The following is a 57,671-nucleotide window of genomic DNA, read 5'->3' as shown; positions in this document are numbered from 1 at the left end:
GCTCTACGCTCTCGGGGTACTTTTTTATTTAAAGGTAATGGGTGAGCCAGCATCACATTTAAGAATGAGAGCAGGGTGAATGCGTTATGGGATTAAGGGGGAGTCGCTGATGGTTAATGGGGGTAATGCGCGATGCTTGCAAGCTAAGACCAGTTTGCAAGCGTTATGAACGGGTAAATACACCATAAGAGTTCCGTGACTAGCACAGCTAGAAATATCGCTGTGATGGCATTATGGACACTCTAGAAATCGACACAAAAATACAGCGTTTAGGGAATTGTCTAAGCGACTCTAATAACAGCACAAGCGTTTAACTGTTGCCCCTACCCTGTGATACACCTTGGTGTTTCCAGGGTACTTTTTTATCTATTGAGCCGTGAAAGCGGAGAGGCTCTGTACACGCCTACAAAGTTGCAAGGAGGGCGACTCAGCTATATCAGGATTTGATTAAGCTGGTTGCCGCCTTCCTTTGTACCCATTCGGTGATTAATGAATTCACCAGTTCGGGTGCTTCATCTTGGGGACAATGGCCCACTCCTTCGAGTGGCATGAATTGTTCGACGACTTCATATTTGCTGAGTTCCCGACCTAGTTGAATGGGTTCCCACGGATCAGCCTCACCCCATAGCATCAGCACAGGACAGGACAGCTGAGGTAACAAATCTTCAGGCAGTGGCCCCTGGGAATAGCTGATAAAGGCTACGAATACATCCACAGCTGCAGGATCGCGAGCGGGCGTCAGCAGTAGCTCAATGAGTTCATTGGTAACGGCCTCTTTGCGACCATAGGCCTGCCTCAGAATATTTTTGAGTGTTTTGGGCTTGGCTAAGCGAGAGAAGAAAAACTTGCCAATGGGTTTGTAGTTGAGAATGGCCTGGATGAGGGGTGTGGGTGCACTGCGATACCAGGGAAGGGTGGCACGTTTACGATCGTGCAGTAATCGCAAGGAGCAATCAAGAACAACAAGACCGAGAACCTGGGACGGAGCCATGGTAGCGGCTTGCATAGCCACGATACAGCCAATGGAGTTACCTACGAAAAAACCAGGCTCACCAATGATCTCCCGACAAAAATCGATCACTTGCTGCCCCCAGGTTTCGAACGTGTAGTTGATGGGGGCACCGGGTGTGGGTTTAGCAGACTGGCCATAGCCGATCAGGTCAATGGCATAGACGCGATGGCTGCGTCCTAAGTCAGGTAGGTTTTTGCGCCAATGATCACTGTGGGCTCCAAAGCCATGGATTAGGAGTAGAGGTGGTCCTTGGGTTCCAGCCGTTTGATAACGGATTGAAAAGTTTTGCCAGGTCCAAAAGTGGGTGGTAGGAAGTGTCATGGTGATGTGGCGCGATCGTGCTTTGAATGTCTCTGTCTAGAGCTAAAATCAGACTAGGTGGATTATTGATTGATTGTTAAGACATATAAAGAAGTATAAGCGCAGATTCTAGTCGGTTCGTTCGCTTGAGTGTACGCGCATTGAACAGGTCTGTATGGATTTTTTTCAAATACGGTGGCGTTATCCCGCACTCAATTTGCTCTGACGGCGATTTTTCATATGCTGGCCAGTGCTGACAACAGGTATGGCCATTTATTTTGTAGTTCTGGAGGGCCTTTGGCTACGGACGAAGAATAAGGAGTACTACCACCATGCTCGATTTTGGTCCAAAGTAATCCTTATTGTCTGATGTATGTCTATCTCTCCAACTCTTCTTGAGTTCTAACTCTCTTTAGCTATTCCTTTGTCTCACTGTTTGGTACTCTGTGTTCAAGACTGTCTTTGAATGACTAAGAGAGCTTTGAAAGCTAAGAGTTGGAGGGGGCTGATACATCTCTTGTTTGAGTTAAAGGTCAAGCCTAAGAGATACTCGGGCTATTTGACAGTATTTGAAAGGGTTTTTGTAAATACTCTTTTGTAAACTCTCAATGGATGCCCTTCTGCATTTTCTCCCGCAAGTTTGATTTGTTATTTTCGCGCTTTTTCTTCTACTTTATGTCATGCTCGATGGCTTTGATTTAGGTGTGGGTATTCTCTCGTTGACTGCATCAACAGAAAAAAGGATCTCTGTGGATACAGCGGGGCATTTTGTGGGTGGTACTTTTGATTGGCTGGATTGGCGTTCAGCTTTGGTGGCGCTTACCTTGATTTAAGAGTATGTGTTGATTGGGTCTACCTATTTGATTTGGAAGACTGAAGGAGAACTGCAACAAACGCACTATACGACGGCTAAGATTGCGACTTGGACGACTTTGTTGGGTGCGATCGCAATTACTATTGCCACACCAATTGTTTGCCAAAACGCCCGTGAACGACTGTTTCATTATCCCGAAGTTGTTGTCTTTTCTGTGATTCCAATTTTGGGTGTATTGTTGGTGGTTTTGTTGCTGCAAGGTTTGAACCAACAACGAGAGAAGTTGTCTTTTCTTTGGGTAATCTTGATCTTTCTCCTAACGTTTATAGGGTAGGGTTGATTGTTTTTCCCTACATTATTCCGCCTAGTATTACTATTTATCAGGCAGCAGCATCTCCTAGCTCTCTCGTCTTTATGATCATCTTCATTGGATTTTTGATCCCCCAAAATATTGCAACATAAACGGAGAATATTCTTCTACCTTACGGGCATAATCTGTTTCCCAGTTGCTGCTCACCACCTCAACCACCGGATGGATATCACCCAAGGCAAGAACTGAAAGATAACGTCTAACTTCTCCGAATCAGGTCTAATCCGCAAATACCAGCAAAACCGGCAAAGAAGTACGCCGCAAACTGCCCTGGATGAGAATCTATTAACGGGTCTTCAGAGCCAATCAACCGACCAGAGTTATCACTCGCCGCAAAAATCAGCACAAACGCTATCAGACAAAGACCGATGCCTTTACCAATGGCATATCGTCTACCGACAGAAGATTTAGACTGGATGGACGGCTTCTGCATCGTTGGCTCTCGATGTTTTAACTGCTTGCCATTCATATACCTACTCCTTGGATGCCATCGTAATTAGACCCACACCACCACCCATCAACAGGGCTGCTACAGCAGACACCTCACGATTTGGAATCAGGCTAATCGCCGTAAACAGCAAACCAATCCCAAACATCACACTACCCAGGATCGCAATCATACGTTCAGAAAGATTCATCATAGGCAGTACCTGAAAGCATCTAGAAATCATTGTAGGAGGCAGACCGTTTTTTACAGGATTTTCGACATAATCTAGTTCACATCCAGAACTGTAGTTTTTTGGTATAGGAAACCTCAAGATTTCAGCTTAGATCAGGCTGCGTGCAGTAACCTATGGCTGAGAGTTCCATACCACTCTGATGACTGCCCTTGATCGCAACGCACAACTACAGAAACTACGCGATAGTCTGCGCCCTGGCCAACGTCGCTTGGCTGACTGGCGCGGTGGACCGCTTGCTGTTTCAGCCGTGCCAGGCTCTGGTAAATCTACGGGTATGGCTGCTGGTGCTGCGATCGCAATCTCCCATTTTCAACTCCACGCCCGCAAACAACTTGTCCTCGTCACCTTCACCCGCTCTGCTGCCGCCAACCTCAAAGCCAAAGTCCGCCATCACCTCAAGGCCCTCAAACTTCCCTACAACAGCTTTATTGTCCAAACATTGCACGGGCTGGCCCTCAACATCGCCACCCACAACCCGGAAGTCTCCGGCATCAACCTCGAAACCACCACCCTCGTCTCACCGAACCAAAGTAACCGTCTCATCCGCACGGCTGTAGAATCTTGGATTCATGAAGCACCAGCCCTTTATCATCGACTTGTGGAAGGCCAAAGCTTTGACGGGGAAGAAACTGAACGATTGCGACGGCAATCAGTACTCCGCACCGAGATACTGCCAGCCCTGGCCTACACCGCTATCCACGAAGCTAAAAGTTCAGGCCTTCAGCCTGCCGACCTGAATCATATTGGTCAGCAAGCTCCACCTAACATTTATCAACTCTTAGATATCGCTGCCGGACTCTACGGGCAATACCAAACCCTTCTCAGTCAGCGAGGTCTAATCGACTACGACGATATGATTTTGGCTGCACTGAAGGCATTAGAAGATCCAGACATCAGCCGTCGTTGGCAAAGCCAATTCTTTGCTGTATTTGAGGATGAAGCTCAAGATTCATCACCTTTACAGACAAGGTTATTGGCGAAATTGGCGGCCAATCCTGATGTTGACCCAGAAGCAATTGGTTATCCAGATCCCCCAAATTTGGGGGACAGGGGGGGCTCCCCCAACCTCGTCCGCGTCGGCGACCCCAACCAGGCCATTAACTCCACCTTCACCCCTGCCGATCCGGTTTTCTTCAATCAATTTTGTGACGCCAACCGACCTGATCGCCTTGCCACCATTGACCAGGCTGGGCGCAGCACCCCAAAAATCATGGATGCTGCTAACTACGTATTGCAATGGGTTAACCAACAATTCCCTAGGGAAGAGCCACCATTCCGAGCACAGGCTATCCTGCCCGTGCCCCCCAATGACCCACAACCCAATGCCAACCCCGCACCCTTGGGTCAAGGTGTGGAGCTTATGAAACCTGCCGACATCAATGCATCCGTTCAGAAAATTGCGCAAAAGGTAAAAGAACTGATCTCTAATTGGAAAGAAGAGAAAGAAAACACCTCTTCAAATGCGCAACCAGCAACGCCCACGCTGGCAGTGCTGGTGCGAGAAAATCGTCAAGGTCGATTTATTCGAGAAGTTCTAGAAGATTCTGAACGCCTAGGCTTTGATTTTACTGAGACAACTGGGCTAAAAATTTATGATGTGGGCAGTCGCGATCGCAACACCCAAGTCCCTCTCGAAATGTTGCACCTACTCCTATTCATCGAACGGCCCCATTCTCCTGACTATCTCAAAGGAGCCCTGCGCGTTCTTGTAGATCGCCAACGCATTCCCACCCAAGATCTCAACCCCCTCGCCACCAATCCAGAACAGTTTCTCTACCCTGGTCCCCTTGAACCACCACTCACCCATGAGGCCGCGCTCAATGCCCGTCGCTACTGCACTAGCCTGCTACGCGCCCGCTTCGACTTACCCCCCTATCATTTGATCCCCTTTCTAGGCACCACCCTCAACTACAACCAAAGCGAGCTCGCCACCGCTGACAAACTGGCAGCCCGTATCGCTCAGCAAACTACTGAAGAGAGTAGCCTCAGCACCATGATTGGCGCACTCCAAGAAATCGTCAGTTCTGAACGGTTTGATGCCATTGAGGCCGAAGATACGGAGGCTCAATACACTCGAGCTGGGCAGCTCACGATCATTACCATGCACAAAGCTAAAGGTCTAGACTGGGATGTTGTGTTTCTCCCCTTCCTCCACGCAAAACTAATCCCCGGCGAATCCTGGATACCTCCCCAGGGTGAGTTTCTTGGCAGCGTCTCCCTACCCGACGTTGCCCGCGCCCAAATCCGTACCTACGTCCACGCCAATCAAACCATTCCTGAGATGCAAACAGCTTGGCACCGTGCCAACGACCTCAAAAAAGCAGAGGAATTTCGTCTCCTCTATGTCGCCATGACCCGCGCCAAACGTCTGCTATGGATGAGTGCCGCGAAACAAGCCCCTTTCACCTGGAGTAATCCAGACAACCTACAGAACGGAGAGCCTTGTCCAGTATTACGACCGTTGGATAAGTTTATGCGGGAGCGGCAAACAGAGTCATTTTAGAATTAACGTTGTAGAGAGGTTGTATGCAACCTCTCTACAACGTTTTGCCCCTGCCAACATTTTCGCCTCCAGAACCTCACTATGCCTAAATCTGTTCTAAAATTCTCTTCCGAAGACTGCGGCATCTGTCACAAAATGTCCTTTTACGACGCCAAAGTCGCCAGCGAGCTAGGCCTAGACTTTATCGATATCAAAATGCAGGATACAGCCACATACCGCAAATACCGACGGGTGCTCCTGACCCAATACCCTGATAAATCAGATATGGGCTGGCCCACTTACATCATTTGCGAAGAGCCTGAAGGGGAATTCAAAATTTTAGGTGAGGTCAAAGGTGGGCATCCCAAAGGAGAATTTCGTAAACGTCTCCAGGCAGTTATTAATTAAAAGGTGGGGCGTGGGGAGTCAGAAGTGGGGATTAGGAAATGGAAAATGGAGAATACGTATTTTCACTGATATGGGATGTGTGTTTTAGCCTCCATCCCACTCCCTAGGGCAACGCACTCCCTACGTCTCACCTCCCACACAAAAAAAAGCTGGCGATTTTATTCCCCAGCTTTTGATTGAGATGTTCTTAAAGTGAAATGTTATTTGAGCCTATCTAGTCAGGCTATCTAGCCGATAGGGCTAGATAGCCTGATGGATGATGATCTCTAACGGATTTAGAGCACACCGATAGTGGCCAAACCGATGATGGCACCAATACCGATCACGTGACCTAGGCTAGTACAAGCCAACATTGCACCATGGCCCATGCCACCGAAAAATTCGGAGGAAGGTAGACCAAGGCCAACGTTCTTATGCTTAATACCGTAGTTACCGAGTGCGATCGCAAGTACGTTACAAATGATCATGACGAGACCCACTTTGGGGCTCCAAGCAACAGTGGCGGGAGTCACTGCCAATAAAGAAGGTAAGTAAAGCAAGTTACCGTCTCCTCTCAGAAATAGTATGGTTTTGAAGTCTTGAGGCCGACTTAGCGCAAACTAAGTACAAACCTTGTCATCATCTTTCATCAATGCGAAAGATCAACGACCGCCTCGTTGCAAGACTTTACAATGGAAGCATAAATACCTATGTGCACGCCCCATGATTCACGGTTTACTCTGGCTTCCCTTGCTGATCTTCTTTTTTTGGATTACCTGGGCAGGCTGGAACGAGTACAAAAAAGTCGAAACCTATAAGCAATGGGCTACTCAGTTTGAACGTGCTAAGTACGATATCTATGCCGCTCTAGGGCAAGTAGAGCGTACACTGACGTGGGGCTTACCCACTCGTCAAGGCGTCATCGATCTGCAAACCATCCAATTCGCTCAGATTCGCACCATCGATCTGCTGATCCAGGGTGACGACGCATTTACTCAAACAGTCAAAGGTACAGCTAAAAAAAGTGAGGCCGTCATCCAGCTCAATCTACAAGACGGTAAAACACCACAGATTCCATTTACAGATGTGGAACTGGCTAAACAGTGGCATGGTTTCTTAGCACAAACATTACAGGCAACGGAAAATGCAGCATAGCGATCGGCACTGAATTCAAACCTTAAAATTCAAAACCGCCCCCTTCACCCATAGCCTCGTCCTAATAAACAGATCATCCCGGGCACTACTTTTTTTCCAAGAAGTGTCAGAATATCTGCACTATTTGCAAAGCTGAATGCTTAAATATATTCTCCAGCTATCCCAGGAGACCTAAATTAACCTCATTACTGGATAACATCAGTCATTAGCCACCTCGCTCTAACGCTTCGTTTGGCAAGCTCCCGTCGAAACGCCGCTTCTCCTTTTCCCCACTGGCACCACCAACAGTCACTCATTACACCTCCCATGCCAGACATTCCTGAATACTCTCAAGCAACCTTGGCCAGCCGTCGGCAAGACCTCAAACAGCGGCGTCAAAGACTTTTTTGGCAACAGCTATGGCGGCAAACGGCCATGGTTGGGTTAACTTTAGGCTGTTTGAGTTTAGCTACATCCAATCGTTGGCATATTCACTCCACTGAGCAGATCAACCTCAGTGGTAATCAACTGCTGCCCGATGAAGAGGTTTATGAACTAATAGATATTGACTATCCTAAATCCCTTTTAAAGGTACGTCCCCTAGATTTAGAACATGCCTTGACCGATAAGGGACCTATCGAGGACGCCATCGTTAGGCGGCGGCTGTTACCCCCCGGTTTAAATATCCGCATTCGGGAACGAACACCGGTTGCGATCGCTCTTCCAAATGTGGACGTTGCCATTAAGTCTCTAGACGATGATCCCCAGAGTTTTTCTCAGATGGGGCTCTTAGATGCCAACGGCTATTGGATGCCCTACAACAGCTTTACTCAACTAGGGTCTCAAGAACCCAAGCTACAGGTTCAGGGCATGCGTCCGGCGTATCAAAAACACTGGTCGGACATCTACCAAATGTTACAAAAAAATCCGGTATCCGTCTCTCTTCTTGATTGGCGTGATCCAGCCAATTTAATTCTGCATACAGACCTTGGTATTGTGCACATGGGTCCCTATGGGCAGAATTTTTCTAAACAACTGACTGCCCTCGATCGAATGCGAAATTTGAACGCCAAAATGAATATCGAAGAAATCGCCTTCATTGACCTGCGTAATCCCGACAATCCCACCTTAGAAATACTCCAGGCAACAAAGACTCAAGCCCCTTAAAACAGCCTAAAAATAATGTCGCTTGAGATCGCTCAATACATTACTACGTAGTAGTCTTCGGTTATAGATACTGATATTTATCGGCCCCTTATAACGACTATCTTTTGTTTTCAATCCATATGGTTAGTTTGCGCTTTTTAGAAGCCAGTTCTTACCCATTTAAATTCTTGAAGTAATCAGTAAGTTGAGTTGGTTTTTTAAGCAAGTTCCCGTATAGTTGACTAGAATATGCCCCCATAGTGTTCGAAATTAATCTTTAAAATCTCTGTGAAGCTTTGAGAAAGCATATTTCAAGCTTTCTCTGCCTAGATTGATGAATTACCTCAATCTTCTATTGGCGGAGACCTGCCCTGCTTGGTTTGTAATTGCTATATAGTTAGTTCTTACTTTTGCGGCAGTCGCGTGTGTTCTGTGACTGATTGGGTCAATAGCTCACTGATATCTCGTATACCTTTGCCCTATGTCTAAATCATCCTCACACAACTCTCACGGAAATTCGGGTCTGGGCCTCAATATGTCTGATATGAATAATAATCATCGTAATGAACCTGCGTTGAGTAATGCAGCTATGGGGAATGATATTGTGCCTGGGAGTATGGCGAGGATTAAGGTTGTTGGTGTAGGTGGTGGCGGGTGCAATGCCGTTAACCGAATGATCGATACCGGCGTATCGGGTATTGAGTTTTGGGCATTGAACACCGACGCTCAAGCATTGACTAAAGCGAATAGCGCTAATCCATTACAGCTGGGTCAAAAGCTGACCCGTGGATTGGGCGCAGGCGGCAATCCAGCCATTGGCCAAAAAGCAGCTGAAGAATCAAGGGATGAAATTTCCACCGCAATCGAAGGTGCGGACCTGGTTTTCATCACTGCCGGTATGGGTGGGGGCACTGGCACCGGCGCAGCTCCCGTGGTCGCAGAAGCTGCTAAAGAAGCAGGCGCACTCACCATTGGTGTTGTTACTCGTCCTTTTACCTTTGAAGGTCGTCGTCGCACAACCCAGTCAGAAGAAGGGATCATGGCGCTACAGGAATGTGTAGATACCCTGATCATTATTCCTAATGACAAGCTACTGTCAGTTATTTCAGAGCAAACCCCGGTACAAGAGGCCTTTCGTTTCGCTGATGATATTTTGCGCCAAGGTGTACAGGGCATTTCTGACATCATCACCATTTCTGGTTTGGTGAACGTTGATTTTGCTGATGTACGTGCCGTTATGGCCGATGCAGGCTCTGCCTTGATGGGTATTGGTGTGGGCTCTGGTAAATCCCGTGCCCGTGAAGCAGCCATTGCGGCAATTTCATCACCGTTGCTAGAAACCTCCATTGATGGCGCGACGGGGGCTGTCCTTAATATCACGGGTGGCAACGACATGACCCTACATGAGGTGAATGCCGCAGCAGAAATTATTTACGAGGCGGTTGATCCTAACGCAAACATCATCTTTGGTGCCGTAATTGATGAGCGGATGCAGGGTGAAGTCCGCATTACAGTGATTGCCACTGGTTTCAATAGTAATAGTGAATTTGGTGGTACGGCTGCCGTTGCCACGTCTCCATCAAGGATTGCTCCGCTACAACGGCCATCTTCAATCGGTTCTAAACCAGCTGATTTACCATCAAGTATCCCAAGCAATCGCCCCAGTATTGCCCCCGATCTGGATATTCCAGATTTCCTGCAGCGGCGGCGACAGTCGCGATAGGTAGCGGTTTTTTATGGCTTATATTCCACCAGTTGCTTTAACCATCGCGGGCTCAGATAGCGGTGGGGGGGCTGGAATTCAGGCAGATCTGCGTACCTTTTCATTCCATGCTGTTCATGGAACCAGTGCGCTTACATGCATTACAGCTCAGAATACCCAAGGCGTATCGCGGGTTGATGCCCTAGCCCCAGAGGCTATCATTGCTCAGATTGAGGCAGTGTTTACTGATATGGGGGTTCAGGCTCTGAAAACGGGCATGTTGCTCAATCAACCGATCATTGAGGCGGTGACTGATTATCTCAAGGGGTTGGTCGATGTGGACTGCGTGATTGATCCGGTCATGGTATCGCGCACAGGGGCACAGCTAATAGATGATAATGCGATCGCAGCTCTAAAAAAGCTGATTCCTCTCGCCACGGTTCTCACCCCCAATCGCTACGAAGCTGAAATCCTCAGCGGTCAATCTATTAAGACCCTAGAACATATGAAAACCGCAGCCCAGGCTATTCATGGCTTGGGTGCCAAAGCCGTTATCGTTAAAGGTGGTGGTTTTGATAACGAACTGCGCGGCATTGATGTTTGGTATGACGGCACGACCCTAACCAAGCTAACCACCAGCTGCATCGACACCGCCGACACCCATGGCACTGGCTGCACCCTCTCCGCAGCCATTACTGCCAATCTCGCCCTGGGTCATACGCCATTTGAGGCTGCTAAACGCGCCAAAGAGTATGTCACACAGGCATTAAACTACTCACTCCGGATCGGCACAGGCCAGGGACCGGTTGGACATTTTTATCCATTATTGACGTAGGGATGTATGTAGGGGTGTTGCATGCAACACCCCTACATACGTTTTCTCAATCCCCGTCTGGTTTCGGCCACACACTCTCCCAATCGGGACATTCATCATAATCTTCTGGTCCATGGGGATGGAGCGCACAAACCAGCATCTGCCCACCATAACTCTCACCATGATAATAAGAGCAACCTGCACACTTGGGATGGTTCTGTAGCCAGGGTGTGAGGGTTTGATGGATTGGAGCCATGGTCTGCTCACACCAGCTCACCATGGAACCGACTACGGGATCCAGCTGAGTTTCTAAATCATCAAGAGCCTGGGATATAGGCGGTGAGATATTTTCCACCACCTGCTCCGCTAGCTCATCAGCCAGTTCATCTGCGGCATCCAATACTGGGCTCACAACATTTACAGCCTGCTCTGCTAGTACATCCAAGAATTGTTCAGTCTGCTCTAAAGTACTGTGAACAGCCTCTTGCAGATCTTGTTGTAGTTGTTTTAGCCAGTCGTCCATAACGATGGAAAGTCAAGAAGAGCCATAGGTAAAAGAATAAACTCTCAGAAAGGTGAGAAATAGAAGAAATCTGATTTTTGAATGTTGAATTCTTAGTTGATGACCACCCAATACATCACCCCTGAGTCATGCTTATGGGTAAACAGGGTTAACAGCTGTTAACTCAAAACTAAAAATTAAAACCCTCAATATTAAACTCAATCGTCGTCGTCTTTCAGACGTTGCAACTCAGTCTGAAGCTCTTCAATTTCTTTACGTAGAGCATCAGTTGCTGCTCGATCGTCAGGTTCATCGTCTTCAATAATTTCAATTTTACGGGGTGCGCTATCAGCAGATTGGGTAGATTCAGTCGCAGCAGCTGAGCTCTGGGCACGGTCAACCATATCGTTGACTATTTTCTGGGCTTCATCAGCCGTAATTTCACCACGAGCCACCAACTCATCGACTAGCTTTTGGGCCTGTAGTCGTAGATCACTAAACCCATCACCTGCTTTTTCAGATGCATAAGACGCTAAGCCTACACCTAAATAGAATGCTTTTTGCACCAACTGGCCAAAGTCTGCCACGACCCCATACTCCTCTAACAATATTTGGTGAATAAGTGAAACAGCCCCATCACTCTTATATCTCCAGTTTTAACAGCGGATCTCGACAGTGTGTAGCGTGCTCAACCGTCGGATAGCCGTACCTGAATGGAGCAGATACACCATAAAAACAGAGGAGACCCGGAGACTACGCCTATCTCAAGCATCCCGTATTGCTGCTACCTTCCGGTCCTGACAAGATTTGGGCGTTGCGATCGCATAGATCCGAGTCACTTACTAGCATAGCACCGTTTTCCCACACCTATCTAAGAGGACTTTGGTACCTGGCGTAAAAACTCGATTAGATTGCGGAAAAATTTAGGACTGAGCGGCTCTCCAGATTCATCTGTAAAAATTGAGTCAGGCGTATCAGCTGCCTCTGAAAGCATCATGGGTACTTCCTCAGCCAGCCCAATAAAGATTAAACGAAATGCAATACGCTGAACTTCTTCAATGGGCAGCATCAAGCCCTGAGCAATTTGACTAAGGGATTTTTTTTCATCCATCAGCCGCCAGACACTCCACTCCGCTTGATTAATACGTACATTAGGCTGACCGCGTATCAGACTGACTAAGGCCGACTGCGGGTGGGGCAGTTTGTCTTTAAAGGCTGTCCAATCTTTCAAAATACGCAGTCCTGGCAAAACCACCTCAGTAGCAACGACACTGAGGCCAGTCATTTCCACCTTAGGCAGGGGCGCATCCGGGTCAAATGTAAAATAACCATCTGGCACTTGGAATAAATCACAAATCTGACGAATGACTTGAGCCGCGAACAAGATTTGTAATTGCTTGGGGCTTAAGACTCCTTGAGCACGTAAAAATCTTCCCAAAGGTTGATCCACAGGGCAACGACGAATCAACCGCTCTATCATCGTGGTACTGAGGTAACGACGATGGTTAATTAAAGTAGCGAGACAGCGACAATCCAACCGATTTGTCACCGTGACAATACGACCACGATGAAGCCATATGAAATAGTACTTAGGTTGTGCTTGCCTAGGAGTCGTTAGCCCCTGAATAGCAAGCAGTCCCGTCTTCTTGCCATCTTGCAAAAGCTGGAAAACCTCTGGCAGTGAAATATCTGAGAGATAACCGTTGACAGACATGCTGTACGATAGCGACGATACGGCATTAGCGTTGCGCTATTGAACAGCATATATCAACCAGAATTGTTCTGGAGAATTGCTTTAATTGCAGCCTCCTGACCGTCGTCCAAATCAGGGGAACTACACCAACAGCGCTTGAAGTTCACCCACAGCTCGCTTTACCTCAAGGTTCAAGATGCCTTTCTTAACCATGCGGGTAGCTAGCACCAAAAAAACAGCTTCTTCTCCACAGTTACTCAAAATGCAGTAACCGGCTTCTCCATCAATCGCAATCTGACTGACTTTGCCCCGCAATAGCTCACTACCTATCCTCTCCCCTAAGGAGACAAGGGCTGCCGACATCGCTGATACTCGCTCTTCATCCATGTGGCTTGGTAGCACAGCCACCAGGGGTAAACCATCCGGCGTGACTAAGGCTACCCCTTCAATATCATTTGTGCCACTGACAAAATTATAGAGAGCCGCTTGGAGTTTAGCCGCATTGATGGCCATAATTTACTTCGTGAATCACCCAACGTATCTACGAACAACTATGATATAGCGTCCTCAGTAACAGCACTTGAGAGCCATTTCATAAATGAATATTTTCTCGGACTTAACTAGTAGCACCTGTCGGCACATCTTCTAAATAAGTTCCGCATAAGTTCCGATGAGCTTATTACTGCATGCGATCTATCGTACGGTACTGAATCGCTTCAGCTATATGGGTAGACTCTAAACTGTCAACAGCAGCAAGATCGGCAATTGTGCGAGCAACTTTTAAGATCCGGTCAGTGGCACGGGCTGACAACCCCAGCTTACGCACTGCGGTTTCTAATAAGGTGCGTGATGAATCGTCCAGTTGACACCATTGACGCAGATGCCGACTTTCTAAATCGGCATTGCACTGTAGCTTAGGTTCACTCGAAAACCTAGATTGCGATCGCCATCGAGCCAACTCCACACGCTGACGCACTGGCTCTGACGGTTCGCCCGACTGATATCCGGTGATTTCTTCAGGCTTTAACCGACTCACCACTACTTGCAAATCAATCCGATCCATTAAGGGACCTGACAATTTAGCCCAGTACTGTTCTCGGCTACGAGGTGTACATGTACAAGGCTGTACAGTATCCCCAAAAAAACCACAGGGGCAGGGATTAGTACTCGCTACCAACGTAAACTGGGCTGGAAATTCCACAGACTGACGCGTACGCGCAATGCTTACATAGCCATCCTCCAAAGGCTGCCGCAAAAACTCCAGCACCTTGCGATTAAATTCCGTCAGCTCATCAAGAAAGAGAATACCGCGATGGGCCAAAGAAATTTCTCCTGGCTTTGGAAATGTTCCACCCCCCACCAAAGATGGCCCCGATGCAGAATGATGAGGACTACGAAACGGTCGCTCAGTTACTAATGTCCCCTTATCTTTAAGCAGGCCAGCCACTGAATGAATTTGAGTAACCTCCAGAGCTTCTTGAAAGTTCAGAGGCGGCAAAATAGTTGATAGGCGACGGGCCAACATGGTTTTACCGCTACCAGGAGGCCCTACAAATATAAGGTTATGACCACCTGCCGCTGCAATTTCTAACGCTCGTCTTGCCTGAGCCTGACCTTTGACATCCCGTAAATCTACTGCATGGGGTTGGGCTTTAGCCAGAGATTCACAGCCATCGATAGTAAGTGGCATCCGCTCGCCAGGATTATTCAGAAAATCGACAACATCAGTAATCACCTTAAAACCATAAACCGCAAGACCCGGTACCACTGCCGCCTCTTGGGCATTATCCTCTGGGACAATTAGACCCTTGATCCCCAATTGAGGCGCTGCTGCTGCCATTGCCATCACACCCGCTATCGGTCTCAAGCTGCCATCAAGCGATAGCTCACCTAAAAGCAAATACCCATCTAAACTCTCTTGACTGACTAGACCAGACGCCGCCAAAATGCCAATGGCAATAGGCAAATCATAGATAGGGCCTTCTTTACGAACGTCAGCAGGCGTCAAATTTACTACAACTTTGCGCATCGGAAACGGAAAACCCGCATTTTTTAGTGCCGCCTTCACACGCTCACGTGATTCTTGCACAGCCGCATCAGGCAAACCCACTATGGCAACACTCGGTAGGCCTCCTGACAAATCCACTTCCACACCAACTTTTAAGGCATCAATACCGATTAAAGACGCACTCCAGATTCTTGCCAGCATGGTAGTCTCCTACATGTTTACGTAGAATGCCCAAGCATATAAATAGTGCGACTTGACCAGTGCAATTTGGGTAACTGGTTTGATCAGAAAACTACATACTATAAATACTTTAGTATTCTCGATGAATAGAGACTAAGCTGCACACCATCGGTTTCAATTAAAAATGTCCCCTATCATTGAGGTGTTTGAACTGGGCCGGTCAAATTGAATTGAATTGTGTAGTCACTTCCGGCTAAAGAGGCCCTGATTAGGACTAGGATCACAATTATGAACCATGAAATATGGTATCTGCATACTAGACAGTTGAATGACAAATGTGACTCTCCATCGATGTCCAGAGAAGCGATGCCTGCCACATCCCTTACACATATAAATCAGTTTTAAGAAATCATGCTGACGACTTCCAACTCCGCTGACGTCGCCATAACTATGCGCGAAAAGCAGCTCGCAGATGAGCACATGCAGGATGTGGAACTCTTATTAGAAAACATGTTTCTACGGGAAGAAGCAACGTTACAGCTTGTTTTGGACCGCCTCTATGACATCGGCTCCAATAACCTCATAAATTATCGCGTCAAACCTCGTCATCTCAACCGCCTCATGAAGTGGATCGCTCGTCTCACCAAACCAGCATTCCACTATTTGGCTGTGCGCTGGTCAAAAAAAAATTGCCCTAAATTAATCGCCGATTGGTTATACAGCCAAGTTCAGTTTCCTAAACCACCTGTAGGCAGCTAAACAGTTCTCAGAAAGTTAGGTTAAGAAAAATCGTCCATGGGATGCAGCTAATACCTTTGGACGAAGAATATTCATCACACACAATTTAAGACTCCCCCATCTCTTCAAAATCTTCGCCTTCTTAAGGCATCACTAACCCTTACAATGCGAAGCGTTATGCCCATCAACGCACCATGAGTGAAGACACAATTTTTAGCAAGATTATTCGCAAAGAAATACCTGCAGATATCGTTTATGAAGATGAGCTTTGTCTAGCCTTTCGCGATATCAGTCCCCAAGCACCTACTCACATATTAGTTATTCCTAAAAAGCCCATTCCCAAACTGTCAGACGCCGTGGTTGAGGATAAGCAGTTACTGGGGCATATGTTACTAACTGTAAAGGAAATTGCTGATGCCGAAGGCTTGAGTAACGGATATCGAGTAGTTATCAATACTGGCCAAGATGGCGGACAAACGGTCTTCCATCTCCATATGCATCTATTGGGTGGACGTTCATTAGCTTGGCCACCCGGATAAATTCTCACAATGAGCAACCAATCATTTTTTACGTAGAAATGTGTCGATCCAGGAAGTTTCGTATCGTACCCCTACAATGCGCTAAGCATATTTACTAATCTTATAAACGAGTCTTCACTCACTTAATTTGCCGCAGAGATTAAATTATTTATCTTTGTTTGCCTTCACAGTGATGTTGACTCATGTTCATAACTTCTATCATCACTATGACTTCTACTTTGCAATCCCGTGAACGGGCTGGCATGTGGGAGCAGTATTGTCAGTGGGTTACTAGTACTGACAACCGCATTTATGTTGGTTGGTTCGGCACTTTGATGATCCCTACTCTGCTAGCTGCTACTGCTTGTTTTGTCATCGCATTCATCGCTGCTCCTCCTGTTGATATTGACGGTATCCGTGAGCCCGTTGCTGGTTCTTTACTACTAGGCAACAACATCATTTCCGGTGCTGTAATTCCTTCTTCCAACGCTATCGGTCTACATTTCTACCCCATCTGGGAAGCTGCTTCTCTAGATGAGTGGTTGTATAACGGTGGCCCTTACCAGCTGGTCATTTTCCACTTCCTCATTGGCTGCTTTGCCTACATGGGTCGTCAGTGGGAACTGTCCTATCGCTTGGGAATGCGTCCTTGGATCTGTGTTGCTTACTCCGCACCTTTGGCGTCTGCAACTGCAGTATTCTTGATCTACCCCATCGGTCAGGGTTCATTCTCTGATGGTATGCCTCTAGGTATTTCCGGTACCTTCAACTTCATGCTGGTGTTCCAAGCTGAGCACAACATCCTGATGCACCCCTTCCACATGCTCGGTGTGGCGGGTGTCTTCGGCGGGTCTTTGTTCTCCGCAATGCATGGTTCTCTGGTAACGTCCTCCTTGGTTCGTGAGACCACTGAGACTGAGTCCCAGAACTATGGATACAAGTTTGGTCAGGAAGAAGAGACGTACAACATCGTTGCAGCCCACGGCTATTTCGGTCGTTTGATCTTCCAGTACGCATCCTTCAACAACAGCCGTTCTTTGCACTTCTTCTTGGGTGCTTGGCCCGTTGTTTGTATCTGGTTCACCGCGCTGGGCATCAGCACCATGGCCTTCAATCTGAATGGCTTTAACTTTAACCAGTCTATTTTGGACTCCCAGGGGCGTGTCGTTAGCACTTGGGCTGACGTGATCAACCGTGCCAACCTAGGTATGGAAGTAATGCACGAGCGTAACGCTCACAACTTCCCTCTAGATTTGGCTGCTGGTGCTGAAGTACCTGTTGCATTGAGCGCTCCTGCAATCAATGGCTAAGTACTTTAGTCTTGGCTAAGTTGTAAGGCATAAGCTAAAAAAGAGGGGCTCCTTTACGGAGCCCCTCTTTTTATTGATTTATAGCTTGATTGACAGCTAACTCACACCCTCCGCATGAAGAAGATGACGCACCAAACTTAAGCTAGCCTGACAGACGAATCAGTCAAGATTTGCCTAACCTGAGCGTGGGTTAAGTTCGGGTTTGCATCCAGCATCAGAGCAACTACACCAGCAACGTGCGGTGTTGCCATAGATGTTCCACTAGAGAAACCGTAGGTATTATTGGGTGTTGTGGAATAGACACGAACCCCTGGAGCAACTACATGCTGGAGATCGCTATTATTGCCAGGGCGATTGGAGAATCTAGCAATATCTTGATTAATATCAACAGCGCCTACAGAAATACCATACTGTGTCGCATATCGGGCCGGATTACCTGGGAACGGTAGCCCATTACCATTAGCATCCCCATTACCAGATGCACTCACCGTGATGACATTATTGCTAGCAGCATAGGCTAAGGCAGCTTGTATCTCCGGCGAATCAGTCCAGCCGAGGCTCATATTAATCACATCTGCACCGTTATCTACTGCGTAACGAATAGCTTGGGCCAGATTACCAGCATTAAGGAATCTGCCACCTGAAACATCTCCCATACGAATCGCCATGATGCTGGATTCATGGGCAACGCCTGTCACACCTATACCGTTATTAGCAGCGGCGATGGTGCCTGCCACATGGGTACCATGGCCCTGACCCGGATCGTTGGTTCCAGGCAAAACGTTGTTATTGTTTTGCCCCACGCCAAAGTTCCAACCGTTGATATCGTCGATGTAGCCATTGCCATCATCATCGACACCATTATTAGGGATCTCGTCAGTATTGACCCAAATGTTATCGCGCAAATCAGCATGATTAATATCTACCCCTGAGTCAATAACAGCGACTACCACTCCATCGCCGGTATATCCTCGAGCCCAGGCTTCCGGTGCATTCACCGAATCAAGGCCCCAGTTATTACCACCTAGATTTGCAACATCAGGTAGGGACGTAGCCTGGCCCAAAGCACGGGCTACGGCATCCGCTGCATTAACCAGCCCATAACCGTAGACATTGCTAAATGATGAGGGGGATGCTGTCACTTCAGCAGCATTCAACGTCAAACGATAGTTAGTGCTGGCAGTTGCATAGGGAAAGACACGAATATAGTAGGTACCTGCTGCCAAAGACCGATTGATTGATTCAGAACTTGAACCCGGTGCCCAAGACTGCCCAACCAACTGTCCAAGGCTATTGAATAGCTGTACATCGGCATCTGCACTTAGCCCTGTGAGTTCTAGGCTGAAGTTGCTATTCTGGTTAAGGCTAAAGCGATAGAAGTCGTTGGCATCGCCATTGCCGATAAAGTCTTGAAAAGACCGGCTGCTGCTGCCCAGCGTGCCAATATTACGAGCAGTCCTAAAGGTATTCCCTGCATTGTCTGGTACTGATAGCACATTGGCAGCCACTGCCAAACGATAGTTTGAATCTCCTCCGGCTGAGGAGACTCGAATGTAATAATCACCAGCATCTACAGCCTGCGTCATTTCCTCTGATGCTAGACCTTCACCATAGGAAGCTTCCAGGACTTTGCCATCACGATTGAGCAATTCGATATCCGCATTGGCCGTGAGGCCAGTTAATGCCAGCCTTAAACGACTGCGCTGCGTCAGGCTAAAGCGGTAGTAGTCATTTGCATCCGCTGCGCCCACAAAATCTTGAACTGTTTGATTACTACTCAAGACACCTAGATTATGGGCTGTTGTGAGCGTATTACCAGCTCTATCGGCCTGCTCAGGAGCTATTGCATCCTCTTGTGTTGCATAGCCGCCGTTGAGCAAAGTATCGAGGGAGCCATCTATATTTCTTATGAGTGCTCCCACCAGTCCTGTTAGCCAATCACTATCTGCCAAAGAACCGGATGAAGAGTCAATAGTTTGCTCGGGCAGGTATTCTGCCCTTCTGACCAACCCATTCCTCAAGGTTGGATGAATGGAGTCTAAAAACTCCTCATTCGTAATAGCAGTTAGAAAATCTGCGGTTTGATCCCAATTTATAATGTCAAGCGCTTCAGCCAGCTGAGTTAAGTCCTTTGGAGGAGGAGCGATAGTTTGTAAACGCTCTTGTCCAAAAGGAGTAGCATCATCACTTAGCAGCTGTGTGAGATCGGTAGCAAGACTTTCAGGAGAAAACGTCTCATTCAAGAACGCCATAGTTCTTTACTTACAAGCATTTTTAATACGTCAAGTGAAATTAGTAGATGAAACAGACAGTCCCATGTGCCACATACTGCAGACAGGGAAATCCAGACAGCAAGGTTCACCAAAACAGCTAAAACTGGCTTTTGGAAACCCACACATCTGTCAAAATAATATTTTGCTGAGAAGTTTATTCTTATACGCAGATTAGCACGCTCAAAAAAAGTTCGCCTTGTAGCTTTATGCAGACATAGCCGTAGAAACGAGCAAAAAAGTTCCGGATTTTACTAATCTTCGAAAAAATTTGGTCTGAAAAGTTCTGATGTAGGTCAATCCTGTTAGATGTAATAGATCAATACAGGGAATCTAGTCTTTCTAACTGCCAAAAATCTTTGTCGGCACCATTGCCACCCACCTGTACAACAGACCAATTTCGCCAAGTCCATTGCGCTCCACGCTTAGCAATATCGCTAACGGTCTCATTCACTAGGTCGGCCAGTTCTTGCGTCGTGATTAGATATCCGTGTTCAGCCAACGTATCGGCCATTTGCAAACGGTTAAGGATGTGGCTAAGCCGCTGTAACGTATCGCCAGCTTCAGTATTCATTTGATTCTGTCGGTCTGGAGCCTCAGCTGCAATGCGATCGCAATCCGCCTCTTCACTTTTCGGCCCATTGTCGGCTGTACGGGTCGATGACAATTGCTTACTCGCTAAGACTTTAGCCGTAAGCTGCTTTAAGCGAATTGATTGCTTATGGGAGTAAGCACGGGCAATTTCATCGCAGCGTTCATTACCCACATTACCTGCATGCCCTTTTACATAACGCCAATCAATGTCAACGCCTTGGGACGTTGCTAGATCCTGCTTTAATTTATCCAACGTCATCCATAGGTCTTGGTTCAGCACCGCTTTGCCAGCAGATGTTTTCCAACCTTTGCGTTTCCAACCTGACATCCACTGGGTGATGCCTTGAATCAAATATTTACTGTCGGTATTCAGTTCTATGGGGCTGTCATAGTCGTTGTTTTGGAGAAACTGAAGCGCCGCGATCGCAGCCTGCATTTCCATGCGATTATTCGTCGTCCCCGAGGCGTGTCCTCCCATTTCATGCACTTGCCCATCAACAAAATAAATCACCGTCCCCCAGCCCCCTGGCCCAGGATTTCCTGAACAAGCACCGTCGGTGTATACCGCCTTAATTGTAGGCAAATCGGTCATCGTGAGATCCTTCAAGTACAGGGGAAATGGGGAGTTGGGTATGAGCTATGGCTCGATCATTACACCCAGCAGATAGTTGCCTTAAAAACCCTATGCATCATAGCGGTGATTTACAGGATTGCTCATTAAATCCACAGAAAAATCCCCCATGGAGAAATATTGCCAAAGCAATCTCCAGTCCCCATTGCCCCCTTCTGACCTTTCTTTTAATCAGACTGATAAGTAAAACTTTGTACGCAGAGCTCTAAAGATATGGGATAAGGATTACAGGGTATTGTCAGAAAATGCCCAGGAGCACGTATGAAGGACGAAGGACAATGAAAAAATTAATGCGCGGTCTGCGTCAGTTTCAAGATACCTACGTTCCTTCCCATAAGAAACTAATGGCGACCCTGGCCAAGGGTCAAAGCCCCAATACTTTATTTATTACGTGTTCCGACTCGCGAGTACAACCAGAGCTCATTACCCAAGCTGAACTCGGTGAACTATTTGTCATTCGTAATGCAGGCAATATCGTTCCTCCTTTTGGCGCTACCAATGGTGGGGAAGGGGCGACCATTGAATATGCTGTCAAGTCCTTAAACGTTGATCACATCATTGTTTGTGGTCATTCTAGCTGTGGTGCCATGAAAGGACTGCTACAGATCGGTCAGCTGGAAGAAAAAATGCCTTTGGTCTACAACTGGCTAATCCATACAGAAGCTACCCGTCAGCTGGTTGAAGACAATTACAACGACTTAGAAAAGTCTGACAAGCTGGATATGCTGGTGGCTGAGAATGTCCTCACGCAAATCGAAAATCTGCGCACCTATCCAGCTGTTCGCTCTATGCTCCATAGAGGCAACCTATCTCTCCATGGCTGGATTTACAACATCAATGATGGCAGCATCTTAGCCTACGATGCTGAGCGTCATGCTTTTGTTGCACCCTTTAGCAATCTAGGCAAGGCCCTCAATAATAATGGAAGTGCCCATGGTGCCCATGCTGTATCCCATATGCCAGGGGAAAATCGGTTGGCACGAACACAGGCTGAGAGAATTTTTAAGGGTTCTTACTAAGCCCCCAATCTCTAAATGGATTCTTGACCAGGTTGGAATTGTAATACCGAGGATCTCCCGTTACCTCCTGGCCAATCCAAGTGGGCAGCTCTATTGTTTGCCCAACGTGGCTTAATTCTACTTCCGCCAGAATTAAGCCCTGATTCTCCCCTAGAAATTCATCAACTTCCCAAACGACTGCTGCCATTGGGATTCGGTATCGGTTTTTCTCGACAAAAGGCTTTTGGCATAGTTCTGCCAGCATTGCCTGGGCATCAACGGTAGGAATTTCGTATTCAAACTCCGAGCGACTCATACCCACTACGGGGCCTTTTAGGGTGAGATATCCCTGCTCGCCAATAATCCGTACCCGCACAGTTTGTTTTCCCTGGGTAGCAACATAGCCCTGGCAGTAATAATGTCCCTCCGCCAAATCACGCCAGGTGTCGCCCTGCACCAGAAACTTCCGTTCGATTTCTTTAGCCATTGAATTTCCGTTCGAGACGTAGGGACGTTGCGTGTAGGGGCATTCCATGGAATACCCCTACACGTATATATTGTCATTTTCTCAAAAATAAGAATGCATCCACCTCGCGTGGGGTGGGCTGCCCTGCGATCGCACCCGATCGAGTTGTCGTCAACGCTGCCACCGCACTGGCATAGCGAACGACGTCATGGGCACAATCAGCATCCAGTAAACAGCTGCGACCTAAGAGACATAACTTATGTAAAAAACCGGCAACAAAGGCATCACCCGCACCAGTGGTGTCTTCAACATCCACATCAAACCCAGGCACGTGACCACTGTACCCCCCCAGATAATAGCGACAGCCAGCGGCACCAGCGGTCACCATAACACCTTCCAGATAAGGGCGTTGGGCGGCGATTGCCACCGGATCTGTCGTCTCCAATAACCACTGCGCCTCAGTATCCGATAGCTTTAGAAAGGATACGTGTTTAAGTAAATCCATCACTAGACCCATTGCCTGGGCAGGGTTTTCCCAAAACATAGGTCGCCAGTTAACGTCTAGGACGACTCGACCATTTTGCTCTTGCATCCATTCCACAGCCTGCAAAATAGATTCTCGCGTTTGGGAATAGGCCAAACCTAGGGTGCCGATCACTAAATATTTGGTGCCATGGAACAAGCGGGGATCGATGCGATCGCAAATCACATGGGCATCTGCGAAACTAGCTGGATCAGGCAATGAAAACCCAGCAAACGATCGCTCTCCCATCTCATCGGTCAGCACATAAACCTCACGGGTGGGAGCTGTCGGATGAGATTGCAAACCACGCGATCCCACCTGTAGGTCCGACAGCAACTGAGCCAGGGCCTGCCCCCAAGAGTCAACGCCTACAGCACCAATAAATTCTGCCGATGTTCCTAACTTAGCCAGACCACAGGCTACATTAGCCGGTGCCCCACCAGGTAATGACAGTTTTTTCTCCCGATCGCTTGACCAGAAACTATCAACCAGAATTTCCCCTAGACATATAACTGGACGCCCTGGATTACTCATCCCTGTCTTTGGCCCCAATACTCCATCACACGATGACTGCCTTAATTTAGCCTCTCGCCGAAAGTATAAGGTACTAGCAGACCCAGAAAATCATTTTTACCCAGTATCCCTATGCTGAACGCACTTTGAGCAGCGGGCAAATGCACCTTAGACTAATTAATATAATCGGCTCAACACGTAGCTAGACAAAGCTTCCAGTGCGCGCTTAGGTTCAGACTGAGGTAAATCAGCCAGGTTATGAACAGCCTGTTTAACATGCTGAGAGGCCAGCTCCCGTGAGCGTTCAATACCACGACTAGCCTTCACCAAGGCCATCGCCTCATCAAAGTCTCCGCTTTGAGCGAACTCTCGCTCAATTAACGTAGCCAGATAAGGCGTTTCTTCCATGGCATAAAGCACTGGGGCTGTCAGGTTACCACTCAGCAAGTCAGAACCAGCAGGCTTACCCAACACTTCCTCAGAACCGGTAAAGTCCAAAATGTCATCTACCACCTGAAATGCCAGGCCTAAGTTCCGCCCATATTGATAAAATGCCTCAGCCAGAGAGTCAGAAACCTCACTCAAAACACCCGCCGACTTACAGCTATTAGCAATGAGTGATGCTGTCTTGTAATAGCTCTTCATCAAGTAAGCATCAATGGAGAGTGTGGTGTCGAACTTATTTAACCCCTGCTGGATCTCACCTTCAGCTAAATCCATAATCACGCGGGACAGCAATTTAACAACCGTTAGATTGTCTAAATTTGCTAAGTGCCATGACGATTGAGCAAATAAGAAATCCCCTGCCAAAACCGCCACTCGATTATTGAAACTACTGTGGACAGTAGGAACACCACGTCTCAATGACGACTCATCGACGACATCATCGTGTACCAGACTGGCGGTGTGAATCATTTCAGTAATCTCAGCCAGGCGAAAATGCCGAGCTGGAATATCTGCCTCCATCACCGTAGCCCGTGAAAGTAGAAGCACAATAGCAGGTCGAATCCGTTTCCCTCCGGCCCCAAAAAGGTGCTCTGCAGCAGCGTAGAGAATAGGATGCCGAGCACCGACCAGCTGCTTTAAATTATCCGCCAATAGCCTGAGATCGGCTTCGACGGGAGCAAACAGCGATGTTGTTGAAGTCATGGGAGAAAATGCTCAGACGGCTTGATTACGAAATTTTAAGTAATCCATATTCATTCTAAGCTAACGACTCATTTGGTGTCGTAAATCCATTTAGAAAATGTAGAAACACCTTTTGCTTCAGTACTTTGCAGTTCTCAAAGCACCACACCCCATAAAGAGTTCCATCTGGCCAGCATTGATTAGATATTTTTATTTCTTTTTTTTAATTAGGTCTATGTGAATAACAAATTCTTATGTTAAGCTAAGGACTAGGAATTAGAAAATTTCATAGCAAGCTCAATAGTTGGTGTTAGTAGCTTTGTTCTAGTAGTTGGCTTCTGACTGCTAGTAGTGCTTGAGTCATCCGCCGATGTGTTGCAGTTGTCTGGGGTAGTTGATACCCATGGCAGGCAATGTCTATAAGAGTATGGCAACTGTTTGACCCAACCCATGGCTGAGTCAGACTTGTAAGGTCTCGAACAGACAGCTAGAAAATTTATCGGTGCATGTATGCCCTAGATGCGTACGGAGTGACGAGCGATACTGCAATGCGTATGGTGCTGGGTGATTCTTGTATCAAGGCTTTTTGATTATTGGGAATCTTGCATAATTTTCGAACTAGCTGCCCCGCTGTCAGTTTTTGCTGGCTGCCTGTTTGGCCTGCGAATCGTCCTTGTTGCTCCTCTCTCACTGGCTACGTCCATGACTCATCCCTTAACCCCCCTGCTGATATTGCTGCTTGCCACTAGTTACTTGTTAATGGTCTACATTCTTTTCACGGCTGTTCAACGCTTTGTCAGGCGTAGAGAGCAAATGTTGAAATGACTTACAGGTTCAAGTAATGGGTTTTTGCCATTTCATCCTTGTCCCTGATCAGGGTTTAATAATCTCTAGATAAAAAACCTTTTAATTTATGTTTATTTTTAGCAGATGGTCTGACCACTAACGTGGTCAGACCATTGTTTTATGACACCCCTCCAGTCAGCAACGGTATAATTTTCTTCCTTCTGAGATTTATTGCTTATTGCACAGCTTCCAGATAACTTCTGCCAAGTATGTATTCCCGAAAACAACTTAGAGAGGTAGCATAGACAGAAGTTTTAAGCAGTAGGCACCCAACAATTTGAGTTCAGCCCCTGACGTTCCTGCCTCCAATATTTCAAACAGTGATATTAATCAGGCCAATGGGTCATTTCCAGCGAGCATTGTCCAATTAGACAGCGGCTTAACTGTTATTCACCAAGAAATAGCAGCGACTCCTGTCGTCGTTGTGGACGTTTGGATTCGGGCAGGTGCTCGTTGTGAACCAGACACTTGGACAGGCATGGCTCATTTTTTAGAGCACATGGTGTTTAAGGGGACTGAGCAGATCTTGCCGGGCATGTTCGATGCAGCTATTGAGAGCCGTGGTGGTTTAGCAAACGCAGCGACAAGTCATGATTATGCTCATTTTTATATGACAGTGGCTGCCAATGACTTAGCCCATGCCCTCCCTTATCTTGCAGATCTGTTACTGCATGCAGCGATCCCAGCCGACGAGTTTGTAAGAGAACGACATGTAGTCATCGAAGAGATTCATCAATCTTGGGATGACCCTGATTGGATAGGTTTTCAAACGCTGTCGGAAATGATTTATGGGAATCATCCCTACGGACGTTCAGTATTAGGGTCTCCCGAGATCTTGCAAGAGCGCTCACCTGAAGAAATGCGGCAGTTCCATCGTACTCACTACCAACCTGAGAATATGCAGGTGGTGATTACTGGTGGCGTCTCCTTAGAGCGAGTGCTAGAACTAGTGCAGACAACGTTTCGTGCATTTGCACAACGAGAATCATGTCCGACAGCAGGGCTAATGTCACCCCCACGCCTACTGACCAACCCTCGGCATACCTTAGCATTGCCTCGATTGGAACATGGGCGATTGATCATGGCCTGGCTAGCCCCTGGGATTGAGGACTTAGAATCAGCCTGTGGCTTAGACATTTTGGCGACAGTCTTGGCCGAGGGTCGGGTGTCGCGCCTGGTACGAGAGCTGCGCGAAGATCGTCAATGGGTAGATGAAATCGCAAGTAGTTTTTCGGTACAGAAGGACTGTAGTTTATTCGTTTTATCAGCCTGGCTCCCCCCCAATTATGTAAAGGAAGTAGAACAGGTCATTTGCGATCGCATCGCGACCCTAGCTAACATACCGATTAGTGAGGCAGAGTTATCACGAGCCAAACGGGTATTATGCAATGACTATGCCTTTTCAATGGAAACTCCAGGACAGCTTGCTGGACTCTATGGATATTACGGCACTTTGGCTAAACCTGAACTTTCCCTGACCTACCCCAAACACATACAGGCATACTCTGCTGAACAACTTATGCCCCTGGCCCAGCAATACTTATCTCCACAGAGTTGTGGCACCCTTGCTCTAATTCCTGCCTAGCGCTACACTGCATCCTTTCCTGACAGACTTCACTACAACCTCTAACCACAACACCTGTGACTGTATCAACTGCCCCAAAGCAAAACTCCATCACGACCCATCTGGGCAACGGCCTCAAAGTTATTGCTATTGAAAATCCAGCCGCTGATATCGTCTCAGCACGTGTGTTTCTACCCGTTGGACAAGGCCATGAAACACCAAAAAATGCAGGTATTTTTAGCTTGCTCACATCCCTACTCACAAGAGGAACAACTCACCGCAGTTCCTTCGATATTGCGGAAGCTGTGGAATATGTAGGAGCCAGCTTAGGAGCCGATAGCGCTTCAGATTACAGCGTCGTCAGTGTTAAAACGGTATCCGCCGATTTTGAGGAAATCTTCAGCCTCGCCACTGAAATTCTGCAAGAGCCTAGCTTTCCTGAGAATGAAATTGAACTCGAACGGAAGCTGACGATTCAAGGTCTGCGCTCCATGCAAGAGCAGCCCTTTAGCGTAGCCTATAAGTTTTTTCGTGAAGGCATGTACGGCACCCATCCCTATGGGTTTTCTAGCATGGGAACTGAAGAAACCGTCATGGCCATTCAACGCGATGATCTTTTAGAGGCCCACCAAAAGCATTTTCGTCCCGACAACATGGTGGTGGTTATTGTTGGACGCATTGATCCTGAACGGGCTGTTGCTTTAGTCGATAAACTCATGGGCGATTGGGCTGTCCCTGAGTATCCTGCCCCTGCCCCTCAACTGCCAGGGCTCGAATCCCATGCTTATCGCATCGTCACGCCCCAAGAAACGAACCAGGCATTTGTGATTATTGGGTACCTAGCGGCCCCAGTCATGCACCCAGATTTTCCAGCCCTTAAGCTTCTGAGCACTCACCTAGGGAATGGCCTATCCAGTCGTCTATTTGTCGAACTACGGGAAAAACAGGGCTTGGCCTATGACGTTTCTGCGTTTTATCCCACACGTTTGGGCCCATCACAATTTGTCGCCTATATTGGCACTGCACCAGAAAATACATCCGTTGCACTAGACGGTCTTCAGAGTGAGCTGCGACGACTCTGCAAAGTTCCCCTCACCGAGCATGAGCTCCAGGTCGCTAAGAATAAAATGCTTGGGCAATATGCATTGGGTAAGCAGACTAATGGGCAAATTGCTCAACTGCTGGGTTGGTATGAGATTCTGGGGCTGGGCACTGAGTTTGACGACAAGTTCCAGGCTAATATCGCGGCAGTGACCATTGAAGACGCCCAAGAGGCAGCAAAGCGTTGCTTTGTAGACTCCTATATCTCGATTTTGGGGCCAGCTACAGCAGTAGAAGCGCTGAGATAAAGGACAAGGTTATAAGGTAAGGGCTCAGGGCTTGGCGGCATAGTCGCTGACATCAAATGTAATAGTTAAGACTTTATCTGACACAACCTGTAAACTCACACTGAATCAGGAGTGTCACAATGAATACCCAAGACAAGATCGTTAAGAACCGCTTAGGCCTCTTAAATCTAGCCAAAACACTCGGTAACGTATCCAAGGCGTGCAAAAGGCCGTGGCCAAGGACCTCAAACCGATTTACCAAGCGGCCACCCTGGCTGAATCAGAAGCCGCCCTTGATGCCTTCAGCGAACAATGGGATGAGGCCTACCCAGCTATCAGCCAGATCTGGATTCGCCACTGGGACAATGTCATTCCTATTTTTGACTATCCCATGGAGATTCGTCGAGTGATTTACACCACCAATGCTATCGAATCCCTCAATCGCTCCTTGCGTAAGGTGATTAAGACCCAAGCGATCTTCCCAGATGAAGCTGCTGTTTGCAGACTGATGTATCTGGTGATGAATCATATCGCGAAAAAATGAAATCGACCGATTAAAAATTGGCGAGCCGCCTTGTCACATTTTGCGATCCTGTTCCCAGAACGCTTTCCTCTCTAAACAAACCGCGTTTACACAAAATTCAGATCACTCTCAATATTTTTCCTTGGTTGTTATATCAAAAATGTTATGGCTAGTATTGTTTAAGGACCTGGGTTGAGGCTCTTAAGAGAATACTCCATCGCTGGAATAAAAGTTTATCTCAGGGGCATGGGCCTAAGTATCTTTTGTTGACCAATGTCGACAATTATCACAATGCCCGCACTGCATGTTTTGAGCTTCTGCTTCACAGCCGAACTGTATTAAAAGTCTCTGCCAGCGACACTTCCGACTAAAGAGATATTGCTTAGTCTCCTTCACACTATCAACTGGTTTATCAGCTTTCGATGATTGCTCCACCGTCAACTGATAGTGAAACGGGTCTTGCCAAATCAACCGTCCCTGACCATGCAACAATGCTAGTGCTGTCGCTGCTTTCCCATTACGTCGCAACACCTCATCAATATGATCAGATGCGGCTAATGACTTCCCCAACTGTCGTGCCTCTCGTTGTAGCTTCCGTGCACTCTCCGCAAAAAACTGCCAGCGTTTTTTATCCTCTGAATCTAACCATCCTGTAGGCTCACTTACCAGCGTTAGCGCATCCGCTGGTTTCCCATCTCGTCCTCCGCGACCAATCTCCTGCACATACTCACTGAGCGTACTTGGCGCATGATAATGGCAGACCCATCTAACTCGTGGATGGTTAATCCCCATGCCAAATGCACTGGTGCATACTACAAACTGACAGTTTCCCTTTATCCACTCGGCTTCAATGCGCCGACGTGCCTCACTGGCCAGCCCTGCATGATACGCTGCCACTGAAAATCCCTGGGGGCGTAACCACTGGGTTAACTCTTCAGCAGTCCGGCGAGTGCGAACATAGATCAATCCTGCTTGCTCAGGATGAGACTTTACAAACTGAACCATTGCCTGTCGTCGTCCCCTTGGAGTCCAAACTACTTTCACAGCTAAATTCAGGTTTGACCGATAGGGGCTGAGTTTGACCTCTTGAGGTTGTTGTAGATGCAACACTTCGCAGATGGTTTTCTGAGCCGTTGGGTTAGCCGTTGCTGTGAATGCTGCAATGGGTATCTGGGTGCCTGCGGGTTTATGGGGCAGCAATGCTGGTCTGACAGCACCGAGTCGTCGGTACGTGGGTCGGAAAGTGTCACCCCATTGGACCAGGCAATGGGCTTCGTCCAAAATCAGGCCGTTGATGATTACCTGGGGGTGGCAGAGAATGTCCCAGACTCGTTTGCTGAGTAGTGTTTCAGGCGATAGATACAACAACCGCAACCGGTTTTGCTGCACCTGTTGCAGTATCTTTCGTTTCTCAAAGTTGGCCAGGGCACTGTGGATGCGTTCTGCGGCTAAATGGCGTTGCTTTAGCTCCTGAACTTGGTCCTCCATTAGTGCAACTAATGGAGAGATGACCAGGGTTATGCCTGTTTGCAATAAAGCAGGCAATTGGAAGCAAATGGATTTACCTCCACCGGTCGGCATGACAATCAGAGCATCCTGTTTGGCCAATAGTGTGCGAATGACTTCATCTTGTGGAGGACGAAAACTGTCGTAGCCCCAAATTTCTTTGAAGCGCGCTTCTACTTGCTGCCAGGACGTTTTTGTAATCATTGATGCACCCTTGAACTGGTCTTAGAGTGCCCGTTGAAAGTGAGCCTTACGTGTTCATCCCATGCATTGCAGCCAAGATCTGTGCTGACACAAACGGTAAAATCTCCTCGTCTTGGCTGTGCTCAGCCCCTTCAGTAAACACGACTAATAGATAGGGATGTGCCCCATCTGCCTCAATGTAAGCGGCATCATGGCGTACTTTACTCGTTAGTCCTGCTTTTGACCAAACCTTTGTCTCAACGGGCACACCCGCCCCTAAAAAGCCCGTCACCTGATTTTCTGGATCCGCAGCTAGTACTTTAGGATCCAGGTCGCGCTTCATCAGGTCCATCATGGTGTGAGACCTCTCTGCATTGACTGCCACCCCGCCAATAATGCTATGCAGTAACCGAGCAGATGCTTCGGTCGTCAGCATATTGCGGTTTTCATAGCCCTCGCCCAGAAATGCTCGCTCTCGACCGTAGGGACCATCACACCAAGTTTTTTGGTTAGCGTTAATGGTTGCTAGCTCAGGCCATTGCAGACTGGTTAGATAACGGTTGATCAAGTTTCGCTGTTGCTTCCAGGTTTCAAACGGTCCAGGGGGTAGCTCTGGACCGCTTGTCGTACCCGTTAGCACATCAACGACATAGCCTGTTGCGTCGTTACTAGAGTCGATAATCATGTCCCGTAATGCTCGCTCTAGTTCCAAGCTTGTTTGGACCATGCCGCGATCTAACCACTCATGAATAGCCACCAGGTAAAACAACTTGATGACGCTGGCTGGGTAAATCCGCTCTACACCGCGATAGCTTGCCCCCTTTGGCTGTTGCTTCCAGAAGTTATCAGCACTTAGCGCGCCCCCTGTATTGACAGTGTAGGGAGGCTCGTAAGCTAGCCAGGTAACCGCGATTTGATTTTGTGCCAGGTTAGGAAAACGAGCCCAGGTTAAATCGAGGATTTGGTTGAGTTTTTTCTGGAGAGCGTCGTTGGGCTGGAAGAATTTGGAGGTCATCGGGGAGAGGCGTTGTAAGGGCTTAGCTGTGAGTTTTAAGTTGTTCGCTTTTTATCTTGCTATACCTTGTCGAGGTAATCGAACTCAAAATACTCGACAAGTTGAGAAGAGCAAAACTCTACAAAACTCAAAACTTCAAACTGATTTACTCAAACCCTAAATTAGTGCCCTTACCTGCATGAACTAGGGCTAACTGTTCATACTTTTTAGCATGGTCGATCAGCTCTTCGATTTGTTCGGCGGATACAGTTTTCAATACCTTGCCAGGAATGCCGACCACCAGTGACCCGGGTGCGACATCCTTATTCACGACTGCGCCCGCGCCGATGATGCTGCCTGCACCAATACGGACGCCGTTAAGAATAACGGCTCCAATACCAATGAGGCAGCCGTGCTCAACGTGGGCACTGTGCACCACAGCGCGATGGCCAATGGTGACATAGTCTTCAAGGATTGTGGGCTGCCCAGGATCGCCATGGAGAATGGCACCGTCTTGTATGTTGGTGTGGGCACCGATGCGAATCAGCTCGACATCGCCTCGGACGACGGCGGTATACCAAATGTTCGCACCTTCATCTATCTCTACATTGCCAATGACCGTTGCATTTGGGGCAATAAAGGCAGCTTGTGAGAGGTCTGGTGCAGGCCAAAAGCTTTCAGGTGTGGTTAAGACAGGAGTGAGGTTAGTCACAGAATTACCTACAGAATAGATCTAGTTCTAAAGGTTACCAATTGAACCTAGGAGGCTTGCCGGAGGGTAGGAATCAGGTGATTGATACCCCGTCTCAATGTCCATGGGTTTATCAACGTTAACCATTGAGATGGACAAAACTCTTCAGAATAATGTATGTAAGGGTTAGCGCGCGCTATTTTGCCTCCCGTTATAATAAGGCGAGTGAAAGCCTAATTGGCTTTGTTTGGAGTGTTCTATTAGTACGTTCCGGCACCTGGGGCTTTGCCTAGGCTCAACGTTGGGGTAGTTGAGACAGGCCAATACATATTTAGGTGTCAATGCTTTAATAAACCCGCATGCTAAATTCCGCTTCTCAGTATCCGTTTTATGGGCCAGAGATAAAATGCCCCCACTGTCGGCAGACAATTCCGGCATTAACCTTGACCGATAGCTATCTATGTACACGCCATGGTGCGTTTGAGGTCAGTCTTGAAACCCATGATTTGGTACATGTGCAATCGGGGCGTCACTGGCGTCAATGGGAAGGGGAGTGGTATCGTCAGCATACTCATCCTGATGGTATTCGGTTTGAGATTCATGAAGCGCTCGATCGATTGTATACCGAGGGTTATCGGGCGACACGAGTGATTATTGCAGAACGCTATCGGCCCCTAGTGAAGTCGTATCTGGAATACAGTGCACCTTGGCGTGGCCAAGTGGATACAGGAACTCCCAGGCTATATGGGTTACCTGTGGCGTTTAGTCCGTCTTCCCAAGAAGTGCCTCAGTGGGAAGTGATCAATTTTGATTTAGAAAAAGAGCCTGGGGTGCCGAATAATTATCGGTATCTAAAATTTTTTGAGTAAGCTGTTCGAGTTGTTGGTTAAAAGACGGTGATAGGAATACTATGCATCATGCGTCGATTCGAACGGCGGATATTCATAAGGCCATTGCCTTTTATGAGCTGCTGGGATTTGATGTGGTAGAACGTTTTACTGCTGGCATTACTCTGGCGTGTTGGATGGAAGGTTTACATGGACGAATCGAGCTCATGCAGGTGCCAGAACCCAAACCTGCTGCCGATGCCTTTAGTGATGAGCATTACACTGGTTACTATCATCTGTCATTTGACCTGACTCAAGCAGCTGACAGTTTACCGACCTGGCTGGAACAGTTGAAGCAAAAAGCGATTTCTCAAGATACGGTTCTAAACGTCCTGTTGGAACCTCAGCAACAGATGATTGGGTCTAGTGTGTATGAAGTAGCCTTTATTGCTGATACTGATGGGCTACCGCTTGAGTTCCTGCGTCGTTTGAAATAATTAATGGGTTCTGGGATTCCGTTTGCAAATAATTGGGCGTATCTGGAAACAGAGCTCAGCTGGTTAGAACGGCTGCTTTTAGTGGCGGTTTCTCAGCAACGCAAGCATTTAAAGTCGGTTAATCAGGTGGCCAAAAATGCGTCTGACAAGGCGACTAGTGACTGGTGGCAAGGTCTCATTGCGGTTAAAAAACGTGCCTACGATGATACAGCGCCTAAATCATCTGATAAACCCTCACTGGGGTACCAAAAAGCAATAGACAAGCGGATTTTGCTGAGTCGGGCTAGCAAAGTTTCGTTAGGGCTACCAACTATGCAAATGGTGCTGGGGCTGAGCCTGTTTGAAAAGAAGCTGGTACTGATGGCGTTGGCTCCGGAAGTTCAGGTACGTTATGGGCGGCTTTATCACTATTTGCAAACAGGGACTAACTGCGCGGTAGGGGCATTGCCGACCGTCGAACTTGCCTTACGATTATTGTGTCGCAATGATTTGGAGCGTCGGCGTGCGCGTGCCCGGCTGTCTGGTGAAAATTCGTTGATCAAGCGCCAAGTTTTACAATGTGTTGAGGGTTCATCCTCGACATTGTTGGGTAGTCAGATGCAGCTGGCTCCTGCATGGGTTGAGTACCTGCTGGCCGAGAATCCTGACCCGAGCTGGCCGCTACAGTTTATAGCAGCTGACTGGTATGCCCAACTATGTCGAGGGCGAGTGACTTGGCCAGATCTGATACTGGCCGATGCACTCAAGCAGCGACTACAGTCAGTGGCAGAGCAGCCACGGTTGAGGCTATTGCTGGTGGGAGAGCCAGGTGTGGGTAAAGAGCGCAGTGCGATCGCACTCGCCACCCACCTCAAACAATCTCTATATATTCTCGATCTGGCCCAAATTTCTCCCCAAGACTGGCCCAACTGTCTTACCGAACTAGGCCAGGCTAAGTATCCCATTGTCTTAATTAAATCAGCCCACCATTGGCTTGGCCGCAATTCAGCCATCGATACAGCAGCCCTTCAGCACTGGCTGACCAAATCATCCGCTCAGATCGTTTTTATAGTGTGCCATCGTCACCTTATCCGCCACCAATGGCGACAGCAGCTCACGACGATCGATATCCCCATGCCCAATACCGAACTACGCTTGCAGCTGTGGCAACAAATATTCCCCAACGGCGTTAAATCCATGGGAAAAGTCCGCTGGACTACTCTAGCTGAAGGCTTATCCTTATCTACTCAGCAGATTACTGAAATTGGACGTATGACACAGCGTCTGGCAGGCGATGAAGAGATTACCATTAACCATTTACAGCAAGCCCTAAATCAGCAGGAACATTTTTGGAAACTGCGTTAGCCGTCAGAGCTATTTTGATTTTTGCCTTTGGATAAAGTTGTCTAACGTTTCCTGTAACCATTCTTTTTCTGCTATCGACAGCGATATACCAAATTGATGACTGTAGACACCTTCCCGCAGTGCCAACGTCTTCACAGGCTGATCGTTACTTAGCAGAATTGTTTCTAAAGTCACCCTTTCCAAAGTAGCAACATGACCTTGATGAACGCTTTTACAAATCAACATTTTTCGTTTGAGGGTAAAACGCTCTTGACTAATGTCTAACGTAACGTGTTCAAGGGCCGTCCAAAAAGCTCTCCAAGCGATGCCTAGGCCAATCGCCCAGAAAGGTACAAAAAAAATAACAGCTGCCCCCAATGAGAAAACCGGTAAAATGGCCAAACCTACAAACCAGGCAATACTATTCCAGGCCAAAGCCACGTTGAAATGTCCTCTGAAGGCCGCTCTTCTTAACCCTGTGGGTGGGATATTTAGTAATAGGTGGTGACGATCGTAAGTCAGTTGAATATCGCTACCGGCAGGATATTTGAGGCCTTTTGTTGCAGTCAGTCTAGGTCTGGTCAACGCCAACCTAGCAGTTCTAGCAGACTCAAATCGCTCTTCGGCTAAAGGCTCAATCAACCCCTCTAACCAGTTGGCAAATGCCTCAGAAACGTTGACTACTCCACGGAAGTCCATCTTCAGACGTGTTTGTGGCAAATCCGCTGGATTTTGATGGGTGAGCAGATTGATCAACGTTGCCCCAAGACCATAGAGATCCGTGGTGGGATAAGCATGGCCACGAAATTGTTCAGGAGCCATATAGCCAAAGGTGCCAACCACCGTGCTACCAAAAGCAATGGTATTGCGATACACACTCTGCACCGCCCCAAAATCCACCAGAAAAATCCGATCATCATGACCACGAATAATGTTCTGGGGCTTAATGTCCCGATGGATGATGGGTGGACTTAGGTTATGGAGGTACTCCAGGATCTGCAAAATTTCAATGGCAATGTGTCGAGTGTCTGCTTCTGAGAAGCGTGCACCAGCCATAACTAAGTCTGAAATGGACTGCCCTTTAGCTAATTCTTGAACAATGTAGAAGTAGCGATCGCAATCTGTATCAACCTGAAAATAGTCAACATATTTGGGAATGCCCGGATGGTTGAGACCCTCTAGAACCTGAGCCTCCCGCTCAAATAGCTCTAGCTTTTTCCAATCGCTTAATCCCTTGAGCGATAGCTCCTTCAGGGCCACATGGTACCCTGTAACTCGATCTTCTGCCTCATACGTGATGCTACTGCCCCCTTGACCCAGGACATCAAGAATTCTGTACCGATTCTTGATAACGGAGTTGTTTGGCTGGGCGTTGTGCATTTGGGATTATGTCCACTGGGTAGGGGCCATTTCTTGGGGCACCAGGTTTGGGAATGGTTCTGGTTCTACCTCTACTTCTTTGGGCGCGGTCTCTTCAAGTAAGTCCCAGATCACTTGCAGCAATTCGTCTAGACCCTGGCGGCTGACAGCGGAGATCCCAAAGATGCGATCGCATCCACTGCTAGCCATCAGCTCCTCAGTGACAACCTCAAGCTCATCCTCAGGGACTGCATCCACCTTATTGAGTGCCAGTAGCTGCGGACGATCTGCTAGCCCGTGACCGTAGGCGATGAGTTCTTGCTGAATCGTGTGGTAATGCTCAATGGGATCCAATGCCGTAATGTCGATGACATGTAGAAGCACACGAGTTCGTTCGATATGGCGCAGAAAATCGTGCCCCAAGCCAGCTCCGGCATGGGCTCCTGCAATGAGTCCTGGAATATCAGCAAATACAGTACCATCGCCTGTGGGTTTTCGCACCACGCCAAGGTTAGGCACTAGGGTGGTAAATGGATAGTCCGCCACCTTTGGCTTGGCTGCCGATAACGCGGAAATCAGCGTTGACTTACCAGCATTAGGCAGACCAATGATCCCGACCTCTGCCAGCAGCTTTAGTTCTAGACGAATCCGTCCCTCTTCTCCGGGGAGTCCGGGTAAGCAGGTCTCCGGTGCCCGGTTACGATTGCTCAAAAAAGCCGCATTGCCGAGGCCGCCTTTACCCCCCTCGGCCACACATAGGGTTTGACCCTCGGTGACCAAATCCCCCAGTAGTTCGCCTGTTTCGGCATCGTAGATCATGGTACCGCAGGGCACTTCTACAACCAGATCCTTCCCCGTTGCCCCCGTCATATTTTTAGGGCCACCCCGTTCGCCATGTTCTGCTTGAAAGCGGTGGGCGTAGCGAAAGTCCAGCAGTGTTTGTAAATCGGAGACCGCTTGGAGAATGACTGAGCCGCCATTGCCCCCCCTGCCGCCAGATGGCCCCCCTGCTGGCACATATTTCTCTCGGCGAAAGGCCACTAGACCATCTCCACCATCGCCCCCTTGGACGTCAACTTCAGCTTGATCAATGAATTGCATGGGAGATACGGAAGATGGTGAACAGTATCGGCAAGGAGGGTGAGTGGTCAATCGTAAATCGTGGAACAGTTAAGGCTGAAGGCCTTCGTTCTAAGGGGTTAGAGAATCTGTATCGCAGCTGATACAGCCTAATCTATCCCCCCTTCACTCTTAACCCTTCACTAATTTACCTCTAGCGCTGTCTTGCTATCTCCAATTGTATCTGTTCCTTCAGGGCTTCATTCTCGCGATGTTCACCAGTGATTGCATTAAACTGATCATCGGTGAGACCTGCTTCTTCTACAAGTTGCTTGGCATCATTACAGAAATTAATCAACGAACGCCGAACTTGAGATCTAACTGTACGTGGCACTTCCGTTAAATCGTTGGTGCTTACACAGCGTAGGTCATGTTGAGTAACATCTGCATTGGCGATGGTCATGAAGTCGCTGATGTCGGCATAGGCTTGGGGCCGAATATCTTCGATGGCCAGTACAGCGGCAGCATAGTTACTAATTAATTCATTAGTAAAGGGTTGGGCGTATCCCCTTTGCCAGAAGGTGAATAATGGTACGCCGATCACAACCAGACTAACGCTGGTTCCAATTATCCAGCGGAGGTTCCGGGGGCTGTCATTACTAGAGCAACGAGTAATCATCATGGCAATACCTAGCAAGATTTGACCAATTCTAGTGAATAAAACATGGGTACTGCATGGTAAGCCTTTAGACCGGCTTGAAGCAATGTGCTAGTTCGATGACTTTGGTATGTAATGTTACAGTTTCTGGCGCTCCCTGTTTAAGGGAATATTCAAGGGATAGTAGCAGTTTCAGGGCATTTTGCAATTGTAAGGACGAGATGCCATGTATTTCTTTTTGTAAAAAATAAATACGTTTAGGATTGCCGACATCTGCCGCTTGGGCAATGGCTCGGGTATCCCGTTCACCGGATTCGGTCATAAGTTTGACCCATAGCCAGGTGCGAAACTGCCCTACCAGGGTGGCGACGATACGCAAAGCGGGCTCATTGCGCGTTAGTAGTTCGGTAATTAGGGTAAGGGCTCGGTCTGTTTGGCCCTGGCGCAGGGCTGCCGCTAACTGCAGACTGCTTTGGGTGCTAGTGGCCACGAGGGCATGAACCGCTTCGGGTGGCAGTGCCTGTTTCGGTTGGGGCCAATAGGTTTTGAGTTTTTCCAGTTCGTTATAAAGACGGCGAGTGTCGGCACCAATCGCTTCTCCCAGTAGGGCAGCTGCCTGGGGAGTGAGTTGCAGTCCCACATCTTTAGCAACCTGATATACCTGATGTTCAATCTGGTCCGTCTTCCACGGCGGGATGGTGTCAAACTCGCGGATATCAGCGTATTTTTTGATGAGTTTGGTGGACTTTAAGCGTCCATCAGGTTTATTGCTACTGGTCAGCAGCAGGATGGCGCTATCAGGAATTTTGGGCAGCGTCCGCTCTAGTTCAGCCACAAGGTCGGCAGAACATCGCTGACAAACGGGGGTATCAACTAGCCACACCACCCGTTTACCCATGCCAAAGGGGGGTGTCATGGCCTGATTTAACCCCTGGATAATGGCGTCGGACTGCTCCGGTGGGATTTTTTCGTAGTTAAAGCTAGCCCAGTCAGGGTTGAGGTTGCGATCGCACAATGCGCGTACCGCCTTTTTCATCCGAAACTCATCGGCACCCCAAAAGAAATAAACCGGCATTTATGGTGAAATGAAAAATTCCCGTAGGTTGGGTAGAGCTTTGCGAAACCCAACACCCAATGGTATCTCAACCCAACCTACCCGCTTAATAATGCTTCGACAAACTCATAGCTAGAGAACGGTCTTAAATCCTCAATCCCTTCGCCGGCACCAATAAACCGAATCGGTAGGCCTAGTTGCTGCACCACCGCCAGGGCCACTCCACCCTTGGCAGTACCATCCAATTTTGTCAGCACTACGCCGCTAAGATTGGCCGCTTCTGAAAAGACCTTAGCCTGTCTGACACCGTTCTGCCCCAGGGTGGCATCTAGCACTAGCAGTGCTTCTACATTGGCGTCCGATGCTTTCTTATCGACAATGCGTCGGATTTTGTTGAGCTCATCCATCAAATTCTTTTTATTTTGTAGACGGCCTGCGGTATCCACCAGGAGTAGCTCTGTATTGCGTGATTGGGCAGCGGCAATGGCGTCAAACACGACGGCAGCTGGGTCAGTGTTTTGCCCTGGATTAGCAATGACGTCGACCTCGCTGCGGGCTCCCCAAACTTTGACCTGCTCCACGGCAGCTGCGCGGAAGGTATCCGCTGCTGCAATCAGGCAGTTATAGCCAGATTTTTTCGCAATGTGGGTGAGCTTACCGATGGTCGTGGTTTTACCGGCTCCATTGACACCCACTATCAACCAAATGTTGAGCTGTTCACCTTCGGGCACAAACAGTAAGTTGTGATTTCCCTCAAGCGGACTATCCAGCATCTGTCGCAGCAGCTTTTTAAGATAGCGAATGGCGGCTTCAGGCGGTAAGGTCGCCTCACGCATTTTGGATTGGAGAGCTTCGATAATCTGATCGGTGGCTTCTACGCCGACATCAGCTTGCAGCAACAAGGCCTCAATTTCGTAGATGGCATCTTCATTAAGCGGTCCCTGCCCCACAACTGCTTTCAGCTGATTGACCAGGCCCCGTCGAGTTTTGCCTAGCCCTTGACGTAACTGGTTAAGCCAGGTGATTTCTTCAAGGGATATGTCATCCGGACGTCGCCCTTGGGATGCTAAAACCTCGGCTGACCAAAGAAATGCCTCGTCCAAATCGACATCGGGCATCACCATTGGCGGTTCTGGTTCTGGCTCAGATTCCGGTTCTGGCTCAGGCTCAACGATGGCAGTTTCCTTTAGTTTGGCCAAGCGTGCTTCTCGTTCCGCCTCGGCTGCTTTGGCCCAGAAGGGAGCAGCAACGGAGGGGGTAACTTCTGTTAATGCTTCCTCTGCTTCCTCTTGCTCAGTGATTGCAGGAGTTTCTTCCGGCGTAGAAATCTCTGTGGACACGTCTGTAGAGACCGGAGTTTCTGCCGCTGGTGCAGCGGCTTTACTCCCTACTGGAGCCTCAACTGCTGGCTCCGGTTCGGATTCTGGTTCCGATGCCACGGGCTCAGGCTCGGGTTCCGGTGCTGCTTCAGGTTCCTCAACGGTTGCCTGTTGCTGCTGAATATTTTGGTAAGCGGCCTTGGCCCAAGCTAAATAGTCTTCAGCACTGGCAGGTGCATCACTGTCGTCTGCGGCAGCCTCCGCAGATGTTGAATCATTTGTTGTTTCATCTGTTTTGGCATCCTCTGTTTCAGAGGACTCGTCATAGCCACGGCGAAACCAATTAAATGAAGACATAGGTCAATGAATGGGCAATGTTCAACGTGTAGAGTGGGCATCACCCACTGATGTAACAATCAGGCCTGTTATAAATTTGAAATTTGGCTGCAAACTTAAGGTTCATCATCAGAAGGCGTAGGGTCAGGGCTGCTCTCTGATGCCACTTTCGATAATTTCAGAGGTGTTGATCTGGCATCCAGTTTTTGGCTTGCTAGCTGATCTGTCACTCGACGCATAACACCATTGATAAACCGGTAGCCTTCCTCATCACTGTATCGTTTGGCGATTTCGATGGCTTCATCGATCGCAATTCGTTTATCCACTGCCAGATACAAAATCTCGGTGAGAGCAATCCTGAGAATATCGCGATCCACCCGAGCCAAACGTTTTAAGTTCCACCCCACCATGGCACTGTCTAGCTGCTGGTCAATGTCATCACGATGCTGGGTGAGTTGGGTGATAATCCTTTGGGAGTAATCCTGAATATCTTTACGACCTGCCAGTTGCACAAATTCTGGTAGTTCTGTGGCAGCCCCAAGCCGGTTAATAGCAGTTTGCACCTGTTCAATGGCACCCTTGACCGTTTCTTGGGCACTGCGAAGATCGCCAGAGCGAGTTTCGCTATCGAGCAATTGGCGGTTACCCCGCACCAGTTCTGCCGATGCTGCTTCTAGGGTTTCTTTCACCTCGGCTGTGAGGGTGCGAATGGCTTCGGTCAACAATGTGTCAACAGATGGGCCAGAAGTTTGCTTACTACGTTTTGGATCGTCCGTAAGCTGACTCATGCCAAGGAGGGCAAGCTCACGGGCAATACGACGGGATTGCATGGCGTTTGGGAATGGGTGGTCTAGCTCAGATATCTTATCAGCCAGTGTGTGGGCGGCGCGGATATACGAGGCTATCCTTGTTGATCAATATTAACGAGTTCAACTCTGGTTTCAGGGGATTCAGCTGTTTCGGACTCAGCCTGTTGGGATGTGGACGAGTCGAATGGTAAGGCCTCTCCGTCTCCAGCAGGTAGTTGGGGTCTGTCTGAATCTTTTGCTACCAAGGCCTCAGCTAGATTTGGCCCAACAATACCGCCTGATAGCAAAACTTTGAACGCTTCTTCAATAGAGATACTGAGGTTAACCACATCAGCCTCGGGAACAACTGCATACCAGCCACTGGTGGGATTAGGCGTAGTGGGCACAAACACACTCAGCATCTTGGAATCAGGATTCATGGATGTGACGGAGCTGGTGACAAAGGCAATGGCCCAGATGCCTCGACGGGGATATTCCACCAACACCACACGGCTAAACTGACTTTTGGTGTCTTTTAAGACAGTCTCAAGTAGCTGTTTCAGAGTTTTATAAACTGAGCCAGCCAAGGGAATAGATTGGAGGATGCGCTCGCCAAGATCTAATAGCCAACGACCAGCAATATTGCGAGCCATCAGACCAATGAGCAAGATGGCTAGTAAAGGTACCGCAAATCCAACGCCTAAATTAAAGAGGGCTACTAGAGCTGGGTGTAAATCAACAAAAGGGTTTAACTGCTTGGGAAATTTGGTCAGCGCACGAATTACCCAGCTGGCTACGGTAATGGTTAGCCAAATCGTTGTGGCTAGGGGAATAATCACCAGAAGACCTGCAATCAGGTCATTCTTCAAACCTTGCTGGAAATTTTTTAGCACGGGCTGACGTCTCGGTTGTAGTCGTAGCGGTCTATTTCAGTCAAATAAGCTGATTAGGTAGGGCCTGTTTCAGAAAACTGGAATGTTTCGCAGTGTCACTTATCACCATATATATCCTAAATTATTGTGGCAAATGCTGTGATCGGTCCGGGGATCGGTTATACGTGGTAGCCAATTGAGGGAATAGGCAGTAGTTCACTGAGCGCCAAGATTCAAGCGTTTTAGCTTTTTGCTACAGATGTTGGCATCCTATGCCCTATTGTTCACCAACCACTACAGCTGGAGCACTTGTCTTGCCAGCGTTAAGTAGATAAAGACTCCAAATACATCTACGACGGTGGTAATAAATGGGGCTGACATCAGCGCAGGGTCAAAGCCTAAGCTTTGGAACAGAATGGGTAGAGCTGCTCCGGCGCTGGATGCCAGGACGGAAATTGCGATCAGGCTCAGGCCTACGGTGAGGGCTACGCCTACATTGATAACAGGCAGGATGTATAGCACTCCGGTGACGACTAGGGCCAGCATGAGACCCAGGAAAGCACCTGCGATCGCTTCTCTACGAATCACCTGGAACGCCTCTCGTAGCTTAAGCTCATCGGTGTTCAAACCACGGATCACCACGGTGGATGACTGAGCGCCTACGTTACCCCCGGTACCGATCAGTAGCGGGATAAATGAGGCTAAGATTGCCACCTGTTGAATCAAACTTTCCTGGCTTCTGATCACGGCAGCGGTAAAGGTATTGGCCACCAGCAGTACTGAGAGCCATACAACGCGCTTACGAGCGACCGTTAGCAGGTTGGTCTGAAAGTAGTTATCACCGCCAGATTGAACACCGCCCAAGGCATAAATGTCCTTGGTGGCTTCTTCTTCGAGGATATCGATCACGTCATCAACGGTGATGATGCCCACCAGCCGTTCCTCAGTATCGACAACGGGCACTGCCAAAAAGTCGTAGCGTTGAATCAACCTGGCGACTTCTTCTTGGTCCACACCTGTTTGCACTGAAACCACTTCGCGGGTCATCAGCTCTCCAATGGTTTGATCGGGTTGACCGGTCACTAAAATTCGCAGTGACAAGATACCTGTGAGACGACGGGCTCTGTCGGTGACATACAGGTAGTACACCGTTTCACTAGCACTGGCCAGTTTGCGAATGTGATTGAGTGCCCGTTCCACCGTCCAGTTTTCTTTTAGGGCGATGTATTCGGGGGTCATGGCCCGCCCAGCTGTGCCTGCCTCATAACCCAATAACAGGGCTGTGGCTTCGCGTTCCTGTGCACTCAGCTGTTGCAGCAATTGTCGTACCACCTTGGCGGGGAGTTCATCAAAGAGGCGCGCCCGGTCGTCAGGCGACATCTTGTCCACAATGTCGATGACGTCCTGGCGCTTAAAGTCTTCAACCAGGGTTTGCTGAATGCTGGAATCTAGATTTTCATAGACTTCAATGGCTTCAGCCTTAGACAGTAGGCGGAAGGCAAGGGCCTGCATCGTATCAGGCAATCCTTCGATAGCTTCAGCGATATCCGCAGGCTGTACAGGGACCAGTAATGCTTTTGCCCCTTGGTAATTGTTCTGTTCTAGGAGAGCCTGAAGTTGCGATCGCACCAGTTCGCGCAGTTCCCTGCGCGAAAATGATGCAGTGCTTGTAGCCTGTTCAGTGTCCGTCAAGGAAGGTATGCCCAATCCAGTTGCCTATAGTCTAGTGGTGGAATGGGTCTAGAACGAAGAAAATCCTGCAAATTTCTCAGGTACATAATTTAGGAGGATGGACATTTCCCAACCTCCTGATGGTTTATGCTGCCTTCAATCCCCGGTGTCTCAACAGCGCGTCCGTGCTAGGCTCACGTCCGCGAAATGCCTGGAATACCTCCATGGGATGACGGCTGCCGCCCAAAGCCAGCACCGTATCGCGGAAACGCTTACCAGTTTCCTGCACAGCACTTTCGTTATCAATGCCCACCTCCTCAAACGCTGCAAAGGCATCGGCGCTGAGTACCTCGGCCCAGAAGTAACTGTAATAGCCTGCCGCATAACCACCGGCAAAGATATGGCCAAAGCTGCATAAAAACGCATCCTCAGCTAAGGGTGGCAGCACCGTAGTTTTTTTGGCCAGTCGATCCCGCACATCCCAGATGGTCTCTGCCCCATCAGGCTGATAACGAGAATGCAGTTCAATGTCGAGCCAACCAAAATTCACCTGGCGCAGAATGGCATTGCCGGTCATAAAGTTGCGGGCAGCTAGTAGCTTCTGGTAATCGGCTTCAGGCAAAGGCTCGCCAGTCTCAAAGTGCCGTGCCATTTTGAATAGGGTATTACGGTCGTAGCACCAGTTTTCCATAAACTGACTGGGCAGTTCGACCGCGTCCCACTCCACATTGTTAATGCCCGCAGCCCCTGGATAGTCGACCTGGGTCAGCATATGCTGTAGCCCGTGTCCAAACTCATGAAACAGGGTTTCTACTTCTCGGAAGGTCATCAGGCTGGGTTTGCCATCAATGGGGGGTGACTGGTTGCAGACAAGATAGGCCACCGGTAGACGCACGGGTAGTTTAGGCTCTGTATGGGCACGCACAATGCATTCATCCATCCAGGCACCGCCGCGTTTTTCAGCGGGTCGACTGTAGGGGTCAAGATAGAAATAGGCAATGGGTGCACCGTTGCCATCGGCAATGGCAAAGTAGCGCACATCTTGATGCCAAACGGGAGCCTCCCCATCGACGGCCTGAATTGTCACACCAAAGAGGCGATGGGCTAACTCAAACAAACCGTTGAGTACCTGAGGTAATGGGAAATAGGGTCTGAGCGCTTCGTCGTTAAGATCAAACTCTTGTTCCCGCATGCGTTCTGCCCAGAAGGGGATATCCCACTGTTTCAAGTCGTTAGTTGTCGATGCGTTGTGCGCTAGCGCAAAGACTTTGAGATCTTGTAACTCTTTAACAGCAGCGTCATAGCTGGCACTGCGCAGTTCTTCCATCAGCTCCTCCACTGCATTGACTGAGGAGGCCATTTTTCTGGCAACGCTGAGATTGGCGTAGGAATCAAAGCCAAGGAGATTAGCCTGCTGTTTTCTGAGGACCAGGGTTTTATCAATCAGGGGTGAGTTATTGAGATCACCAGAGGACGCACGGCTGATGTAGGCGCGGTAAACTTTTTCCCTCAGGTCACGACGCTGGCTGTGCTTCATAAAGGGACCATAGCTGGGAATATCCAGGGTAATTCGCCAGGGGCCTGCTTCTGCGGTAGCCGATTCCTCTCCAGCATCGCGGGCTGCCTGAGCCGCTAGACTTAACAAACTAGAGGGCAAGCCAGCAATGTCTTCCTGGGTTGTTAAGGTTAAGCTAAAGGCTTTGGTGGCATCTAGCACATGGTTCGAAAACTGGGTTGATAGCTCCGCCAGCTGTTGTTGAATTTGGTTGAAGGTTTCCTTAGCGTCACCTTCTAGACCCACACCTGAAAGTTCAGCATCGCGGATGGCTGCTTCCACAATGCGTTTTTGTGCAGGGCTGAGGTTGGTGTCTTGGGCCAGCTGTTTGAAACCGGTGTAGAAGGCTTTGCTCTGGCTTAAGCGGGTGGCAAACTGTACTAAAGCAGGCTGCACAGCTTCATAGGCGGCTCGGAGTTTAGGGCTGTTTTTAACGCCCATTAAGTGCCCTAAAACACCCCAAGTCCAACCCAGCCGCTCACTGATTTTAGTTAGCGGTTTGGCTAATCCTTCCCAGGTGGGGCTCATGGTTTTTTCCAATGACTCCAAGGCTGTGGTGAGTTCGCCAATCAACTGCTGGATCGCGGGTTCTACTTGATCGGGCTGAAACTGATCAAATGGAGGGAGACCATGGCCAGTCAGAAAAGGGTTGGTTGCTACAGCGGGAGCACTGGTAGTTGCCTTAGAAGTCATAGGTTGCTTTGAAAAAAATTAAGTGTGACAGAATTCTCAGAAAAACTAACTTCCCGGAATTATTCCGACTTGTCTATATAATGTTAGTTCGATTTTTGATGAGTGTGGGGGTAGAAATTACAGGGGCTTGTTCTAGAGGATTCTAATCGGTGTTATGGGCATTTGGGATAACCCTGATGGAGTTTTTCCTGCAAGGTAATGCCATGAGATCCTCTGTTTAACGGGCTTCGATGGTTTCTGGATCCAGAGCCTGCAAAATACGGGCAGCTTGGGTGATGATGCTTTCACCGCCACTAACGACGACTAAATATTCTCCAGCATCAATGCGATCGCGATAAGGTGTTTCGTTATTGTTAAACAGCAACGCAGGACCACCACAAATAAAGAAGCTGCCCATTAGTCCAGACCCAGCGCCTAGCAGACCTCCTAAAAGCTGATTGCCTAAGGTGCCTGTCCACTCAAAGGTATTCAGACCTGTAATAGCATCAAAGACAAAGCCTCCGCCAAACCCAAAGGGGACTAGCCAGGTGGCCATGCGTCGTACCTGAGTCCAGGCGGCTTCTTTAGGATTTTGCAGGCCAAACTCGTCAGTGGTCGGACACCCCTCACCAAGAATAGAGACATCGTCCATGGAAAAGTTGCTGGACTCTAGCCTGGCATAGGCTTCTTCGGCATGGGTGCGATCGCAAAAAGCAGCGACAAGATATCTCATGGGGATAGAACAAGTAATGGCTCCAAGTCAGGGCAAACCCCGATATGTTCTATTATTCCTCGTTGACTACATTTTGGGGGTTGTTGTTTTGCACAGAGCAGCTGTCCACCTATGGGGGATTGCCAACAAACACCCACCTCACTAAACCATGGGTATTATGGGGCTACCCGTTGGCCTGAGAGTGTTTGAGCACGCCAGCTAGAATAAATGCGATCGCAGACTCTGCGTAGGCTTCTATCGCCTGGGGTGCTCGCCATTCACTTTCTGGCACTAAGTTTCTCAGATTGTTCTCCGCATTAAAGTAAAAAGTCATTGTTCCCATGATGTGAATCATCGTTAACCAGGGGTCCAGGGGGCGAAAATAGCCTTCATCCATCCCTTTTTGTAAAAAACTCACCCCCAGGTTAATGGGCACTTCCCAACCCGTGAGCTTAAAATACCTACCTTCATTACCCATGGCCTCATGGAGCAGTACCTTGCCCTGATAAGGGTTGTTAACTTCATGGGCTACAGCCGCCCGCAGGAATGTCCTCAAAACATCCGGTGGCGATAGATTCTCTAAATTTAAGGTCTCAACAGCCACCAAAAAAGTAGCCGCATAGCGCTCTAACACTGCCTGGTACAACTCTTCCTTCGTACCAAAATAATAGTGAATCATCGCCTTGGTGCAACCGATGTTGGCAGCGATCGGCTCCGTTCGTGCCCCTGCTAGCCCATGACGTGCAAATTCCTCTTCGGCCGCATCTAAAATTTTTGCTTTGGTGGCTTCCGGGTTACGGCTTTGCCGCTTTGCCGATGAGCGTTTTGACTTGGCTGACGACTTCACTACAGGCTTCGCAGATAGAGGATTCTTACCTCCAGGATACAACGCCACTCCGAGGCATATTGACCGGTTTCAATACCTGAGTTAACTAACCAGTTAAAAAGTTATTGACAGATTTAGTTAGCGCCTTTAAATTAACTAACAAGTTAGTTTAACTATTTGGTTAGTTAATTTAGCTTAACCTTGTCGTCTTTTCGTCAGACTTATGACAACAACTTTGCAGAGACGAAACCAATCCGGTCCGTGGCAGCAGTTTTGTAACTGGATAACCAGTACAGAAAATCGTCTTTACGTGGGATGGTTTGGTGTTTTAATGATTCCCACTCTATTGGCAGCCACAGCCTGTTTTGTGCTTGCATTTATTGCAGCCCCTCCCGTTGACATTGACGGTATCCGTGAACCTGTAGCAGGTTCATTGCTGTTGGGCAATAACATTATTTCTGGGGCTGTAGTGCCCTCTTCCAATGCGATTGGTTTACACTTCTATCCCATTTGGGAAGCCGCTTCCCTTGATGAGTGGTTATACAATGGGGGGCCTTACCAACTAGTCATCTTTCATTTTCTTATTGGCATTTTCGCTTATATGGGTCGTGAGTGGGAGCTGTCCTATCGTCTGGGTATGCGCCCTTGGATTTGTGTCGCCTACTCTGCTCCGGTGGCTGCAGCTACCGCAGTGTTTTTGATTTATCCCATTGGTCAGGGGAGTTTTTCCGATGGCATGCCCCTAGGTATTTCCGGTACCTTCAACTTCATGCTGGTGTTCCAGGCAGAACACAATATCCTGATGCATCCATTTCATATGATGGGGGTAGCAGGCGTATTTGGCGGAGCACTGATCAGTTCCATGCACGGTTCTCTGGTAACCTCTTCCTTGGTGAGAGAAACCACTGAAATCGAGTCTCAGAACTATGGCTATAAGTTTGGGCAAGAAGAAGAGACTTACAATATTGTGGCCGCCCATGGTTACTTTGGTCGCTTAGTCGGACGCACGAATGAGATTCTCTTGGGTGTAGATGCTAATAGTCGTTCTCTGCACTTTTTTATGGCGGCTTGGCCCGTCATAGGCATTTGGTTTACGGCTCTGGGTATCAGTACCATGGCCTTCAATCTCAATGGATTTAACTTTAATCAGAGCATCCTTGATTCCCAGGGACGTGTCATCAGCACTTGGGCTGATGTTATTAATCGTGCCAATCTGGGTATGGAAGTGATGCATGAGCGTAACGCCCATAATTTTCCCCTTGATCTGGCCTCAGGCGAGGCAACTCCTGTGGCGATAGCGGTTCCTTCCCTGACTAGCTGAACATTACTCATCGAGTAATGTTCTCATTCGCCATAAGAAATTGAACTGCCTGATTTGAAAGATCTTAACTTAAACGAGATTACTAGACCTGGTTAGTAACTCTTGTTATTGAAGTGATGATAGAGTGCTCCTATCTTATGGCATTCAGTAGATTGCTATAAGATAGGAGCTTTTTTCTGAGTTTTGGACGTTGATTGATTTTGTTGCTTTAGTACGATTGAACCGTATTTTGGGGTGTTGCTACATCAGGTTGTATTGATTTATGGCAATTGCTTTTTAAGCTTCGATTCCCAAGGAATTCTCGTATCTAAAGGAGATTGTTGTCTTAGGAAAAGATGAGTCGTTAGCTTGTTTTCTTGGGAGAGATTTGTAAGATAGGTAGTGCTTGTTCCTAACAAAAGAAAAAACGATAGCTAGAATGACATCAGGTTAACCACTGATGAATTATGAAGTGTGCTCTAAAACCGTTGACTTGTTTCTGTTTATTGTTGGCTTTATTTCTCAGTCTTTGGCTACAGCCAGTGGAGGCATCGCTTTCCCTTTCAGATCCTCGGATTAACCGGCTGGAGTCACAGTTGCGATCGCTCCAATCCCAGGTCAACCGCCTTCAGTCTCAACTCCCTCGCGCTGGCAACAGTAGGCCCGCTCCCATTGACCGTCCGCCCAGCCCTGAAACACCATCCTTTGATCAGCAGTTTGATACCCTGGCAGTTTTGGTTATCGAATTGCAACAGCGAGTATCGGTGTTGGAGACCAAACTAGAAGAAATGGAGGAGCCTACCCAGTAGCTTTGGGTTTTCAAGCTTTTTCATCGCGCACCACGCACCATGCACTACCAGTATTAAACTTCTTCATTGTAGGATTCATAGGTAATTGGGATTTGAGCCCAACTGTCTAGTTCATCACAGAGCCAACGAATTTCTTGATAGCTACCATTAATGCGAATGGTGTGAAATGGCCCTTCGCTTCTCAATTTAATTTTATACTGAGGAATTTTGTCAGGACCTGCCGTCATGTGAGTTAAGGATTGCTTAAACAACACTCTCTCTCTGTTTCCATGAATCTCTGTTAACGAGATCAGGGTGCCTTGAATCGACTTCTCAAATGTTATGGAGTAAATTGCGTGGCGTTTGCTCCGTTTATTCATGTGGAAATAAATAAGCAGTAGAATGATGAGGGCTGGCCAGATCAAGCCAGTAACAACTAAGAGAATTAAAAGAACGCCTGCTAAAATATTGCCAAAAGCACCAAAGGTTTGCGTTAGCCGACTGCTGATGACAGCTGGCAAGAGAAATTCGAGTTTGAATTTTTTAGAGGGTACCTGGATATTAAAATGCTCTTGGGTCTGGCTCAGCTGAATGGCGCTATTTTGGGGTGGTGGTACTCGGAGCGGATGAAGACCGTCGGCCGGTTGTGTGGGTGATTGATTGAAACGTTCCCGGGCAATGGCGGCTGTTTGAGGCCGTTTAGCAATGTCAGGTTCCGTTAGCCATTCTAGCCAATGGACAAATTCGGGGCTTAATCTGACCTGATCGGCAAACTGTAACCGCATATCTTTTTGCGGTAAATTGGCGGGGTGTAGCCCTGTAGCGAGGTAGATTAGTGTGGCTCCTAAACTGTACAGGTCTGAAGCTGGAACCGCTCGCCCACCAAATTGTTCCAACGGCATATAGCCATAGGTGCCCACAATCGTGATTGTGCTACCTTGTTGCGGTGCTTGAATGCCACCAAAATCTACTAGATAAAGCTGTCCAGGATTGTTGCCAGTGCGCTCTGTGAGCAACAGATTGCTCGGCTTAATATCGCGGTGAATAACGACTGGTTTACGATCATGCAAGTAATCAAGAATGTTGAGTGCTTCTTGGGCAATGTAGTGCAGGTCTTCTTCACTAAAGGTGCGACCAGTCATAATCCAGTCTTGTAGAGACTTAGCCTCTATGTAGGTCTGTACGAGTAAAAAACCTTTGCCCAAGTCTGTTTCAATATCCACAAAATCCAAGTATTGGGGAATTGCCGGATGATCTAACGACTGTAACGCTGCACTTTCCCGTTCAAAGAGTCTAAGGGTTTCCCATGTAAAGTCAACGTCAAATAGCAGCAGCTTGACGATAACGGTAGTGTCTGTCTGTAAGTCGGTGGCAACGAAGGTGCGACGTCCTGGTTTTTGGCTGAGGCGAGCGCGAATTTTATAGCGTTGGCACAGCACCTGATTGAGGAAGGGATCCATGGTATGAGGCGCTAGTCAATAATGTAGGCAATGTGGCGTAGTCCCATTGGAACTAGATACAAGTTTATAGTGCTAAATTCCAGATCGTTCGATTAACAGTCCGATAGCTGAGCAATGTTAACCACAATTTCATCGATGATTGCTCGCATGGCTGTGGCTGAGAGATCGGCATTGTTTAAGAAAATGCTAAATACCATGGGTGGATGGTCTACAGGTTGAAGATAGCCAGCCAAGGATTCATTGTTGCTTACATATCCCGTTTTGCCTTGTAGATTTCCTTGAACGGGGGTGTTCTGAAACCGGTGGATTAAGTTTCCTTGTTCTCCAGCAACGGCGAGAGACCTGCGATAGACTTCGCTATGGGAGTGGAAGGCCATCGCTTGCAGTGTATCAACCAACGTGCGAGGGGTGACTAAATTGTGTCTCGATAACCCTGATCCATCCACCATTTGATAGCTGTCTGAGTCAACGCCCAAGCCCTCTAAAATCTCTTTGACAGCCTCTGTGCCAGCTTGCGTGGCGTCGTCGTATTCTGCTGCGATTGTTCCTAAGGACTTGAGTAAGGCCTCTGCATAGAGGTTGTTGCTATCTTGGTTAATCGTTGACAGCCATTGAGAGAGTGGCGGTGATATGACTGTTGCCATCTCTGGCATTGGTCGATCGGGCCAGCTGGATGTCAGCGCGGTTAAATCTACTGGAGTGCTGGTCTGGCGCAGGCTATTCGCTAGTTGTTCCATAAAGTGCTCCCCTGGCTGGGTGATGGCAATGGCAAATGGATCTGGCCCAGCATCAACGCTGAGGTTACCAAAGACATGCAAAATGGGTTGGCTCCAATCACGACCAACGTCTGCGGTTAAAGGCTCGCCTGCTGCCACGGTGCTGGAAGTGTTGTATATTTCCCAACGAGTAGTCTGCTCTGGGGTAGCCCACTCCACCCGTAGTGGTTGGCCTACCTCTGTTGGGTATAGGGTCACCCCTAAAGCATTTTCATTTAAAATCAGACCGTTGGCTGAGGCTCCATAACCTGCCAATACATCTTCCCATTCCCAGTTGGGATGCACAGTGCGGCCAGCAAAGTAGCTGTCATATCCTAATAGCTGATCGATTTTTTTGATTCCCTGCTGGGTAATTTGCTGCGTTAGGCTCTGGAGTTGGTCGTTGCCAAACGTAGGGTCGCCTCTTCCTATGACATACAAATGGGTCTGTTCACCCTGTTGCTGGAGGTGGGCTGAGGTCTCGATTTGAAAGTCTGGGCCTAGTTGCTGGAGCGCGGCGGCAGTGGTCAGGAGTTTTAAGGTGGATGCAGGAACAAACCATTTGTCGATATTCCGTTCCAGAATGATCTGGCGTTCTGAAGGCTGAGCTGCTTGGGTTTCTATAAGTAGTCCCAGATGGGCTCGGGTGAGGTTGGGGCGGGTTGCGATCGCATCAATCTTGTCCACCAAGTCTGCCCGACAATAGCGTTGGGCAACAGCTGCTTCCCCTGATAGCCAGAGACTCAGTCCCCAGATCAAGCCGAATACCCCCTTTATGGACACACAAAAGAATGTCTGTATCCTCTGGGATGGCCCAATATCAGTCTGTTCAGGTTTCTGGACGCATTGAAGAGTCATGGCAGTTCTAAGTAAATAATGCAACCTGCTTTAAAGAGGTTAGCTAGAAAATTTACTAACACCCTGATGACAATGGATATTGTTTGAAGTCTTAGTGAAGTCGCCGTTCAACTCCGGATATAACCCGATATATCGAGCATGTTGGAGTGGTAGATGCACCCTGATTCCGAGCCCTGGAGATGCATCTTTGGGGCTCTTTCTTCTCCTTTTGGAGGGTGTAACACTCAAAACGTGTAGATTGTTCAATGCACACCGTACACTGACTTTTCGCCCTTGCACACCGTACACTGACTTGTCGCCCTTGGGAAAACTCAAGATACAAAAGTAAAGCTTGTTATCTGACATTAGAGAAGACATAACAACAATATTGCCCTTCGTACTTCTTAACGTCTCCGAGACTTTTTCCCATTATTCAGATGGCGGGCTGTTTATCCTTTAGCCTGTTCTTTAATTGCGTCAATAATTTGACCGTTCGCCTTAGGAAACGGGTAACTATCAATTTCATCCAGGGTAACCCACTTGATTTCATCACATTCAATGGGTTTGGGCTCACCGCTGATGTGGGTACAGTTAAAGACATTCAGCGTCACCTTAAAGTGGCTATAGGCATGGTCAACCGTAATTAGCCGGTCGTTGACCTCAATATCAATATCTAATTCTTCTTTAATCTCCCTCGTGACGCATTCCTCAAAACTTTCGTTAGGCTCGATTTTACCCCCAGGAAATTCCCATAGGCCTCCCAGTAGGCCTTCTTGCTTACGACGGTCAATGAGAATGCGGCCATCATTGTCGTGGATAACAGCGACACCAATTTGCTTATGGGGCAGAGGAGCACGAGATTCGGTCATGGGTAGTTCAGACTGTAGATTTTGACGGTAAGCGGTGCAGTAGCTTTGCCATGGGCATAGCAGGCACGATGGCCGATGACGGGTGCATAGGGTGGCCCCCAGATCCATAATTGCCTGGTTAAAGTCGCGGGGATGCTGTGGGTCCAAGATTTGCTCGGATAGCTGCCACAGTTCTTTCATGGCTTTTGCTGGAGGCTTTGGGAGGGCCACCAGTCGAGCTAACACCCGTTTCACATTACCATCGAGGATGGCGACAGGTTGGTTGTAGGCGGCACTGAGGATGCCTCCGGCGGTGGTGCGGCCAATACCGGGGAGTGCGATCGCATCCTCAAACGCCTCTGGAAACACGCCATCATGCTGCTTCACAATCAGTTGTGCCGTCTTGTGTAAGTTGCGAGCTCGAGCGTAATATCCCAGCCCTTCCCAGGCTTTAAGTACAGTTTGCTGGTCCGCTTTAGCCAGGTCTGCCACTGTCGGAAATAACTTTAACCAGCGCTGATAGTAAGGCAGCACCGTTTTGACCTGGGTCTGCTGCAACATGATTTCCGAGATCCAGATGGCATAGGGATCTCGGCTGCGTCGCCAGGGTAAATCACGACCTTGTTCGCCATACCAAGTCAGTAAAGCTTGCCGTAGTGCGGGGGCCGCATGCCCTAGATTGGCAGTCCCCCCAAAACTTAAAGCAGATGCCTGGGATAAGGACATCTGCTTTTGGCCATATTTACCGTCAGCACTGTCGTGCACGCTGTATTGTGTTCTCTTTGCCTCACCCACTGTGGATCAATCTTGACTGTTGTTTCTGATCCTGCCATGGGTGAGCGCATTTGCGCGATCTAGACCGCGTTATTCCTGTAGGTCAGTTTCCAGGCTACCCATCAGTGTGGTTTCCATGGCCAGACGTTGCTCAGCGCCTTTAAGGAAATAGCCACCCATCATGGCCGAAGCTAGCAAGCGACCTAGATTCTCACGGCTAGTCGTGACAGAGACATCAAATCCTTCAGAGGGTAAGCCACCCAACATCGCAATGATGTTATGTTCCATTGCCTGCATAACATCACTTGATACCGGACGCGATAGCTGTGCCACTGTCTCTGTTTCCATAGACTGCACATATTGCATCAGAGAATTGCCCTGTACAGCAGCCCCACCCATAAATTCGGAATTTGTGTTGTTAAAAGACTCGTTAGTCATGATTGCCTCACTCAAAACGTGGCTGGTAGCGGCTGTTAGGTCTTTTGCCGCTGTAATGCCAATTTAACAAAGCCATTTGAATCCTCGTAGTGAGTAGAACCGAACTGCGAGGTGGGGATTTTCTCTGGAGAGACGTTGCATGCAATGTCTGTACATCAGAATGGAACCTATAGGTTACGAATGGGGAAATTGATTATTTCTCGATAGAAGAGTGAACAATTTCCTGAGCTTAGAAACTTTGCAATGGAGAATTGGCCAGATCATAAGGGCTATTTTCATGGCCCACTGCCCATTCCCTATTCCCCATTTCCTGACAATCCATATAGCTTTGACCGACATCGCTGCTATCTAAGCTACAATTGTTAAGGTTTTTTACGAAACATCACACCGCTAGTTCTGGAAGTTCCAACCCAATGAGCCTTCCCATCCGTAACGTTGCAATCATCGCGCACGTAGACCACGGCAAAACAACCCTGGTCGATTCTCTCCTTCAGCAGTCTGGTATTTTTCGGGAAGGTGAAGACGTTCCCACCTGTGTCATGGACTCCAATGACTTGGAGCGTGAACGCGGTATTACGATTCTTTCTAAGAACACAGCCGTTCACTATCAAGACACGCTGATCAACATTATTGATACCCCTGGTCACGCTGACTTTGGCGGTGAGGTAGAGCGCGTACTCGGTATGGTAGATGGCTGCATCCTGATCGTGGATGCGAATGAAGGGCCGATGCCTCAAACCCGCTTTGTGCTTAAAAAAGCATTGGAGAAAGGTCTGCGTCCCATCGTGGTCGTGAATAAGATTGACCGCCCACGGGCAGAGCCCATGGGTGCCGTGGACAAGGTTCTGGATCTGTTTATCGAGCTGGGTGCTGATGACGATCAGTGTGATTTCCCCTATCTGTTTGCTTCTGGTTTGGCTGGCTATGCCAAAAATGAGCTAGAAGACGAAGATAAGGATATGCAGCCTCTATTTGAGGGGATTTTGCATCATGTTCCACCACCAGTCGGTGATTCTGACAAGCCTTTACAGTTGCAGGTCACTACCCTGGCTTATTCCGAATATTTAGGGCGGATTGTGATCGGTAAGGTTCACAATGGGACTATCCGTGCTGGTGAACAGATTGCGCTAGTCAAAGAAGACGGCAAGATTGTTAAGTCTAAAATTTCGAAGCTGATGGGTTTTGAAGGCCTACAGCGCACTGACATTGAAGAAGCCACCGCTGGCAACATCGTTGCAGTCGCCGGTTTTGCCGATGCCAACATTGGTGAAACCCTCACATCTGCTGACAACCCCCAAGCCTTGCCGCTGATTAAGGTGGATGAACCCACGCTGCAGATGACGTTTGCTGTGAATGACTCCCCATTTGCAGGTAAAGAAGGTAAGTTTGTTACCTCTCGTCAGATTCGCGATCGCTTAATGCGCGAGTTGGAAACCAACGTAGCGTTGCGTGTGGAAGAAACCGATTCTCCCGACCGCTTTGGCGTATCTGGTCGTGGTGAGCTTCACCTGGGTATTTTGATTGAAACCATGCGTCGTGAGGGCTACGAGTTCCAAGTGTCTCAGCCGCAGGTGATTTTCCGTGAAGTCAATGGCCAGCCCTGTGAGCCCTATGAGCAGCTAGTGATGGATGTGCCTGAAGATGCTGTGGGCGGCTGTATGGAGCGCCTGGGTCAACGTCGCGGTGAAATGCAGGACATGATGGTGGACGGCAATGGCCGTGCCCAGCTTGAGTTTGTGGTACCTGCCCGTGGTCTGATTGGCTTCCGGGGTGAGTTTATGCGCCAAACCCGTGGTGAGGGCATCATGAACCATAGTTTCTTGGATTATCGCCCCATGTCTGGTGATGTGGGTGCTCGCCGCAACGGTGTGCTGATTGCCTTTGAGGAAGGTGTGGCCACGTTCTACGCGCTGAAGAATGCTGAGGATCGCGGCATCTTCTTTATTGAGCCTGGTACTAAGGTGTACAAGGGCATGATCGTTGGGGAGAATAATCGGCCTCAGGATCTGGAGCTGAATATCTGTAAGGCTAAGCAGCTAACCAACCATCGGGCAGCGAGTGGTGATGAGCTAGTGCAGTTGCAGACACCCCAGGAAATGGGTCTAGAACGGGCGCTGGAGTATATTGCGTCGGATGAGATGGTTGAGGTAACGCCTGAGTCGATTCGTCTGCGCAAAATGCCGAAGAAGAAGCTAGCGAAGAAGCGTTAAGGGTTGGTCTGTAAGCGTCCCCTGAGCGGAGTCGAAGGGGATGTTGGCTTCGACTCTGCTCAGCCAACGGTGCTGCTCAGGCAACGGCTTCTCTGGGATGGTTACGGTTGGTAGATAAATTTGTGAAAATGCCCCGATGGTTGAGTGCCATTGGGGCTTTGTTATGTCGCACAACTTACGATTTT

The 57,671-nt window shown here is 48.4% G+C and carries 50 protein-coding genes, 1 other RNA gene and 4 pseudogenes; 21 read left to right on the top strand and 34 right to left on the bottom strand.

Translation table 11 applies throughout. The features are described 5' to 3' along the window. Positions 1-436: 436 nt before the first annotated feature. Complete coding sequence (locus QGP82_RS19250) at positions 437-1,333, bottom strand: alpha/beta fold hydrolase (protein ID WP_163671237.1); 897 nt, start codon at positions 1,331-1,333, stop codon at positions 437-439. Between the two features lie 150 nt (positions 1,334-1,483). Here QGP82_RS19250 and QGP82_RS19245 point away from each other — a divergent pair. Next, positions 1,484-1,676, top strand: a pseudogene (locus QGP82_RS19245) (cytochrome ubiquinol oxidase subunit I); the annotation flags it as partial. A 286-nt stretch (positions 1,677-1,962) separates the two neighbouring features. Further along, a pseudogene (locus tag QGP82_RS19240) lies at positions 1,963-2,588 on the top strand (cytochrome d ubiquinol oxidase subunit II). Here the strand turns inward: QGP82_RS19240 and QGP82_RS19235 are convergent. The 3 genes and pseudogenes from QGP82_RS19235 to QGP82_RS19225 all read right to left on the bottom strand — a co-directional run. Next, a pseudogene (locus tag QGP82_RS19235) lies at positions 2,587-2,664 on the bottom strand (Uma2 family endonuclease); the annotation flags it as partial. The pseudogenes QGP82_RS19240 and QGP82_RS19235 overlap by 2 nt on opposite strands. Positions 2,665-2,695: 31 nt before the next feature. Next, positions 2,696-2,965 carry a hypothetical protein gene (locus QGP82_RS19230; protein ID WP_006516662.1) on the bottom strand — a complete coding sequence of 90 codons (270 nt, stop codon included), beginning with the start codon at positions 2,963-2,965 and terminating at the stop codon, positions 2,696-2,698. 4 nt (positions 2,966-2,969) lie between these two features. Next, positions 2,970-3,137, bottom strand: coding sequence for a hypothetical protein (locus QGP82_RS19225; protein ID WP_163671239.1), 168 nt, complete (start codon positions 3,135-3,137; stop codon positions 2,970-2,972). 178 nt (positions 3,138-3,315) lie between these two features. Here QGP82_RS19225 and QGP82_RS19220 point away from each other — a divergent pair, with 178 nt between their 5' ends. Then, positions 3,316-5,679, top strand: coding sequence for an ATP-dependent helicase (locus tag QGP82_RS19220; protein ID WP_499060709.1), 2,364 nt, complete (start codon positions 3,316-3,318; stop codon positions 5,677-5,679). An 81-nt stretch (positions 5,680-5,760) separates the two neighbouring features. After that, the gene (locus QGP82_RS19215; protein WP_163671241.1) at positions 5,761-6,066 is read left to right on the top strand and encodes a thioredoxin family protein; all 306 of its coding nucleotides are present in this window, start codon (positions 5,761-5,763) and stop codon (positions 6,064-6,066) included. A 275-nt stretch (positions 6,067-6,341) separates the two neighbouring features. On the opposite strand, the gene psaK is transcribed toward QGP82_RS19215, so the two are convergent. Beyond that, positions 6,342-6,605, bottom strand: a complete 264-nt coding sequence (psaK, locus tag QGP82_RS19210) for a photosystem I reaction center subunit PsaK (protein ID WP_006516666.1) — start codon at positions 6,603-6,605, stop codon at positions 6,342-6,344. A gap of 163 nt (positions 6,606-6,768) precedes the next feature. On the opposite strand from psaK, the gene QGP82_RS19205 reads away from it, so the two are divergent. The 4 genes from QGP82_RS19205 (at position 6,769) to thiD (ending at position 10,862) form a co-directional block, all read left to right on the top strand. Further along, a complete protein-coding gene (locus tag QGP82_RS19205) occupies positions 6,769-7,200 on the top strand; it encodes a hypothetical protein (RefSeq protein WP_163699274.1) in 432 nt (143 codons plus the stop codon). 306 nt (positions 7,201-7,506) lie between these two features. Next, on the top strand, positions 7,507-8,346 hold the full coding sequence (locus QGP82_RS19200; RefSeq protein WP_163671243.1) for a cell division protein FtsQ/DivIB: 840 nt from the start codon (positions 7,507-7,509) through the stop codon (positions 8,344-8,346). A gap of 523 nt (positions 8,347-8,869) precedes the next feature. Continuing rightward, positions 8,870-10,048, top strand: a complete 1,179-nt coding sequence (ftsZ, locus tag QGP82_RS19195; protein ID WP_431732100.1) for a cell division protein FtsZ — start codon at positions 8,870-8,872, stop codon at positions 10,046-10,048. Positions 10,049-10,061: 13 nt separating this feature from the next. Continuing rightward, positions 10,062-10,862 (top strand): bifunctional hydroxymethylpyrimidine kinase/phosphomethylpyrimidine kinase, encoded by an 801-nt coding sequence (gene thiD, locus QGP82_RS19190; protein WP_163699278.1) that lies wholly within the window; start codon positions 10,062-10,064, stop codon positions 10,860-10,862. A 46-nt stretch (positions 10,863-10,908) separates the two neighbouring features. On the opposite strand, the gene QGP82_RS19185 is transcribed toward thiD, so the two are convergent. The 6 genes from QGP82_RS19185 to QGP82_RS19160 form a co-directional block, all read right to left on the bottom strand. Then, positions 10,909-11,364 (bottom strand): hypothetical protein, encoded by a 456-nt coding sequence (locus QGP82_RS19185; protein WP_163671246.1) that lies wholly within the window; start codon positions 11,362-11,364, stop codon positions 10,909-10,911. Between the two features lie 197 nt (positions 11,365-11,561). After that, positions 11,562-11,930, bottom strand: a complete 369-nt coding sequence (locus QGP82_RS19180; protein ID WP_163699280.1) for a hypothetical protein — start codon at positions 11,928-11,930, stop codon at positions 11,562-11,564. A 153-nt stretch (positions 11,931-12,083) separates the two neighbouring features. Then, an RNA gene (gene ffs, locus QGP82_RS19175) (signal recognition particle sRNA small type) lies at positions 12,084-12,180 on the bottom strand. 34 nt (positions 12,181-12,214) lie between these two features. Next, positions 12,215-13,057 carry a DUF4388 domain-containing protein gene (locus tag QGP82_RS19170; RefSeq protein WP_499060707.1) on the bottom strand — a complete coding sequence of 281 codons (843 nt, stop codon included), beginning with the start codon at positions 13,055-13,057 and terminating at the stop codon, positions 12,215-12,217. 120 nt (positions 13,058-13,177) lie between these two features. Further along, positions 13,178-13,549, bottom strand: coding sequence for a roadblock/LC7 domain-containing protein (locus QGP82_RS19165; RefSeq protein WP_006516674.1), 372 nt, complete (start codon positions 13,547-13,549; stop codon positions 13,178-13,180). A gap of 166 nt (positions 13,550-13,715) precedes the next feature. Then, positions 13,716-15,245 carry a YifB family Mg chelatase-like AAA ATPase gene (locus QGP82_RS19160; protein ID WP_499060706.1) on the bottom strand — a complete coding sequence of 510 codons (1,530 nt, stop codon included), beginning with the start codon at positions 15,243-15,245 and terminating at the stop codon, positions 13,716-13,718. Positions 15,246-15,674: 429 nt separating this feature from the next. Between QGP82_RS19160 and QGP82_RS19155 the strand changes: the two genes are divergently transcribed. The 3 genes from QGP82_RS19155 (at position 15,675) to psbA (QGP82_RS19145) (ending at position 17,790) form a co-directional block, all read left to right on the top strand. Further along, positions 15,675-15,983, top strand: a complete 309-nt coding sequence (locus QGP82_RS19155; protein ID WP_499060705.1) for a hypothetical protein — start codon at positions 15,675-15,677, stop codon at positions 15,981-15,983. A 173-nt stretch (positions 15,984-16,156) separates the two neighbouring features. Then, positions 16,157-16,501 carry a histidine triad nucleotide-binding protein gene (locus tag QGP82_RS19150; RefSeq protein ID WP_499060704.1) on the top strand — a complete coding sequence of 115 codons (345 nt, stop codon included), beginning with the start codon at positions 16,157-16,159 and terminating at the stop codon, positions 16,499-16,501. 206 nt (positions 16,502-16,707) lie between these two features. Beyond that, on the top strand, positions 16,708-17,790 hold the full coding sequence (gene psbA, locus QGP82_RS19145) for a photosystem II q(b) protein (protein WP_499060702.1): 1,083 nt from the start codon (positions 16,708-16,710) through the stop codon (positions 17,788-17,790). Positions 17,791-17,927: 137 nt separating this feature from the next. Here the strand turns inward: psbA (QGP82_RS19145) and QGP82_RS19140 are convergent, their stop codons facing one another. Together QGP82_RS19140 and rnhA are read right to left on the bottom strand one after the other, a co-directional pair. Next, on the bottom strand, positions 17,928-20,042 hold the full coding sequence (locus QGP82_RS19140) for a S8 family serine peptidase (RefSeq protein WP_499060701.1): 2,115 nt from the start codon (positions 20,040-20,042) through the stop codon (positions 17,928-17,930). 337 nt (positions 20,043-20,379) lie between these two features. Further along, positions 20,380-21,246 (bottom strand): ribonuclease HI, encoded by an 867-nt coding sequence (gene rnhA, locus QGP82_RS19135; protein WP_499060700.1) that lies wholly within the window; start codon positions 21,244-21,246, stop codon positions 20,380-20,382. A 317-nt stretch (positions 21,247-21,563) separates the two neighbouring features. Here rnhA and QGP82_RS19130 point away from each other — a divergent pair, with 317 nt between their 5' ends. Next, the gene (locus tag QGP82_RS19130) at positions 21,564-22,304 is read left to right on the top strand and encodes a carbonic anhydrase (protein WP_163666471.1); all 741 of its coding nucleotides are present in this window, start codon (positions 21,564-21,566) and stop codon (positions 22,302-22,304) included. Here QGP82_RS19130 and QGP82_RS19125 read toward each other — a convergent pair. From QGP82_RS19125 to sds, 3 genes are all read right to left on the bottom strand, one after another. After that, positions 22,288-22,770: a CYTH domain-containing protein gene (locus QGP82_RS19125; RefSeq protein WP_163671735.1), complete on the bottom strand. Its 483-nt coding sequence runs from the start codon at positions 22,768-22,770 to the stop codon at positions 22,288-22,290. The genes QGP82_RS19130 and QGP82_RS19125 overlap by 17 nt on opposite strands. Positions 22,771-22,843: 73 nt before the next feature. Next, positions 22,844-23,806, bottom strand: coding sequence for a carbohydrate kinase family protein (locus tag QGP82_RS19120; RefSeq protein WP_163666473.1), 963 nt, complete (start codon positions 23,804-23,806; stop codon positions 22,844-22,846). Between the two features lie 156 nt (positions 23,807-23,962). Further along, a complete protein-coding gene (gene sds, locus QGP82_RS19115; RefSeq protein ID WP_163666475.1) occupies positions 23,963-24,934 on the bottom strand; it encodes a solanesyl diphosphate synthase in 972 nt (323 codons plus the stop codon). A gap of 1,102 nt (positions 24,935-26,036) precedes the next feature. Here sds and QGP82_RS19110 point away from each other — a divergent pair. The 3 genes and pseudogenes from QGP82_RS19110 to QGP82_RS19100 all read left to right on the top strand — a co-directional run. Further along, on the top strand, positions 26,037-27,344 hold the full coding sequence (locus tag QGP82_RS19110) for a M16 family metallopeptidase (protein ID WP_250565040.1): 1,308 nt from the start codon (positions 26,037-26,039) through the stop codon (positions 27,342-27,344). A 56-nt stretch (positions 27,345-27,400) separates the two neighbouring features. Next, complete coding sequence (locus tag QGP82_RS19105; RefSeq protein WP_163666477.1) at positions 27,401-28,672, top strand: insulinase family protein; 1,272 nt, start codon at positions 27,401-27,403, stop codon at positions 28,670-28,672. A gap of 205 nt (positions 28,673-28,877) precedes the next feature. Then, a pseudogene (locus tag QGP82_RS19100) lies at positions 28,878-29,270 on the top strand (transposase); the annotation flags it as partial. Between the two features lie 156 nt (positions 29,271-29,426). Here the strand turns inward: QGP82_RS19100 and QGP82_RS19095 are convergent. The 3 genes from QGP82_RS19095 to QGP82_RS19085 form a co-directional block, all read right to left on the bottom strand. Then, on the bottom strand, positions 29,427-30,884 hold the full coding sequence (locus QGP82_RS19095; RefSeq protein ID WP_499060699.1) for a RecQ family ATP-dependent DNA helicase: 1,458 nt from the start codon (positions 30,882-30,884) through the stop codon (positions 29,427-29,429). Between the two features lie 46 nt (positions 30,885-30,930). Next, positions 30,931-31,878 (bottom strand): serine hydrolase, encoded by a 948-nt coding sequence (locus QGP82_RS19090; RefSeq protein ID WP_163666481.1) that lies wholly within the window; start codon positions 31,876-31,878, stop codon positions 30,931-30,933. A gap of 145 nt (positions 31,879-32,023) precedes the next feature. After that, positions 32,024-32,569: a gamma carbonic anhydrase family protein gene (locus QGP82_RS19085; protein ID WP_163666483.1), complete on the bottom strand. Its 546-nt coding sequence runs from the start codon at positions 32,567-32,569 to the stop codon at positions 32,024-32,026. A 338-nt stretch (positions 32,570-32,907) separates the two neighbouring features. On the opposite strand from QGP82_RS19085, the gene QGP82_RS19080 reads away from it, so the two are divergent. Genes QGP82_RS19080 through QGP82_RS19070 form a run of 3 tightly spaced genes read left to right on the top strand, consistent with a single transcriptional unit; the run spans position 32,908 to position 35,216 of the window. Next, positions 32,908-33,417 carry a TIGR02652 family protein gene (locus QGP82_RS19080; protein ID WP_006516656.1) on the top strand — a complete coding sequence of 170 codons (510 nt, stop codon included), beginning with the start codon at positions 32,908-32,910 and terminating at the stop codon, positions 33,415-33,417. A 41-nt stretch (positions 33,418-33,458) separates the two neighbouring features. Beyond that, complete coding sequence (locus tag QGP82_RS19075) at positions 33,459-33,872, top strand: VOC family protein (RefSeq protein WP_006516655.1); 414 nt, start codon at positions 33,459-33,461, stop codon at positions 33,870-33,872. Positions 33,873-33,875: 3 nt separating this feature from the next. Then, on the top strand, positions 33,876-35,216 hold the full coding sequence (locus QGP82_RS19070) for a hypothetical protein (protein ID WP_499060698.1): 1,341 nt from the start codon (positions 33,876-33,878) through the stop codon (positions 35,214-35,216). A 9-nt stretch (positions 35,217-35,225) separates the two neighbouring features. Here the strand turns inward: QGP82_RS19070 and QGP82_RS19065 are convergent, their stop codons facing one another. The 11 genes from QGP82_RS19065 to QGP82_RS19015 all read right to left on the bottom strand — a co-directional run bounded on the left by QGP82_RS19065 (position 35,226) and on the right by QGP82_RS19015 (position 48,097). Then, a complete protein-coding gene (locus QGP82_RS19065) occupies positions 35,226-36,575 on the bottom strand; it encodes a serine/threonine protein kinase (RefSeq protein WP_499060697.1) in 1,350 nt (449 codons plus the stop codon). A gap of 6 nt (positions 36,576-36,581) precedes the next feature. Beyond that, positions 36,582-37,655, bottom strand: coding sequence for a GTPase ObgE (gene obgE / locus QGP82_RS19060; protein WP_499060696.1), 1,074 nt, complete (start codon positions 37,653-37,655; stop codon positions 36,582-36,584). A 172-nt stretch (positions 37,656-37,827) separates the two neighbouring features. Further along, entirely contained in the window at positions 37,828-38,295 is a 468-nt protein-coding gene (locus QGP82_RS19055; RefSeq protein WP_499060695.1) for a DUF4168 domain-containing protein, read from the bottom strand. A 64-nt stretch (positions 38,296-38,359) separates the two neighbouring features. Next, positions 38,360-39,346, bottom strand: a complete 987-nt coding sequence (gene holA / locus QGP82_RS19050; RefSeq protein WP_499060694.1) for a DNA polymerase III subunit delta — start codon at positions 39,344-39,346, stop codon at positions 38,360-38,362. A 77-nt stretch (positions 39,347-39,423) separates the two neighbouring features. Next, positions 39,424-41,001 (bottom strand): signal recognition particle-docking protein FtsY, encoded by a 1,578-nt coding sequence (gene ftsY / locus QGP82_RS19045; RefSeq protein ID WP_499060693.1) that lies wholly within the window; start codon positions 40,999-41,001, stop codon positions 39,424-39,426. A 95-nt stretch (positions 41,002-41,096) separates the two neighbouring features. Continuing rightward, the gene (gene nusB, locus QGP82_RS19040; protein ID WP_163666497.1) at positions 41,097-41,810 is read right to left on the bottom strand and encodes a transcription antitermination factor NusB; all 714 of its coding nucleotides are present in this window, start codon (positions 41,808-41,810) and stop codon (positions 41,097-41,099) included. A gap of 71 nt (positions 41,811-41,881) precedes the next feature. Further along, positions 41,882-42,661, bottom strand: coding sequence for a DUF502 domain-containing protein (locus QGP82_RS19035; protein WP_163666499.1), 780 nt, complete (start codon positions 42,659-42,661; stop codon positions 41,882-41,884). A 273-nt stretch (positions 42,662-42,934) separates the two neighbouring features. Then, positions 42,935-44,332 (bottom strand): magnesium transporter, encoded by a 1,398-nt coding sequence (mgtE, locus tag QGP82_RS19030; RefSeq protein WP_163701514.1) that lies wholly within the window; start codon positions 44,330-44,332, stop codon positions 42,935-42,937. A 124-nt stretch (positions 44,333-44,456) separates the two neighbouring features. Further along, on the bottom strand, positions 44,457-46,559 hold the full coding sequence (locus QGP82_RS19025) for a M3 family metallopeptidase (protein ID WP_499060691.1): 2,103 nt from the start codon (positions 46,557-46,559) through the stop codon (positions 44,457-44,459). Between the two features lie 217 nt (positions 46,560-46,776). Beyond that, a complete protein-coding gene (locus QGP82_RS19020; protein WP_499060690.1) occupies positions 46,777-47,271 on the bottom strand; it encodes a hypothetical protein in 495 nt (164 codons plus the stop codon). A gap of 163 nt (positions 47,272-47,434) precedes the next feature. Further along, complete coding sequence (locus QGP82_RS19015; protein ID WP_499060689.1) at positions 47,435-48,097, bottom strand: TetR/AcrR family transcriptional regulator; 663 nt, start codon at positions 48,095-48,097, stop codon at positions 47,435-47,437. Between the two features lie 202 nt (positions 48,098-48,299). Here QGP82_RS19015 and psbA (QGP82_RS19010) point away from each other — a divergent pair, with 202 nt between their 5' ends. Beyond that, a complete protein-coding gene (gene psbA, locus QGP82_RS19010) occupies positions 48,300-49,397 on the top strand; it encodes a photosystem II q(b) protein (RefSeq protein WP_499060688.1) in 1,098 nt (365 codons plus the stop codon). A 446-nt stretch (positions 49,398-49,843) separates the two neighbouring features. Further along, positions 49,844-50,185, top strand: coding sequence for a hypothetical protein (locus QGP82_RS19005; protein WP_499060687.1), 342 nt, complete (start codon positions 49,844-49,846; stop codon positions 50,183-50,185). Between the two features lie 53 nt (positions 50,186-50,238). Here QGP82_RS19005 and QGP82_RS19000 read toward each other — a convergent pair whose 3' ends face one another. The 4 genes from QGP82_RS19000 to QGP82_RS18985 form a co-directional block, all read right to left on the bottom strand. Beyond that, on the bottom strand, positions 50,239-51,624 hold the full coding sequence (locus tag QGP82_RS19000) for a serine/threonine protein kinase (RefSeq protein ID WP_499060686.1): 1,386 nt from the start codon (positions 51,622-51,624) through the stop codon (positions 50,239-50,241). 92 nt (positions 51,625-51,716) lie between these two features. Then, a complete protein-coding gene (gene dacB / locus QGP82_RS18995; protein WP_499060685.1) occupies positions 51,717-53,237 on the bottom strand; it encodes a D-alanyl-D-alanine carboxypeptidase/D-alanyl-D-alanine endopeptidase in 1,521 nt (506 codons plus the stop codon). 428 nt (positions 53,238-53,665) lie between these two features. After that, positions 53,666-54,859, bottom strand: a complete 1,194-nt coding sequence (gene mutY, locus QGP82_RS18990) for an A/G-specific adenine glycosylase (RefSeq protein ID WP_499060684.1) — start codon at positions 54,857-54,859, stop codon at positions 53,666-53,668. A 69-nt stretch (positions 54,860-54,928) separates the two neighbouring features. Then, entirely contained in the window at positions 54,929-55,276 is a 348-nt protein-coding gene (locus QGP82_RS18985) for a DUF760 domain-containing protein (RefSeq protein WP_163666515.1), read from the bottom strand. A gap of 413 nt (positions 55,277-55,689) precedes the next feature. Here QGP82_RS18985 and typA point away from each other — a divergent pair, with 413 nt between their 5' ends. Beyond that, positions 55,690-57,486 carry a translational GTPase TypA gene (gene typA, locus QGP82_RS18980; RefSeq protein WP_163666517.1) on the top strand — a complete coding sequence of 599 codons (1,797 nt, stop codon included), beginning with the start codon at positions 55,690-55,692 and terminating at the stop codon, positions 57,484-57,486. The last annotated feature ends 185 nt before the right edge of the window (positions 57,487-57,671 follow it).

Source organism: Leptothoe sp. LEGE 181152, assembly GCF_032906605.1.
Classification (GTDB): domain Bacteria; phylum Cyanobacteriota; class Cyanobacteriia; order Phormidesmidales; family Phormidesmidaceae; genus Leptothoe; species Leptothoe turfae.
The sequence above is the reverse complement of the archived record's forward strand: the minus strand, read 5'-3'. Positions and strand labels throughout refer to the sequence as shown.

Bases quoted from the DNA above. Each gene is read 5' to 3' on its own strand.
- QGP82_RS19140 (WP_499060701.1), bottom strand. From the start codon at position 20,042: ATGGCGTTCTTGAATGAGACGTTTTCTCCTGAAAGTCTTGCTACCGAT.
- nusB (WP_163666497.1), bottom strand. From the start codon at position 41,810: ATGCAATCCCGTCGTATTGCCCGTGAGCTTGCCCTCCTTGGCATGAGT.
- thiD (WP_163699278.1), top strand. From the start codon at position 10,062: ATGGCTTATATTCCACCAGTTGCTTTAACCATCGCGGGCTCAGATAGC.
- dacB (WP_499060685.1), bottom strand. From the start codon at position 53,237: ATGACTCTTCAATGCGTCCAGAAACCTGAACAGACTGATATTGGGCCA.
- QGP82_RS19150 (WP_499060704.1), top strand. From the start codon at position 16,157: ATGAGTGAAGACACAATTTTTAGCAAGATTATTCGCAAAGAAATACCT.
- QGP82_RS19070 (WP_499060698.1), top strand. From the start codon at position 33,876: ATGGGTTCTGGGATTCCGTTTGCAAATAATTGGGCGTATCTGGAAACA.
- sds (WP_163666475.1), bottom strand. From the start codon at position 24,934: ATGACTTCAACAACATCGCTGTTTGCTCCCGTCGAAGCCGATCTCAGG.
- QGP82_RS19125 (WP_163671735.1), bottom strand. From the start codon at position 22,770: ATGGCTAAAGAAATCGAACGGAAGTTTCTGGTGCAGGGCGACACCTGG.
- QGP82_RS19065 (WP_499060697.1), bottom strand. From the start codon at position 36,575: ATGCACAACGCCCAGCCAAACAACTCCGTTATCAAGAATCGGTACAGA.
- QGP82_RS19020 (WP_499060690.1), bottom strand. From the start codon at position 47,271: ATGAGATATCTTGTCGCTGCTTTTTGCGATCGCACCCATGCCGAAGAA.
- QGP82_RS19080 (WP_006516656.1), top strand. From the start codon at position 32,908: ATGCTAAATTCCGCTTCTCAGTATCCGTTTTATGGGCCAGAGATAAAA.
- QGP82_RS19130 (WP_163666471.1), top strand. From the start codon at position 21,564: ATGAAAAAATTAATGCGCGGTCTGCGTCAGTTTCAAGATACCTACGTT.
- QGP82_RS19075 (WP_006516655.1), top strand. From the start codon at position 33,459: ATGCATCATGCGTCGATTCGAACGGCGGATATTCATAAGGCCATTGCC.
- typA (WP_163666517.1), top strand. From the start codon at position 55,690: ATGAGCCTTCCCATCCGTAACGTTGCAATCATCGCGCACGTAGACCAC.
- obgE (WP_499060696.1), bottom strand. From the start codon at position 37,655: ATGCAATTCATTGATCAAGCTGAAGTTGACGTCCAAGGGGGCGATGGT.
- QGP82_RS19120 (WP_163666473.1), bottom strand. From the start codon at position 23,806: ATGAGTAATCCAGGGCGTCCAGTTATATGTCTAGGGGAAATTCTGGTT.
- ftsY (WP_499060693.1), bottom strand. From the start codon at position 41,001: ATGTCTTCATTTAATTGGTTTCGCCGTGGCTATGACGAGTCCTCTGAA.
- holA (WP_499060694.1), bottom strand. From the start codon at position 39,346: ATGCCGGTTTATTTCTTTTGGGGTGCCGATGAGTTTCGGATGAAAAAG.
- QGP82_RS19090 (WP_163666481.1), bottom strand. From the start codon at position 31,878: ATGACCTCCAAATTCTTCCAGCCCAACGACGCTCTCCAGAAAAAACTC.
- QGP82_RS19155 (WP_499060705.1), top strand. From the start codon at position 15,675: ATGCGCGAAAAGCAGCTCGCAGATGAGCACATGCAGGATGTGGAACTC.
- rnhA (WP_499060700.1), bottom strand. From the start codon at position 21,246: ATGACCGATTTGCCTACAATTAAGGCGGTATACACCGACGGTGCTTGT.
- QGP82_RS19225 (WP_163671239.1), bottom strand. From the start codon at position 3,137: ATGATGAATCTTTCTGAACGTATGATTGCGATCCTGGGTAGTGTGATG.
- QGP82_RS19215 (WP_163671241.1), top strand. From the start codon at position 5,761: ATGCCTAAATCTGTTCTAAAATTCTCTTCCGAAGACTGCGGCATCTGT.
- QGP82_RS19170 (WP_499060707.1), bottom strand. From the start codon at position 13,057: ATGTCTGTCAACGGTTATCTCTCAGATATTTCACTGCCAGAGGTTTTC.
- QGP82_RS19185 (WP_163671246.1), bottom strand. From the start codon at position 11,364: ATGGACGACTGGCTAAAACAACTACAACAAGATCTGCAAGAGGCTGTT.
- QGP82_RS19230 (WP_006516662.1), bottom strand. From the start codon at position 2,965: ATGAATGGCAAGCAGTTAAAACATCGAGAGCCAACGATGCAGAAGCCG.
- QGP82_RS19095 (WP_499060699.1), bottom strand. From the start codon at position 30,884: ATGATTACAAAAACGTCCTGGCAGCAAGTAGAAGCGCGCTTCAAAGAA.
- QGP82_RS19160 (WP_499060706.1), bottom strand. From the start codon at position 15,245: ATGCTGGCAAGAATCTGGAGTGCGTCTTTAATCGGTATTGATGCCTTA.
- QGP82_RS19220 (WP_499060709.1), top strand. From the start codon at position 3,316: ATGACTGCCCTTGATCGCAACGCACAACTACAGAAACTACGCGATAGT.
- psbA (WP_499060702.1), top strand. From the start codon at position 16,708: ATGACTTCTACTTTGCAATCCCGTGAACGGGCTGGCATGTGGGAGCAG.
- QGP82_RS19000 (WP_499060686.1), bottom strand. From the start codon at position 51,624: ATGGATCCCTTCCTCAATCAGGTGCTGTGCCAACGCTATAAAATTCGC.
- QGP82_RS19055 (WP_499060695.1), bottom strand. From the start codon at position 38,295: ATGATGATTACTCGTTGCTCTAGTAATGACAGCCCCCGGAACCTCCGC.
- ftsZ (WP_431732100.1), top strand. From the start codon at position 8,870: ATGAATAATAATCATCGTAATGAACCTGCGTTGAGTAATGCAGCTATG.
- QGP82_RS19205 (WP_163699274.1), top strand. From the start codon at position 6,769: ATGATTCACGGTTTACTCTGGCTTCCCTTGCTGATCTTCTTTTTTTGG.
- QGP82_RS19005 (WP_499060687.1), top strand. From the start codon at position 49,844: ATGAAGTGTGCTCTAAAACCGTTGACTTGTTTCTGTTTATTGTTGGCT.
- QGP82_RS19025 (WP_499060691.1), bottom strand. From the start codon at position 46,559: ATGACTTCTAAGGCAACTACCAGTGCTCCCGCTGTAGCAACCAACCCT.
- QGP82_RS19200 (WP_163671243.1), top strand. From the start codon at position 7,507: ATGCCAGACATTCCTGAATACTCTCAAGCAACCTTGGCCAGCCGTCGG.
- QGP82_RS19250 (WP_163671237.1), bottom strand. From the start codon at position 1,333: ATGACACTTCCTACCACCCACTTTTGGACCTGGCAAAACTTTTCAATC.
- QGP82_RS19165 (WP_006516674.1), bottom strand. From the start codon at position 13,549: ATGGCCATCAATGCGGCTAAACTCCAAGCGGCTCTCTATAATTTTGTC.
- psbA (WP_499060688.1), top strand. From the start codon at position 48,300: ATGACAACAACTTTGCAGAGACGAAACCAATCCGGTCCGTGGCAGCAG.
- QGP82_RS18985 (WP_163666515.1), bottom strand. From the start codon at position 55,276: ATGACTAACGAGTCTTTTAACAACACAAATTCCGAATTTATGGGTGGG.